This is a genomic window from Rothia sp. HMSC061D12, assembly GCF_001836735.1.
GTDB lineage: Bacteria > Actinomycetota > Actinomycetes > Actinomycetales > Micrococcaceae > Rothia.
The window spans coordinates 1-57,671 of the sequence record NZ_KV830311.1 but is presented as its reverse complement, the minus strand read 5'-3'; the positions used below and the strand labels follow the sequence as shown (position 1 = coordinate 57,671).

Genomic DNA, 57,671 nt, shown 5'->3' with positions numbered 1-57,671 from the left:
GTTGTTCTCCACCGACTTGTACGCCATCGCCCACTCGTGCATGCCGAAGCAACCGAACTGGCCCTTCTTCGCGGCGGTGTTGCGCAGGATCTCGTGGGTGAAGGCGAGGGCGGTAGCGCGGCGCTCCACAAAATCGGTGACGTCCACCGTGACGGCGGAGGCGGCATCCGCCTGGGCGCGCGCCACCTGTGGGGTGCATCCAGCGTCAAGGAGCTCCTGCTCGGTTGCGGGCCGGTAGAAACGCCAGGAGGCGCGCTCGGGTGCATCCAGCAGAATGACGCCGGCGCCGGGGTGCCAGCGCTTGAACTGGCCGGGCTTGAGCGTGTAGTAGGTGAAGAGGAAGTCCTCCACGGGGTGCACTTCGTGGCGGGCGCGACGCTGCGCAAACGGGTCGGCGTAGCGGCCGGCACGTGCCTCATGCGCCGCCTCTGCGGCACGCCATTGACGGGCATCCATCACCTGGGAAAATACAACACTACTCATGCTTCTAGCCTAAACGATGCCGCATACGACGGCAGGCAGAGTCACCGCTTATCGGACACGCGAAAGGGGCGGCGCCGGACCAAACCAGCACCGCCCCTCTCACTACCCTCAATGGGGCAAATAAGAGATCGACAAGATAACTATCCCGTTCATTTTAATGATGAGAAGATGAGCGGAAGTTTCGTTCGAGCTCTCTAAATATTGGGTTATTGATAACTGCTGTGCGAAGGTAACGGGCAAACTGCCCCGCACCGGCGCGTTCAAGTGCTCGGGGGATATCAATCTCGGTACAGCCTTTAGAGCGGGCATAAGACTCTTGAGAAAGGCACACCGCTGCAAATAGCCTGGTAGGGGCGTATTCGGTAAGTTGCATCAGGAAATCATCAGCGCTGAGCGTTTCATAACTCTGGACCTCCTCGCCCCGCTCCGTGGAGGCGTAGTTGAGCAGTTTCCGATCATCGGTTACTAGGGCGTGCATGCCGCCGTGTTGGGCGGCGGCATGCACGTGCAGGTCGTTTTCGTCAGGAAAGTCAGCAATTGATTCAACCTGAAAACCTGCGATCTGTGATTCACAAGACTGCAGGATTTGCTGTTTCCAGGTCTCAATCTTTGCATCGTTCATTGACGGATTATCACGACGGACATGGTAGCCAAACTCATCCATAATTCCGCTGGACACATGTGGTGTGAAGAACTCGTACTTACTCTCCAAAGCCAGTAAGAGTATCCAATCCCTAAGAGTTTTAGACATTAGGATATTCGTGTCCAATAAGACAGAGTATGTCTTTGTCACCATGTGGGTCCCCCGATAATCTCGTTGAGATTGTGGTTTTCTTCAAAGTCCCACAGGTCCTTGAGAGCTTGTTTCTTCTGCGTAACAGCCTTCTCCAAAAGGGTCTTGCGGAAGGCATCAGCATCTTGAGTGCGGATGCGGAAGTGGCTTCCTACCTTGTAAGCCGGGAGCTCGCCGGAACGAATAGCCTTCATGAGGGTTGGGCGGGAAATACCGATACGCTGAGCTGCTACGGTAGTGGTCAAATCGTGCGGAACAGCCTGAATATCAATACTCTGACCCTGGGCCAGGGCGTGCAAGACGTGCTGAATGACCTGGTTGAGGGCATCGCCAATACGCTGGCTCTTCTTGCCGGAAACAGTCAATGCAACGGTAATTTCGTTGGATTCCTCAAAGAGTTTCTTTGCCTCGGTTTTGGCTTGGGTAAGAGTCTCTTCAAGTATGAGCTGTGAGGCGGTCATCTTGCTTCTCCTTTCTTGGTATCCTGAACAACATTCGAATAAACGAGTCTTCGAGTCAGAAGCTCTCGAAAGTGGATCAGTAAGTACAACTCTACCTCATATCCGAAATAACTGTAAAGTGTTTCAGTTATTTCAGCTGTAGACAGAAAAGGGGAGGGGCGGCACCGGAATAAACCAGCACCGCCCCTCCCGAAGCGTACGCTCACAAACGAGCTAACCACCTAAACCTTAGCGGCCAGTACCACCGTAAACAGTAGCCTCACCCTCAGCATCCAGACCGAACGCAGTGTGCACCGCGCGAACAGCCTCATCCAGCTTGCTCAGCTCAGTAATCACCGAAATACGGATCTCAGAGGTCGAAATCATGTCAATGTTCACGCCCGCAGCAGACAGCGCCTCAAAGAAAGTAAACGAAACACCCGGGTTGGTCTTCATACCGGCACCAACCAGCGACAGCTTACCAACCGACTCGTTGTAAATAACCTCCTGGAAACCCAGCTCAGCCTTAGCATCCTCCAGCGCCTTCAGCGCGGTCGGGCCCTGCGCCTGATCCAGAGTGAAGGAAATGTCGGTCACGCCCGGGCGGTCAGTGGGAACGTTCTGAACAATCATGTCCAGGTTCACCTTCGCCTCGTTCAGCAGGCCGAACACCTTCGCTGCCGAACCGGGAACATCCGGAACACCAACAACGGTAATCTTTGCGCGGGTGCGATCGTGCGCAACACCAGAAATCAGGGGCTGTTCCAAGGGAATCTCCTTCAGATGGGTGGGGGTCAGTTCCGCGGACTCCTCCGGGATCACAATGGTGCCTTCAAGGTTCGAGAACGAAGAACGCACGTGAAGCTTCAAATTAAAACGACGAGCATACTCAACACTGCGCAGGTGCAGAATCTTCGCACCATTCGCCGCCATCTCCAGCATCTCCTCGCTAGTGACGGTATCCAGCTTATGCGCGGTCGGCACGATGCGCGGGTCGGCGGTGAACACGCCGTCAACATCCGAGTAAATCTCGCACACATCAGCCTTCAGAGCAGCCGCCAACGCAACAGCGGTCGTATCAGAACCGCCACGGCCCAGAGTCGTAATGTCGCCGCTCTGACGGTTCATGCCCTGGAAACCAGCCACAATCGCAATGTTGCCAGCCTCAATCGACTCACGGATACGGTCCGGGTTGACCTCCACCAGACGTGCAGAACCGTGCACGCCGTCAGTAATCATGCCAGCCTGAGAACCAGTGAAAGACTGAGCCTTAGCGCCCAGGTCGTTAATAGCCATCGACAGGATGGCAGTCGAAATGCGTTCACCGGCAGTCAGCAGCATGTCCAGCTCGCGGGAAGGAGTGACATTGCTGGTGACTTCTGCGGCAAGGTCGAGCAGCTCATCGGTGGTGTCACCCATAGCGGACACCACGACGACCACATCGTTACCTGCCTTCTGAGTGTCCACGACGCGGCGGGCAACGCGCTTGACGCCCTCCGCATCCGCTACGGAGGAACCGCCGAACTTTTGGACGATCAGGCTCATAGATATCTCCAGGTCAGTTACTTTGTGTGCTACCGGCAGACGCCGGCTCCTCATTTATAGTAGACGGCGTTCAGTGCAAGCGGCGAACTGCGCCCCCGTATGTATTGCCCCGTGAAATATTACGTAGTATTACGCGGCAGTGACGCGGGGTGCGGAGGCAGGTACGGCTCGCACGCGGGAGCAGGTACCAAGAGCCTGCGGAGGCAGGTTTTTAGGTCCACGGGTTCACGTAGGTGACACCCGGCAGCGGCGGAACATCCGGCTTCGGGGTGCGCAACGGAGCGTTCTGAATCGAGCGGATCTTCTCCTCATAGTCGGGGGTGCGGAACACCTCCGGAGCGTCCTCCGACTGCTCGGTTGCGGGTGCCTCAGTGGGTGCTTCTGCGGGGTCGGGGGCGGCGCTCGCCGGAGCCTCCTCGGCGGAATCTTCGCCCAAGTCAGGGGTTGCTTCTGCTTCTGTGGCTTCAGGCGTAGAGCCCGCACCAGAATCGGTGGGGGAGGCTTCCTCGCCTGATTCCTCAGCCTCCTGCAGAACCTGCTCAATCAGCTGCTCATCCACCGTGCCCTGCACACCCTCGGCGGTGGGCGCCTCCGTGCGGGAACCGGCAGAATCCTCAGAATCCAGGTCATCAAACATGCTCGAATTCCAGCGGCGACGACTCTGCTTCGCCTCCTGAGCCTGAACCTGAGCCGCCTGCTCACGCTCCTGCTCCTCCTCACGGTTCACGCGCTCAAAATCCTCGGCGGCAGTATGAGCCACCGCCGTGCCCTCGCTAATGACGCGGCGGCCCTCCAGCGCGCGGCCCAGGGTAATCTCGTCCGCGTACTCCAAATCGCCACCGACCGGCAGGCCCGACGCCAGACGCGACAGACGCACACCCAGCGGCACGAGCATACGCGAAAGGTAGGTTGCGGTCGCCTCACCCTCAAGGTTCGGGTCCATCGCCAGAATAATCTCCTGGATACGCTCATCCGCCAGGCGGGACACCAGCTCACGAATACGCAGCTGCTCCGGGCCCACACCCGCCAGCGGGTTAATAGCGCCACCGAGCACATGGTAGCGGCCGGTAAAGGAACGGGTACGCTCAATCGCCACCACATCCTTCGACTCTTCGACGACACACAGCACGGACGGGTCGCGGCGCTCATCACGACAGATGGTGCACAGCTTCGTCTCGGAGACGTTACCGCACTCCTCACAGAAGCTCACGCTGGTCTTCACCGTGGAAATGGCGTTGGCCAGGCGCGCCATATCGGCAGCGTCCGCATTCAGAATGTGAAAAGCGATGCGCTGAGCCGACTTGGGGCCTACGCCCGGCAGGCGGCCGAGTTCGTCAATGAGGTTTTGAACTGCTCCCTCGTACAAGGCTTCTCCTTCTGATGCGGTGTTTCGTTCCGGGGTGTTGGTATCCGGGGCGACGTTATGAGTATGCCCCAAACCCCTGACAGTTTAGGGCTGTTTCGCGTAGCGGGTAGGTGCGGGAATGAGTGCGCCCGCCATCGGTGCGATGGCGGGCGCGGCACCTGCCGGGTGTTAGATTCCCGGATTAGGGCTGGTGCAGGGGGCGTTCGTCAATGACGGTGCCACCAATAACTTTTTCGATAGCGCGCAGGCCGATGAAAGTACTGTTTTCGACCTTTTCGTCATCCTCAGAGACATAGTCCTCATCGGATGCGGCGCGTGCCGGGCGAGCAGCCTGTGCCGGTGCCGCGGGCTGCTCGGGCTTTTCTTCGCATGCCGGCGCGTTATCGACCGGTGCATTATCAGCCGGAGCCGCCTGCGGGGGAGTAGCCAGCGGACCAGCCGGAGCAATCGGCGCTGCGGGTGCAAGCGGACCTGCAGGCTCAACCGGAGACGCGAGCGGACCAGTCGGTGCTACAGGGTCAGCGTAGGGAGGCTCATCCTCAAAAGGGGGCTCCTCCTCATAGGGCGGTTCCTCCACGTGAGGGGGCTCCTGCGAGAACGGGGGCTCCTGTACATGCTGGGGTTCCGGGGCATGCTGGGGTTCCTGTGCTTGCTGGGATTCAGTAGCGCTCTCCTGCTGCGGAACTCCGCTACCGGATGCGGCAAAGGAATCACGCTCACCAAAACCACCCGCCGGAGCAGCCGGAACCTGCTGAGCTGCCGGAGCGACCGGAGGTTCAGACGCAAGCGGGCCAGCCGGTGCTTCCTGAATCGGTGCCTGCGGTGCAGCCGGGGTAGCCTGCTGAGGTGCCTCCTCGGGGGCGCTCTGCGGAATCGGGGCAACCTCCCACGCGCCCAGGGGCGCATCCACGCTCGTGGATTCGGGGCTGTTTGCGCCGGTCAGTGGCTGACCGTGGCGACGCCACGCATCCTCACCGCCGCGCGGACCATCAGCCAGAGGCGCCGGCTGAGCGGGCTGCTGCGGTGCCTGCGGTGCAGGAGCCGCCGTAGCAGGGGGCTGTACGGGGGTAGGCTGCGCTACAGGCGCCGCCGGGGCGGGCTTAGCCTGCTCGCCGGGCTTCGCCACCTGCGCGTGAATGGTCACCTGACGGCGCAGGAACTCGTTCACGCGGGCGGTCAGCTCGGGCACAAAGCCCTTGACCGCGCGCAGAGTCGCAATGTCGGCGCTCACGTACAGGGTTGCGCCGTCCATGCGGGCGGGGCGAACCTTCATCAGCTGCTCCGCCGCACCGGGAACGCTCATTCGGTTAAGAATGGCGCGCCAATTACCCTGAACCGCCGCCAGCGGATCATTCGGGTCAAGCTTCAAAGACGCGGAGGGGGTAGCCGCCGGAGCTGCTGCAGAAACGGTCGGGGTATTCGGTGCCGCCGGGGCGTTACCCGCCAGAGGAGCGCCAGCCGCAGGCGCGGACTCCTGCGCGGTCGGTGCCAGAGGTGCAACACTAAGGGGCGCACCCGCCAGCGGGGGAGCACCCGCGCTGGCCTGCTGAGAACTGCCCTGCTGAGAGCCGCTCTGCTGAGGGGCTGCCTGCTCCTGAGAAGTCTGGGGTGCAGACACCTGGGTCTTAGGAGCCAGGCCAGCCGCCGCCATACCCGCCGCGCGAGCCGCAGACATGCCGCCCTGCGCCGGGGCAGAACCAGCAGAACCCGCGGAACCAGCAGCACCAGAAGCCACGCGGCGCTCCAAAACCTGCAGGCGAGAAGCCAACGCCGCAACCTCAGCGCCACCGGCAGAACCCTCCACCGCAGGCAGAAGCAGACGCGCACACAACAACTCCAGCTGAAGCTGCGGATTCGCCGCACCCGTCATACCATTCAGAGTCTCATTGACCGTGCCCGCGGCAACCGTCAGCTCACGCTCACCCAGAGCCTGCGCCTGCTGACCCAGGCGCTCCAACTGATCCTGCGGAACACCCTGCAAAATCTGGCCGGCTGCCTGCGGAACAGCCTTCACCACAATCAAATCACGCAGACGCTCCAGCAGATCCTCCACAAAACGGCGAGGATCCTGACCGGTAGCCACCACACGAGACACCGCACCAAAGAGAGTCGGCGCATCCTTTGCACCCAACGCCTCAATAACCTCATCCAGAAGCTGCGCGTGGGTATAACCCAGTAGCGCCACCGCACGGTCATACTCAATACCGTTCTGCGAAGACGCACCAGCCATCAGCTGATCAAGAATCGACAGCGAATCACGCACCGAACCGCCGCCAGCACGAATCACCAGCTGCAATACACCCGGCTCAACCGGCACCTGCTCCTGATCGCACAGGCCCTGCAGGAACGGCAGAAGAACCTCCGGCGGAACCAGACGGAACGGGTAATGGTGAGTACGCGAACGAATCGTACCCAGCACCTTATTCGGCTCAGTCGTCGCGAAGATAAACTTCACGTGCTCCGGCGGCTCCTCCACAATCTTCAGCAACGCATTAAAACCCTCACGGGTCACCATATGCGCCTCATCAATAATGAAGATCTTGTAACGGTCACGCACCGGCGCCAAAGTAGCGCGCTCACGCAAATCACGGGCATGATCCACACCGCCGTGGCTCGCCGCATCCATCTCAATCACGTCAAGGGAACCGCCGCCATCACGCGACAGCTCACGGCACGAATCGCACACACCACACGGAGTCGGAGTCGGACCCTGCGCACAGTTCAAGCAACGCGCCAAAATACGCGCCGACGTGGTCTTACCGCAACCACGCGGGCCCGAAAACAGGTACGCGTGATTCACACGGTTCTTCTCCAGAGCGACCATAAGAGGTTCGGTCACGTGCTCCTGCCCGATAACCTCAGCAAAGGTCTCGGGGCGATAACGACGATAAAGGGCAGTGCTCACAGCAACCTCTTCAACTCGGGGGTGCGGATAGGACAATCCCTACCATTTTAGACGCTTTACCCCCGGCCCGAGAGGCCTGCCGTCACCGGCGAACACACCACCACAACAGCACTACCCCGGATGCCCACCCGGGTGGCATGTACGCCCACAAAAATACCGCGGATGCACCGAATTCCCAAGAACCCAAAAATCCGGTACACTGGTTCTTGCCTCTTACGTGGCGTTATCTTGGAAAACTCCCCCAGGACCGGAAGGTAGCAAGGGTATTCGAGCTATGACGGGTGCGTAGGAGGTTTTTTCGTGCCCAAAATCAGGCACCTGGGTAGTTCGCACCCGTCATACCCGTCTCACTGTCGTTCGACGGCTTCGGATCCGGAATTCCGCCTCTCTAGAGCTCGGCGGCTTCGACGCAGGATTTATTACCTCGCGCGCTCGGAATCCTGCGCCTCAGTTCGCGAGCTCAGAATCCGAATCCTCAGCGGTTGCGTAAGGGGTTTTTCTGTGCCCGAAAACAGGATTATAAGCACCCGCAAATGTGCTTTCTGTTACTTTTGCCGCTTAGGGCTTGCGCACTCCGCAAAAGCGTAGTAAAGTTTTATTCGTTGCCTGCGCAATGCGTAGAAAACATAGTTGGAGGATTCGCCTAGCGGCCTATGGCGCACGCCTGGAACGCGTGTTGGGTTAACAGCCCTCGGGGGTTCAAATCCCCCATCCTCCGCCACCGATCCCCGGTCTTAGATTCTAAGACCGGGGATTTTTTATACCCTTGGTACTATTTCTTCAGAACCCCCACGGTTCCACGCGCCGCCGAGGCGCCCCATACCTGCAGAAAGCACCACCATGATTTTCAAAAAAGTAGGCGACAGCCGCCCCTACCCGCAGCACGGCATGACCCACGCCGACTGGGGAGGAATCCCGCCGCAGCAGGTGCGCCTCGACACCCTCATCACCACCCAGAAGACCCTCAACCTCGAGACCCTGCTCGCGGAAGACTCCACCTTCTACGGCGACCTCTTCCCGCACGTCGTCAAATGGGGTGGCGAACTCTACCTCGAAGACGGCGTGCACCGCGCGCTCCGAAACGCCCTGCACCGCCGCGCCGTCATGTACGCCCGCGTGCTGGACCTGGACTCCATCTCCCCGGCGCTACTGCCCGGCGCATAAACGCCTACTCGAATACAAAAATGCCGCAGACCGACGCACTGAAGCATCGGGTCTGCGGCATTTTACGTATAACTGCTCAGTCCGCCGTGACGAGGGGGCGGATTAGGAAGCTGCCTTCAAGGTCGCATCCTGCACCGGGGACTGCTCCGGCAGAGATTCCTGCGAATCTAGGCGCACCGGGTTACCCTCGGCATCAAAACGCGCGCCCAAGCCCATCTGAATAAAACGGATGGTATTCAGGATCTGGCGCTCGCGGGTCTCCTCATCCGGTGCGTCCTCGGCGCGGCCAGCGCTCGAAGAGAGCGAACCGTGCACGAGCATCGCCAGTTCGCGAATGTCGTTCTTAGGAATGTAGTTCTCGGCAATGGCGGCAGAGAGAATATGCGCCAGCACCATCTGCAGCTCGTGCACGTGCTTGCCGAGCTTTGCGTAGGACTCGGGGGAGAGCATGGAGCGCATCGCCGGGCCCGGGGGCAGGTGGCGGCGCGCCAGGTCGTTGATCTGCAGGCGAATGTACACGGCGAGCTGGTCAATCGGGTTTTCGATGCCCTCCAGGCCGACGCGCAGTTCGTTGAGGAAGCGTTCGGTCTCGTCCAGGGCGTAGGCGACCAGCAGTTCGCCCATGTCAGCGAAGTAGTTGTAGACCGCGGTGCGGCCGATGCCGGCGTTCTTGGCGACGTCGGTCATGGTCAGGCCGGAGAGGCCGCGGTTGTAGAGGATTTCGCCGAAGGAGTTGAGGATGGCGCGCTTGGTGTTTTCGCGCTGGGCGGCGTTGGTTGCTGCAGAAATACGAGGCATAGTGACACTCTACCCCAAATCGTCAGCAAATGACGAATTTATTGAATGTGTCACCAAGAAATTTGCGTAATCCATGCGAATTTTCATGTTTATGACAAAACAACCTGTGACAAAACGCAGCCCCTACAGGAACCCCAAACGCGTAGCCGCCGCCAAATCAGCCCCCACCAGCGACGCAATCGGATACCCCGTATGGCCACGCCCCGGAGTCACCTGCAGAAGAGCCCTCGCACCCAACCCCTCGTAGAACGCACTACCCTCCTGCGCCGCAATACGCGCCGACCAGCTCCCCTCGGCACTTGTCGCCATACGCCGACGACCAGACGGCGAACGCCCATCCAGCACACCCACATGCCAGCTCATCAGCAGACGCTCATGCGAGGAAGGATTCAGCGCAGCCTGCTCACGCACCCGCGCGGGCACACCGTCAGCGCCGCCGCCGCCGATAAAGGTGGCGCCGCCTCCGCGAATCCAGTCAATATCGTGCGACAGCAGCTCGTAGCTGAGGAACTCCGCGCCGCCCGAATATCCGGCAAGCCAGACGCGGCTCATATCCACCCCGTACGCCAGGGCAATCTCCTCAACGAGGGCGCGGACCATCCTGCCGTTCGAGCGGGCACGAACCCACCAGTTATAGGTCAGCGGAGGCGCATAGGAGCCAACATCCCTCAGTCGAGGCTCCCGTAGGCTACCCGGTGAAAGCACCGGCACGGATAGCATGTTGAACTCAGCCGCCACCTGCGCCAACTCGGCACGCAACGGGGAGGCGCGGCGCAGCAGACGACTACCGGCGCGGGAGAGATGGTCACCATCAAAATAGAACAGCACACCGGGCGCGGAATCAGACTCGGTCAGAAGGTGCAGGTTATCGACCCGGTAGTAGATATTGCGGCCGTGATGCGTAAACGACCGGTAGCCGAGAAGTTCAGAGGACGCCAGCAGCATCGGCTCAAGAAGGGAAATGCCGGTACGAACCGCATGCGCCGCATAGGTCAGCAGCGGATGCAACCGCGGGATATGTGCGCTGAGCCTACGCTGATTGCGGTGCCGCCTCTTCTGCGCTCGACGTGCAGAACGCCGTAGCGAACGTCGTATCGAGGCGCGTAGAGCACGACCCGTACCCGCTTCCAGCAGGGATGCCACCTGCTCAGTACGGTGAGCGCCGCTGCGGTAAACTCCGCTACGGTGAACTCTGCGGCTCAGTCTCTTCATACCTCCATTGTAAATGTGAGGGTTCTGCCGCTACCGGGATGAGATGGTGCCGCAGGCATCCCACGCCGGGTAACCGGGTGCATGCGGCGTCCACACTCTTGAAAGGCGTCCACACTCTTGAAAGAGGCGCAGAAACCTGCCGCCGCCACGGCATATAGGTACTATTAGATAGGCTCGGGTGGCAGGCGAGCCGGTGAGTAGCGCCCTGCATAGCGTGCTCACCCACCATGCGTGAGGGCTCGTACCTCGCGTGAAGAAACACATCGCATGAAGAAAGACTTGGGGAAAGTAATGGCTAAACCCGTTAGCGAATCTAAGGCTCAGACGAGCACCGTCAAGGTGCCCTGGGCTGGTCGCCGCGGCTACTTTGATCTGCTGCTGGGCGCGTCCTGCGTCATCCTGATCATTTCGAATATTGGTGCAACCAAGGGCGTGGAGTTCGGTCCGCTGCCCTTCGAACTGCCCCTCATCGGTAACACCATCGTCACCGATGGTGGTTTCTTCCTTTTCCCGCTCGCCTACGTTATTGGCGACCTTCTTTCTGAGGTGTACGGCTTCAAGCGTGCCCGCCGCGCCATTGTGGCGTCCTTCAGCTCGGCTGCTTTTGCCGCCCTGTGCTTCCTGCTGATTGTGCACCTGCCGCCGGCAAGCTTCTACACCGGTCAGGATTCGTTCGCACAGGTTCTCGGCCCGGTCTGGCAGATTTTTGCGGGCTCCCTGCTCGGCTACCTCTTCGGTCAGACCCTGAACGCATGGGTCATGGTGGCAATGAAGAAGGCATGCAAGGGCCGTTTCCTGTGGCTGCGCATGATTGTCTCCACCCTGGTTGGCGAGCTGCTCGACACCCTCATCTTCTGCTCGATCGCCGCACCGGTACTCGGCATCGACAGCATGGAAGCATTCCTCAACTACGTGCTGATTGGCTATATCTATAAGTGCCTGGTCGAGGTGCTCCTCATGCCGATCAGCTACCCGATTATTGGTTGGTTCAAGCGTCACGAACTGGAGTACGTGGCATAAGCTAACCTCCTTACAGCTGATGTGCAGAGCCGCCCGGCCTAACGACTGGGCGGCATTGCCTTTTCAGATTTGTTCAATACACAGCATGTCTAAGAAAGAGATACGTTATGTCTAAACTGCAGGGGAACACCCCCGAGCAGTCGGAGAAGAACGACTCGTTGAATCGTTCCCTCTCCCACGGCCAGTTGACCATGATTGCAATGGGCTTGGCGCTGGGTACGGGCCTGTTCCTGGGCTCCTCCTCCGCCATTAAAATTGCGGGCCCCGGCGCAATCCTCTCTTACGCTATTGGTTCGATGATTGCGGCAACCATTGCTGCGTGTGCGGGCGAAATGTCCGTGCGTCACCCCGTCCAGGGCGGTTTCGGCACCATTGCCAGCCGATACCTGAACCCCTTTAGCGGCTACCTGACTCGCTGGGCGTATTGGGCATGCACCGTGCCGCTAGCTGGCGCTGAGCTGGTAGCGGTTGGCCACTACATGGCGTACTGGTTCCCGGACGTTCCCCTGGCTGTGTTCGTTGCCCTCTTCGGTGCGATTATTCTGGTGCTGAACCTGGTGAGCGTGAAGTCCTTCGGCGCCCTGGAGTTCCTGCTCTCGTCGATTAAGGTTTCTGCCGTCATCGTGTTCATGGTGATTGGTGTGCTGCTGGTGTTCGTGGGTCTGCCCGGCCACGCTGCGGCGGGTACCGCAAACCTCATGAACGACGGCGGCTTCCTGCCGAACGGCCCGGCATCTATCTGGATTTCGATGGCTGTTGTCATGTTCTCCTTCGGCGGTGTGGAAATGATTTCCCTTTCCGCAGCGGAGGCGAAGGACCCCGCACGCTCGGTGGCAACCAGCGTGAAGGCAATGATTTGGCGCCTGTCCACCTTCTACGTGGTGTCCATGGCGATTATTCTCTGCCTGGTGCCCTGGCAGACCGCCGCACAGAACTCGGAGCTGACCGAGTCGCCGTTCGTGCTCGTCTTCTCTGAGCTGGGCATCCCCTTCGCTGCGGACATCATGAACTTCGTGGTGCTGGTGGCGGCGCTCTCGGGTGCGAACGCCTCCCTGTACGCGGCAACCCGCCTGCTGCACGCCCTGGGCTCTGACCGTATGGCTCCCGCAGTGGCTGCCCGCACCTCCTCGCGCGGTGTGCCGGTCGTGGCTCTGCTGATTTCCTTCACCGGCGTTGTTGTGGCGACCGTGATGGCTGTTGCCAAGATTGGCGACATCTTCGCCCTGCTCATGGCGCTGGTGACCCTGTGCATCCTGATCGTGTGGATCATGATTCTGCTGACCTACCAGGCGTACAAGAAGGACCAGAAGAACGCATCCTCCTTCACCGTGCTGGGCGGTCGCGTTACCGCTGGTCTGGCTCTGGCGGGTGTTCTGGCGACCCTGGCGGCAATGTTCATGCTGCCCGGCTCGGGTGTTCAGGAATCCATCATGGTCGGTATCGTCTTCTTTGTGCTGATTTCTATTGGCTACGCCATCTCGTCGAAGGTTAAGGGCGGTTATGAGCGCCCCGACCTGGACGCTATGCACGCCGACGAGGACACCAACGCGGCACAGCACTAAATAGGGTGAAAGCCTCGCGAGGCTGAACCATGAAAGGCACCGGATGGGGGAGCGCCCCTGCCCGGTGCCTTTTGCTTTCTGCGGGTTCTGGCGGCGCCGTTCTGAACGGCTCGGGCGTGCCCGTAGAATAGTTAACTATTCGCACCTGTCACCGAGGACATGAAGCCGCGGCCACCGGGTGCGAGCACACATTACACATCACGCCCTTAAGGCGTACTGACGGAAGGCACCTTCGTGTCCCACAACGACGATACCCGCAGCCAGGCTGCAGCGGGGACCGCCGGATCGCGCACCCTGAAGCGTTCTCTGTCCCACGGACAGATGACCATGATTGTGATGGGTTCCGCGCTCGGTACGGGCCTCTTCTTGGGCTCGGGCACCGCTATTGCGATGGCTGGTCCCGCGGTCATTCTCACCTACGCCATTGGTTCTGCGCTCGCTTCGGTGATTGGCGCAGCAACCGGTGAAATGGCGGTTCGCTACCCTGTCCGCGGCGGTTTCGGCACTATTGCTACCCGCTACCTGGGCCCGTTCGCGGGCTTTTTGACTCGCATCGCCTACTGGACGGCGACTGTTCTGATCGCCGGTGTTGAGCTGGTGTCGGTGGCGACCTACCTGAACTATTGGTGGCCGCAGCTTCCGCTGTGGACGGGTATTGCCGCGTTTGGTGTGGCGCTGATTGTGCTGAACCTGACGAGCGTGAAGTCCTTCGGCATGCTGGAGTTCTTCCTCTCCTCCATTAAGGTCATTTCGATTGTTGCCTTCCTGCTGGTGGGCCTGTGCCTGATTTTCTTCGGTCTGCCCGGCCACGCTGCGGTGGGTACCGCGAACCTCTTCAACGACGGCGGTTTCATGCCGAACGGCCCGCAGTCGGTGTGGCTGTCGCTTGCCGTTGTGATGTTCTCCTTCGGCGGTATTGAGATGATTTCGATTTCTGCCGCGGAGGCAAAGGACCCCTCCCGCTCGGTGCGTTCCTCGGCTAAGGCGATGATGGTTCGCCTGGCGACCTTCTACGTGCTGGCGGTTCTGATTGTTGTTGCTGTCATCCCGTGGCGTTCGGCGTCGGGTCTGGGCGACGCGGTGGATGCTTCCCCGTTCGTTCTGGTCTTTGAGCAGCTGGGTGTGCACGGCGTGGCGCACTTCGTGAACTTTGTGGTGCTGATTGCGGCGCTGTCGAGTGCGAACGCGAACCTGTACGCGGGTGCGCGTCTGATGCACTCGCTGGCGGTTGACGGTATGGCGCCTCGCCAGCTGGCTCAGGTGAACCGTGCGGGCGTTCCGGCTCGTGCGGTATGGCTGTCGACCAGCGGCATGGTCATTGCTATTCTGCTGGCGCTGTACAGTCCGAAGGAAGCGTTCCTCTCCATGATTTTCGTGATTATGGTGTGCGCGCTGACCGTGTGGGTTCTGATTCTGTTCGCCTACATTGTGTACAAGCGTGTTGAGCCAGCGACCGATGGTTTCCGCCTGTGGGGTGGCCAGTTCACTGCCGCGGTCGGTGTTCTGCTGCTCTTCGCAGTGTGGGTTGCGCTCTTCATGGTGCGCGGCTCCATGATTCCGGCGATTGTGGGCGTGGGCTACTTTGTGGTGCTGAGCCTGCTGTACTTTGCTCGTATTCGCCACACGCACGTGATTGATGAGCAGACCTTCGTGGAGGCTCAGCAGGCAACCGGCGAGTACGACGCGATGAAGTACGACGCCGATCATGCGCTGGAGACCGCGGCGAAGCTGGGTCGTTAGGAACTGCGGTTCTGTGTTCGGGGATTTTACCCCCTGAAATCCTGAGTAGGGTAGTTCGCGGCTAGTGCGGGTAATAAACGAAAAATACGGAAAATTTCTGGAATTCCTCGTAATAAAACCGTAAAAATGCCGTGGGCTCTCAGGGCAGGTCTATCATAGACAGTGAACCGTATGATCTTGTATGCGTTCAAATGTCTGTGTGTTGGATGAGGCTCGAAAGCATCGTAGCTTTCGAGCCTCATCATTTTAATTTCTGAGCATATTTTTAGAGCATTAACCCTGATTATTGTGTTCATTTGTTTTATATTGTGAACCTGTGTGAATGGCACGCTTATAGTGTGGGGCGAGTAGAGTTAAAACCATGCAAAGCCACGAAAACACCCCCGAAAAGAACTCCGCCTCCGAGGCTGGTACTACCGACGAACTGCTGGTTCACGTTCCCGCCCGCTGGGGCGACATGGACGCTTACGGCCACGTCAACAACGTCGCTATCCTCTCTGTTATGGAAGAAGCCCGTGTGGCGCTCTTCGGCCCGCCTCCGTCGTCTGGTGAGAAGCCTGCCGTGGCACCGCAGCCTCCGATTCCGCTTTTCGACCTGGTTGCCGAGGGCGTGCAGGCGCTCATTGCCGAACACGGCATCCGCTACCTGGCTCAGCTGCCCTACACCGGCGAGCCCGTACCCGTGCGCCTGAGCGTGGAGAAGGTGAGCGCCGCGTCCGTGCGTATTGGCTACTCGATTCTCTCTCCGGTGGATGGCCGCGAATGCGTTCGTGCCTTTACCGTGCTGGCGTTCTGGGATTCCGTGGCGGGGCGCCTGACTCGTCTGAGCCCCGAGCAGCGCGAACTGCTGAGCTCCTACCTGCCGCAGAAGTAGGGACTGGCGCTCTGCTGTAATAAACCGGTCTTGAACGGGGTTAAGCGTATGCTTTAAATACCTTCTGCAAAGGGTGCAAAAGGTTCATTCCCGGGAGAGATAACGATGTCGTTTCACCACACTCAGGCAAGCCCCGCCGGTTGGGGTCGCCGCACGATGCGCGCCACCGGATGCGCCGCCGCCCTGCTTCTTGCCCTGACCGGCTGCTTTGGCGGTTCTCAGAGCGAAAACTCCTCGTCGACGCCCAGCCCCTCCACCACGGCTAACCACTCGAAGTACCCGCTTCCTTCCTCCACGGCGTCCCCGTCGCCGACGAAGAAGACCGAGCCGACCGTCACCGAGACTCAGGCGCCCGATCCCAGCGAGAGCGCTGAGGCGAAGGCGTCCGAGTCCTCCGCACCCGCTGAAGCGAAGGGAACCCCCACCGCGGCCGCGACTCCCGCTGCTGACACTCCCCGCGCGCCCGAAAAGGTGGAGGCTGAACGCGCCTCCGCCGGCGAGCGCTGTGGGCACATCGGACGCAAGGGCTACTTGAAGACCGGTGCGGAAATCATGGTGCTGCGCGGTACCGTGGACTGCGCCCACGCCCTGGACGTGCTGACCGAGTACGTCACCACCCCGCGTGCCGACGACAACCTGACCCAGCACCAGGTGGCGAAGGTTCAGGACGCCACCTGCTACTGGAACCCGCAGTACGAGATGGCTGAGAACCGTCGCGAGGATCGCGGTGCCCCCGAATGCGCCATTGGCGAGGATGTCGCCTTCGTGGCTCGCCTGGAAAACCCGGACGCTCCCCAGATTCCGTTCCTCATGGAGCCCTCCTACTACGATTCCGGTGCCGGCTACTACCGCTTCAAGAGCGATGACGAGCGCACCCTCTGCGAGCTGAACCCTGCGGACGGAATCCTGGTATGCGAGCGCCGCACTGGCGAGCAGACCGGCAACGGAAACGGCGCGGTCGGTCGTACTTTTGCCGGCCCGGTGGAGGTAACTCGCATGAACTTCCTGACCGGCGCCAGCGAGGTGAATACCGTGAATGAGTCCTCGGCTCTGCACGCGGAAACCACCACAGCAAACACGAAGATGATGCACGCCTTGGATGTGGTGACTGTGCCCGTTGCTGAGGGCAAGCAGCTGAGCTGTTCCGGTGAGGGTGAGACTGGCTCGATTAGCTGCCATGACGGAAACGGCCGCACTATTACGGTTGGCGGCAGGCGCGAAGGCTAAGCGCCCGCGTCAGAATTATTGAGCTGCTAACGAGCTATCAATGAGTTGTGAATAGCTCAGGAGGGGCTCCCCGCAATGCCGGGGTGCCCCTCCTGCTGTGTTCTTAGCGGGCTACCCTGCGGGTTCCTCAGATGCCGTATAGCTAGCTCACAGGTAGCGTCTTTAGAATACTGGTTAGGAACCCGAACCGATGACGCAGAAAGGTCACCATGCATCCGGCACAGAAGCACTATACCCAGACTTCTTCTACTACTCTCCGCGCCGCTAAGCGCTACAGCCCCGTAGCGGTTGGTGCCACGCTCCTGCTGGCGCTGTCGGCATGCTCCGGAGGCGCTACCACCGCCTCCCCGAGCGCTACCGCGACCCCGAGCCCGAGCGCTACGAGTGCGAAGGCGGCCCCTTCGCCCACCCGCACCGCAACGGTCACTGAAAGCACCCCGACTGCCGGTACTGTGCACACCTCCACCGCGGCGGCTACCGTTACCCCGGGCACCATCACCACCGCAAGCCCCTCGGCGACCGTGCAGGCGAGCGCGGCGGCGAGCTCCTCCGCATCGGTGAAGGCCGGTTCGAACGCTTCGGCGAGCGCATCGAGCACCGCGAGTCTGTCCAGCTCGGATGTTCAGTCTGCGGGCGGTAGCTGCGGCAGCATGGACGCTACCGGCTACCTGAAGCACAACGGAGTTGTTCAGGTGACCTCCGGCGCGGTGGATTGCCTGTTTGCGCGTGAGCTGGTCCGCCAGTTCGTGGTGCAGAACCCCGCCGAGGTGACCGATAAGGCGAATGGTGAGCGTACCGTCATGTCGGCACGCTGCTACTGGAAGCCGGGTGACGGTGCGGATCGTGCGACCCCCGAGTGCGTGTCCCTGGATGGTGGTAGCACCGTCATTACCGTGAAGCTGACTAACTAGCCTGCGGCTCAACCCCGCAAGGTTTAGGCGTTAAACGCAAGCGCCGCGTTGACGAATGATTCGTCAACGCGGCGCTTTGCCGTCTCGAAGCTATCTCAAGCAGCTGGCGCGGCGGGGCTCAGAACTCTCCGCGGGCACGGGCGGCGAGCACGTCATCCAGGCGGGCGAAGGTCGAACGCCAGGTGGTGCGCACCTCCTCGTGGACCGAGGCAGGCATGGGGCCAATCTCGATAACGATGCGGGTACCGGAACCCACGCCATCGGCGGTAATCACGGTTTCGGGGAAGAAACGGTGACGCTGGTACACCAGCACGCTGCCGGGGTTGCCCAGGTGGTCGGGCAGCTGCTCGGCGTATTCGAGCTCCTTGAACGGTTCAATGCTCAGGAATCGGCTCTGCAGGATGCAGGACACCGAGGGGTCGACCTCGTTGATCATGGAGAGGCGCTGCATGCCGCCGACGACGGGCTCCACGACAACGTCGGTGGGTCGCACGTGCCAGCCGGCGGGGCCGTACCAGCGGACCAGCAGTTCGGGGTCCAGGTAGGCGCCGAAGACGTCCTCGACCGGTGCGGCAATCTCGTGGTCGAAGACGAGAAGCTCCTCATCGGGAACATGAGTGATGCTCATAGGGTTCTCCTTAAACGGGTTGAAGAGCGGGTTTAGGGCTTCTTGCCGGAGTAGTAGTTGCCGAGGAACTCGTCACGGTACTCGAAGTAGGTGCCGTCCTTGATGGCTTCGCGGGCGTCGTCCACCATGCGCACGATGAAACGCTCATTGTGGATGGAGGCGAGGGTCGCCGCCAGACGCTCGTCCGCCTTGAAGAGGTGACGCAGGTAGGCGCGGGTGTAGTGGGTGCAGGTGTAGCAGTCGCAGCCCTCGTAGATGGGCGAGAAGTCCGCCTTAAATCGCGCGTTGGTGATGTTGTAGCGGCCGGTGGGGGAGTAGACGGCGGCGTTGCGTGCCACGCGGGTGGGGGAGACGCAGTCGAAGGTGTCTACACCGTTCTCGATGCCGACGAAGATGTCGTCGGGTTCGGAGATGCCGAGCAGGTGGCGGGGCTTGGACTCGGGCAGCTCTTCGGCGCACCAGCGCACGATGGTGCCGAGGTTTTCCTTCTCGAGCGCACCACCGATGCCGAAGCCGTCGAAGGGCATAGAACCGAGGTCCTGGCATGCCTTGCGGCGCAGGTCCTCGTACTGTGCACCCTGAATGACGCCGAACAGTGCCTGGTAGGGCTTGCCCACGCGCTCAGTGGTCAGGCGCTGGTGCTCAGCAATGCAACGCAGCGCCCACAGGCGGGTGCGTTCGAGCGCCTCCTCCTGGTAGCCGCGGGAGTTGTACAGGGTGGTCAGCTCGTCGAAGGCGAACATGACGTCGGCACCAATCTGGTGCTGCACCTGCATGGACACCTCGGGGGTGAAGCGGTGAATCGAGCCGTCAATGTGCGACTTGAAGTTCACGCCGTCGTCGTCAATGTGGGCGAGGCGTTCCTTGCCCTTTGCAACGTCGTCGTCACCGAGGGGGCGGCCGTCGGCGCCCTTAGCGCCCGCGACGGTGCCCATGTCGATGACCTTCTTGAAGCCGGAACCCAGGCTCATGACCTGGAAACCACCGGAATCGGTGAAGGTGGGGCCGTCCCAGTTCATGAAGGCACCCAGGCCGCCTGCCGCATCCAGGATTTCGGGGCCGGGCTGCAGGTACAGGTGGTAGGCGTTGGAGAGCAGAGCCTGAGCGCCGAGCTCCTTCATGGATTCGGGTAGGACCGCCTTGACGGTTGCCTTGGTGCCCACGGGGGTGAAGGCGGGGGTCTGGATCTGTCCGTGCGGGGTGGTGATGACACCGGTGCGTCCGCGGAACTGTCCGCCGTTGGCTTCTACACGTTCAGCGCTGGGGGAGGCGGTGTCCGCCAGTCGGCTGGTGATGGTGAAGCCAAAGTCCTCGGTGGGGAAAGAGTTATCTAGAACGCTCATTCTTCTCTCGATTGTTTGCTTTCCGTCTGAATGTCTACACCCTAGCCTACCGGAAAACCCCGCCTCTCTTGCCGGAGGCGGGGTTCACGAGAATTTAGCTGAGGGCAGCTGATCTTAGCCTGCGAAGTCGCCGAGCATATCCAAGGTCGGCACGAAGAAGAGGGTGCCGGTCACCGCGGTGCTGAAATCCAGCAGACGGTCGTAGTTGGCGCCGTCCACGCCGGTGAACATATTCATGAGCATCTTCCGGACGGTCGAGAAGGTGCTGGCGTAGCAGATGAAGTAGGTGCCCAGTTCGTTGTTACCCACGGTGCCGAAGGGCATGTTGTCGCGAATAACCTTGAAGTCGTCACCGATATTGGCGATGGCGGAGTGCGAGTTGGCGGGCTTTTCGTCCTCGCTCATCTCGATGTCGTCGTGCTTGGAGCGGCCGATGACCTTCTCCTGCTCGGAGACAGGCAGGCTGTTCCACGCGGTCATGTCGTGGATGTACTTCTGCACGAACTGGTAGCTGCCGCCCCTGTACATGGGGTCATTGTCACCGATGATGCCGAAGTATTCGCGTGCCGCGGGGGTCTGCGGGTTCTCGGTGCCGTCCACGAAGCCGATGATGGAGCGGCCGTCCCAGTAGCGGAAGCCGTGCACCTCCTCGAGCACCTCGGCAATATCGCGCAGCGCTGCGGTAATAGCGGACGCCATATCGTAGGCGACCGACGGCTGGGTCGCGCGGATGTGGAAGTGCAGATCGCCGGGAGTGGATACCGCGGTGTGCTTGGGGCCCCTAATCTCCTCGAACTCCACGAGCTCCTGCGGCAGCGGCTTGGGCAGATCCAGAGTCAGCCACGCGCTGTGGCTGATACCCAGCACAATGCTGGCATTCTCCGGCGAATAACGGTTCGCGGCGGTGTGATTGAGATTAATGACGAGCCCGCAGAGGTTCTGGAACCCCTCAACGAGCGCATCCTGGCTGATGCCTTCCTTGAACTTCCACACCATGAAAATGGTGTTAGCGTTCGGGCTGGCAGTGACCTGTTGTGATTCTGGTGCAAACATAAAACTCACCGTACGCCCGTGTGTACGCCCCTGCAATGAATCTAGCCCTAACCTTCTGCACAGGCCCTAACCTTCTGCACTGAACGGAGAAGATTAGGGCTGGGAATATAAAAGCCGTGCTTTAGAAGCCGTGGGAGGCGAGGTCACGGGCATGCGCCAGACGCGCCGCCGTCTCAAAAATAGTCCACGCCTGCACCTGAGCGGACAGCTCCACCGGCGCGCCGGGCTTCACAACCTTGCTCATCGGCTCGGTGAACCGCGGGGAGAACTGCACGAGCGCCTTACCGCGAATCTCATTCGGGTCAATGCCGTACTCGTTCATCGGCAGGTTGGGGTCGAACTCGCGGCGGCCCTCCCACAGGGCGCGTGCGGTCGAGTACACCAGGGTCGAGGCGAGCGCTCGCGCCTCATCACTGAGCAACGGCGAGGACGCCGCCATGCCCAGGTAGCGCACGAGAATGCCGGTGAACAGGCCGCCGTCGCCGTCACCGTGAGAGATGAGGATGCGGCGGCGAGCACCGGAGAGGAACTCCACCTCTTCGGTCATATGCTTGACGATGCCGACGATGAGGCGTTCGGCGCGTTCTGCGGGGTCCACCTCGCAGGGCACGCCGGAGGCGGCGAGGCTCAGCAACGCGCCGAGGGCGGTTCCCTGGTTGTAGGTGTATTCGCCGCGTTCGTAGTCGTACTCGTCGCCGCGCACGTTCACACCGTCAATATAGAGCGAACGTTCTGCATCCCAGAGGGTTTCATTCATCCAGTCCATCAGCGCGGCGGCAGTCTTCGGGTCGCCCGCACGCACATACGCCAGGGTGGTCGGCGCGGTCGCCGCAGCATTCACGAAATCACGCTTGGACTTGCGCCAACTCATGCCACCCACCGGGGAGAAACCCTTCGCCAGCTGCTCAAAGAGAGCCGCACCAGCATCCTGAGCGGCAACATCGTTCGCGCCGGTCAGCTCAATGCAGAAGGAGTTCATGCGGCCCACCGCGAGGGTCAGCCACGCCATATCGTCAAAGTAGTCGTTCGCGAAGCGGCCATAGTTGCGCACGTTAATGCCGCGCAACAGCGCGCGGGCACGGTGCAGCTCCTCCTGGGCGGCAGTAATATCGCCTTCGCGCAGGTGACGCTGACCGGCATCAATCACACAGTCCAGCAGGTGCGCCTGCCACCAGTAGTGCCAAATGCTCAGGCGCTGGCTCAGCGGGCGCGGGTCGGGAACCTGTACCGAACCGATGAGGGCGCCGGGAACACCGAGGATGCGGTGCACGAAGGTGTCGGTGACGCTGTCGGCTGCGGTAGCGGCGTGCGAGGAGGTGCGCTCGGCGTACTCGCTAATCGACTCCAGAGACTGCGCGTTGTGGGAAGACGGCTGGGAATTCATGGACCCTCTGTAGTTGCGGTGAAGTATTACGTCTGAAATTATCCCACTTTTTGCCCTCTGAGCGCCCGGATGCTGTGGGCGGGCTCTCGGGTGTGATTCCTTTTCGAGAGCCCGCCGAGAAGATGCACCGCAGGGAACGGGGTGAACGCCACTCAAAAACCGGTTAGGAGGCGGCAGCCAGCGAACGCCCGCTGTATAGATCCACCGGTTCGCCGGTGATGGGGTGCTCAAAATGCAGACTGTACGCCAGTAGTTGCAGTGGGTACTCGGGGCGGTCAGGCGCGTCAGGGAGCACCTTCGGGTAGAGCACATCGCCCAGAATGGGGGAGCTGAGCATATTCAGGTGCGCCCGAAGCTGGTGCGTCTTGCCGGTGTGAGGCGCCAAATCATAGAGCGCCCATTCTCTATTCGGTTCCGCACGCCAACCAGCAACCGCCTGCGCGCTCGGAGTGAAAGTCCGCAGAATCTTCGCGGTCGTCAGCGTATTCGGCTCCACACCCTGCGCCGCGCACTGCTCCTCAGAAAGCTGCTGAACCTGCAGCCGATCGCGAATCTTCTGAATATGCGAACGCACCTGCAGACCCTGCGCACTCAACGCCTGCTCGGCGGCGGCGGTATCGGCGGGTACCGGTGCCACGGCGCGGTAGGTCTTCGACACCTGACGGTGCTGAAACATCATCTGGAAGGGGCGGCGCGCCTCAACCGTCTTAGCAAAAAGCAGCACGCCCGCGGTTGGGCGATCCAGGCGGTGAATCGGAATCAGTAGCGGGTTCTGCTCGCGCACCCGCAGCTTGGTCAGCGCGGTCTGCGCAATATAGGAACCGCGCGGGGTGGTCGGCAGAAAATGCGGCTTATCAATCGCCAGCACGTGCTCATCCTCGTAGAGCACCGGCATGTCGGAGGGTAGCTGTGGCTCATCCACAAGCTCGCGGAAATACCAGATGCGCTCACCCGGCATATAGGGGCTATCGCCGGTCAGGATCGTGCCGTCGTCCAGGCGCACCTCACCGGTATTAAAGCGGGCGTAAATAATCTGCGGGTCGTTCGGGTAGAAGCGCGCAATCAGATAGTCCGCAATGGTTGCCGGAGCCGTGCCATTCGGGGTGAGTTCAGCCGGGAGCTCCTTGGGCAGTGGCAGGATCAGCTGAATCGGGTCAATGCCGTTCTTCTGAGCTAGCGGAGGGGTCAGCAGACGGCGATGCATGCGGCGTGCCGGTTTCGACTGATAGGCGGTGCCGGGCTGCGTGTGGGCGGTGTTCTGTGCGGGCATGGCTCTACTCTACCGCCTGGGCGGGGTAGGTTCGGAGGCAAGCTGGAGGCGTACTGAGTGAGTTGGGCTGAGCTACGTGCGGGTGGAAATATTACCGTGGGCTTGGGTGTGGGGTTGCGGAAGACAGTTTTGTCTGACACTCATGAATGTTTGTGTGAACGTGTGGTTGAGAAAACGAAAACTTCACAAATTTTTGAAATTATTGGATATTTAATTTAAAAAAACTGCATTAATTTTACAAAAAACAGCGTTTAAGTGCGATATTTTCGAAAATGCTGTCAAATCAGAAACTAATAACCCTCAATTTAGACCCTGTAGTTTTTCTAATTATAAAAGATGTAAAGCAAATAAAGACCTGCTAACCTGGGCATCCTACGTCATAAAGGCCGTAATAAAGGCTGGAAACCGCCTTAAAGCGGTACGATTAAGACACAGAAGTTCGATATTTCGAACGAAGGGGTCGAAATGGGACAGAAACAGCGCAAGGATGCAGAGGTTAAAGGAACACCCCCAAATACAGCGGTGCAATCGGACAATTCCAAAGCACCGGAAAATGCGATAGGAGAGGTTATGGAACATTCACAAAAGAATGCGGAGCCTCGCACCGGTGCCCTGCGTATGGAGCCGCACGAACGCGAAGAGCAAATTCTGAAAATCGCTGCAGAACATTTCGCTCGCCGCGGCGTGCTCGGTGCCTCCATGAGCGCTATCGCCCGCGACGCAGGCATCACCCGCGCCCTGCTCTACCACTACTTCCCCGGCAAGGACTCCCTGGCGGCAGCCGTCACCCGACGCGAAGCCAATGCAGTCCTTGAGGCTCTCGGCGAGCACCACGAAAACCCCGAGGAGGCCCTGCGCAATGCACTGCGCACCTACTTCCTCGTTGTAGCCGGTGTCCCCACCCCCGGTGGGGAGGACTTCCCGAACAACCCCACCGACTACCTCGAATGGATGCTTGAACGCACCGGCATGCCGATTAATGACCGCACCCGCGTCATCCTCGGAGGTTGGTTGCAACTCGTCGACTACTTCGCCCTGCACGTCGTGCAGCTCAACCCCCGCGATCAGCGCACCGTTCGCTCCCGCGGGCTCGGGCTCGAAGAAGCTATCGACCTGTGCCTGGGTGCCGTTGACACCCTCACCGGCGGCTACTAGCCACCTGTCACCCTAAGAGGTAACAGGTCAGCGTAGGACTTCCCGCTCCGATGTTTGGTTATGTGCTCCAGGGCGAAGGTGCCGTGGACATCCGGGCGGTTATTCCTCCACCGCGCCGCTTGCGACGTGGTGGACTCCGGGAACACCACCCGGTTCGTGAGTAGGGAAACATAATGCCCCGTACCCCCTTCCATGAGGGTGCGGGGCATTATGATGCTCAGGTTGAGGTTAAAGGAATTGATTTAATCTGAGGTTGAGCTTGAAGCTCTTTCTGGAGAGGGCTAAATGGAACGGCGCAGCGACAGTCCGCGAACCGTCGCGTAGAACCCCTGCGCCTGCAGTGCCGCACGCAGAGCCTCCACCGGATGCTCCACAATTTCGCTACCGGAGGCGCTCAAAGTATGGGTGCCCAAAAGCTCCACATCGTTGACCTTCTCCACCGAAATCTTCTCCGCACCACCGGCAGAGACCAGGCGCGCCAGGGCGGGGGCCGCCGCCTCCAGAAGTATCGGGTCGGTTGTGAACGCCAGCAGGGTCTTCGCGCCACGCTCCACATACAGCACCGGGGCGCCATCCACCAGCACCACGCAGGCGCCCGCCTTGCGTGCCGGACGGTGCTTCACAGTCCCCTCGTGTGCAAAGGAGGGAATCGCGGGCCAGCTCAGCGCCGCACCGTACGGGTTCGCCGGGTCGGTCGCCGCCAACAGGGTCACCGTGAATGTGCCGTACACCTGCTCGGTATCGGTACGCTGCGGGGTGTAGGCGCTCGCACCAAAACCCTGTGTTGCACCAAAACCCTGTGGACCTGCGGGAACACTGAGGCTATCAGCGGTAGAACGTAGCAGGTCCACCGTCGCCGGGGCAGCGAACTGCGCCGCGCCCAAACCCTCAATAAAGTAGCCGCGACGCACCAGCGCACGATCCTCAGCCGCCGAATAAATCCGGTACAGCTGCGAGAACCCGCCGGCAGAATCTTCCACCTGCAGGCATCCGCGAGTCAGCACACCGTAGCGGTCCAGCAGCAGGTCTGCGCGTGCGAGCGCCGCAACCGTCGCCTCCACAGGCTCCTGCAGGAGCGTGTCCACGCGCGAGAAGCGACCGCTATCCTGCGGGGCAACGGCGGGAGTAGTTGCGTGGATGCCTCCGCGTAGAGAACCACCGCGTAGGGAACGCAGGCCGCGCCCGGTGGTAGCGCCGTATCCGCTAGTCGGTGCCGAATATCCGCCGGAACTATAGCTGTCAGCACCGTAGCCGCCCGCCATGCCGTTACCCATGGAGGCGCGCGCCGCCGCAATACGCCCCGCACCGCGGCGACCCACCCGCGACAGGCGCGCGGGAGCCGCCGGCGTCGGATGCGCACTGCGGACACCCGCAAGCATTGCGCGAACCGGCGCGAAACTATCGTTCGTCACCGCACCAGCCCACACCAGACGCCACAGCGCCGCCGAAACCTCCGCCGCATCCGGGAAGGTCACCACCTGACCGGCGGGCGCCGCCGCACTCATCAGCTGCGCCACTCGCTCACGTAGCGCCGGTACGAACAGGCCGCCGTGCGCCAGCGCCTCATAGATTGCGTGCTCGAGTGTGCCCGGAGTCTGCAGCGCCTCCCAAAGTTCCGGGTTCTCCGCGCGCAACAGCTGCTCCGGGTAGTCCTCACCCAGAGTCAGCGAGGAACTCTCGCTCAAATGCAGGCGAATCCAGCCGTCAGACTTCTGCGCGCTACCGCCGCCGAGCTGCCCGGCTCCGGTGAAGAACACCCTGCCGCTGGCCATAAGCTCGTCCAGCATGTGCGGCTGGTAGCCGGGCACGCGCGCCGGAAGAATCAGCGTCTCCAGCGCGGAAGCTGGTACGCGCACACCCGCCAGCTGGTCGATGGCGGTGAGCAGATCCTCCGTGGCGGAGGCGGAATCTTGTCCCGCATGTTCTGCGCCGTGCTCAGCTAACGGGTTGGGTGCCGCTGTGCTGAGGGGTGCCACCCTCTCGCCCACCACAGTGGTGGCGCGGCGGGAGGGCATGAACGCACCGTAGGCGCTCGCCTCCGGCAGGGTCTGTGCAACCCGCACGGATAAAGAACGAACGTTCTGCCATGAGGGTAGGAATACACCATAGACCTGCGCCGATACCGGCTCAATTTCCTCACGCAACGCCGCCAGAGAGCGGGCACGAATCGTGCGCAAAACCTGCGCATCCACCCACTCGACACCGGCAGACCCGGGAGTGCGCAGCACCTCGGGCAGGAACTCGCCGGAGCTTAGGCGGCGCTGCTGCTGAAGACGCTGCAACACCGGAGTCAGCACGCCCACACCCACCGGGGTCAGGCGCGAAAAATGCTCCGCCGCCTGCTGCGCAGTGAAGGGAATATGGGTGCGCGCATAGCGAGAAACCAGATCCTCCAAAGGCTCCGCGACCGGCTCCAGAAGGGCTACAGGAAGCGCCGCGGCGGGCATAATGCCCAGCCCATCGCGCAGACGCGCAGCATCCTCAACCACCGCATAGTACAGCTGCGGCTCGGCGGAATCGTCGGTAGCTCCCATGTCGGCAGCTCCCATGAACGAGAACGCGCGGCGCGAGCGCACCAGCTCTTCCGCCAGGGCGCGCGCCTGATCCGTGCTGGCGTGCGCGCCGTACTCCTCGCCATGCTCCTCGCCGTAGTTTTCAGAGTCTTCGGACTCGCCGAAATCCTGAGAACCGTGTGTCGCAGATTCAGCCCGTGGGCTGTCGGCACGCAAACGCAGACTCAACTCCCGCGCGCTCAACGGACCCAACTGGCGCAACAGATCCGCCACGCCCTCTACACCGCAGGCGCGGTAACGCTCACCCGTGCGCTGCAGACGCTGCTGAGTCTGCACCAGAACCGCCGGATCCAACAGGTCACGCAGACCACTCGAACCCAGCAACTCAGCCAGCAGTGCCGGGTCCAGCGACAGCGCGGCGGCGCGGCGTTCGGCGGCGGGCGCATCGCCGTCGTAGAGGTGCTCGGCAACGTACTCAAAGAGCAGAGTGCGCGCAAAAGGCGAAGGGTCGTTCGTCTCAACCTCCAGCATGGACACCGCCCGAGACTGCAACGAACGGTGCACCTGAACCAGCGCCGGAACATCGTACACATCCCGCAGACACTCGCGCGCCGTCTCCAAAAGCACCGGAAAATCAGGGTACTTACGCGCCACATCCAACAGCTGCGCCGCACGCTGACGCTGCTGCCACAGCGGGGTGCGCTTACCCGGATCACGGCGCGGCAACAGCAGGGCACGCGCCGCATTCTCACGGAACCGAGACGCAAAAAGCGCCGAATCGCCTACGCGTTCGGTGACAATCGCCTCCAGCTCGTCCGGGTCGAAAAGGAACAGATCAGCGCCGGGCGGCACATCCTCCATAGCGGGCAGACGCAGAATCAAGCCGTCATCACTCGCCATGACGGAAGCGTCCACCCCATACCGCTCCTCAATGCGGGCGCGCACTGCCAGCGCCCAGGGCGCGTGCACCCCGTAGCCGAGCGGCGAGTGCAGGACCACGCGCCAATCGCCCAGTTCGTCGCGGTGCCGCTCCACAATCATGCGGGTGTCGGAGGGGACCGCCCCGGTGGATTCGCGCTGCTCACGCAGGTAGGCGAGCAGGTTATCGACCGCCCAGGTGTCCAATCCGAGCTGTTCGAGCTGCAGGCGGGCGGCGGCGCTATCGGTGGCGTCCAGGCTGGAGAGGGCGCGCGTGAACGCACCCGTCTGCACGCCCAGGGCGTAGGGGCGGCCCATGCGGTCGCCGTGCCAGAAAGGCAGGCGCGCGGGCTGACCGGGTGCGGGGGAGACCCGCACCGCGTCGTGCGTAATTTCTTCAATGCGCCAACTGCTCGCGCCGAGGGTGATGACCTCGCCGGCACGGGATTCGTACACCATTTCCTCGTCGAGCTCACCCACACGCTTGGGGCCGCGCTCCTCATCGCCGCTGACCAGGTAGACGGGGAAGAGCCCGCGGTCGGGAATCGTGCCGCCGCTGGTGACGGCGAGGCGTTGCGCACCCGGGCGGCCCTCAATACTGCCGGAGGGGGCTTCCTCGGTAGGGGTGCGATCCCAGATGATGCGCGGGCGCAATTCAGCGAATTCATCGGAGGGGTAGCGTCCGGCGAGCATTTCGAGTACGGAGTCGAAGAGGGCGCGCGGCAGTTCGGCGTAGGGTGCGCTGCGGCGTAGCGCCTCGTACCAGGAGTCCACGCTGATGGGGCCCAACGCGCAGGCGGCGACGGTCTGCTGCGCGAGTACGTCCAGGGGGTTGGTGGGGATGGCAAGTGGCTCGAGGGTTCCGCTGCGCATTCCGGCGAGGGTGACGGTTGCGCCGAGCAGGTCGCCGCGGTGCTTGGGGTAGAAGAATCCGCGCGAAATTTCGCCCACGCGGTGTCCGGCGCGGCCCACGCGCTGCAGTGCGGAGGCAACCGATGGAGGCGCCGCCACCTGGATTACGAGGTCCACGTGACCCATATCGATGCCCAGCTCCAGGGAGCTGGTGGCGACCACGCAGCGCAGGGTTCCGCCCTTGAGCGCCTCCTCGATGAGGGTGCGCTGTTCCTTGGACACGGAGCCATGGTGCGCGCGGGCGAGCGGCGGCACCTCGGCGATGTCAGAGATGCCTGCCGCGTAGTCTTCGGGGCTGATGCCCTGCTTCGCGAGGACGCGGCGCAGGTGAATAGCGTTGAGTGCTGCGGTGAGCTTTTCCGCTAGTCCGCGCGAGTTAACGAAAACAATTGTAGAACGGTTATTCTCAATATAATCGACGATGCGCTCCTGCACGCGTGGCCAAATAGAAGTCTCGGGGCGCTCGCTATCGGGAGTTTCGCGGAGTGATTCTTCCGGGATGGTGAGCGTATTTTTGGGCGCGGCGTTATCACCCTCCTGCGCCGGGTTTGCGTGTTCGGTTTCCTGCCCAGCTTCCTGCCGTGCTATTTGACCAGGGAACACGCCAATGGCATCTTCGAGTGTGTAGGGCACGCTCGCCGGGTCGTTTACGACACTGGAGGCAGGATGCGCTGTACCCTGCGGCGAGCCGCTAGAAGCTGAATCCCCGCTATCTCGCGCCTCCAAGGGTGCGTAGAGCCCCTGCCCGTAGTCGTTGGCGCCTCCGAGTGCCGCCATATCGGGTATGGGCACGCTCAGGCGCAGGTCCCATTCTTTGGCGACCGGGCGGCTCATGATGGTCACTGGCTGAATGCCGCCGAGGAACCGGGCGACCGCCTCCGGGTTTTCGACGGTTGCGGAGAGCCCAATGCGCTGTGCGGGCTTCGTAAGGAGCGCGTCGAGGCGTTCGAGGGAGACCGCCAGGTGTGCGCCGCGTTTGGTGGCGGCGAGGTTGTGAATCTCATCCACGATCACGGTGGTCACGCCGGCGAGGGTGTTGCGGGCGGCGCTGGTGAGCATGAGGTAGAGGGATTCGGGGGTGGTGATGAGAATGTCGGGTGGGTTGCTGATGAGCTGGCGGCGTTCGCGGGCGGGGGTGTCGCCGCTGCGCACGCCGACGGTGATGCTCGGCTCGCCAGCGTCGTTTCCACTCAGGCGGGTGATTCCGGCGAGTGGTGCGCGCAGGTTGCGTTCGACGTCGGCGCCGAGTGCTTTGAGGGGTGAGATATAGAGGATGCGCGTGCCGCCCGCGGTGCCGGTTTCGTGTTCGCGGTGTAGGGCGTCGAGTGCCCAGAGGAAGGCTGCGAGGGTTTTACCGGAGCCGGTGGGGGCGATGATGAGGGTGTTGTTGCCGTTGCGGATGCTCTCCCAGGCGTCTTCTTGGGCGGCGGTGGGTGCGCTGAAGGTGGCGCGGAACCAGTCGCGTACGGGTGCGGAGAAGTGGGAGAGTGCGTCGGTCATGTATCTATTATGGCGGGGTTTATGGTGTGCGCCTCTTGAATTGTTGGGGGCTGGGGGAGGAAGATGTGCTTGACAGGTTCCCAACAAGCCCGTAATGTTTTACTTGTAAAGTAATCGACTGAGAGAACAACACAAAGGAGCACCACCATGACCCGCCTGAACGACGAACAGCTCATTAACCTCTTCCACGAGCCGCGCACCGTCTCCTCCTTCACCGAGGAGCCCGTCACCGACGAGCAGCTGCGCCGCATCCAGGAGCTGACCTTCTACGGCCCCACCGCCTTCAACAGCCAGCCCCTGCGCATCACCTGGGTCAAGAGCCCCGAGGCACGCGAACGCCTTGTCGCACACCTGGCTGACGGCAACAAGGCTAAGACCCAGGCGGCACCGGTCACCGCAATCCTCTCCGCAGACGCGAACTGGGTAGAGCACGCTGACACCTTCAACCCCAACGCTGCCGGCTTCATCAAGGGCTTCTACACCTCCGAGGAGCTTGCTACTCCCGCCGCTGAGCTGAGCGCTCACCTGCAGGCAGGCTACTTCATCACCGCAATCCGCGCCCTCGGCCTGGATGCCGGCCCCATGACCGGCGCAGACTTCGCCGGCATCAAGAAGGAATTCTTCGCGGACAACGTAGAAATCCCCTTCCTGGTCGTCAACCTCGGTCACGGCGAGGCGCCCGCATACCCGCGCGGTGCACGCTTCAGCCACGAGGAGGTTGCCCGCTCCCTCTAAGAGTGTGCGGCTACGGTATAGCTAAAGCTAAACTCTAGGCTTATAGACAGCTCAAGGGCGGTTCCCCACCACGGGGAACCGCCCTTGAACTATATGTGCGTTATACGCGCCGGTTTCTTAACCCTGAAACGCCGCGTTAGCGGGCACCAAACTGACCCACCGACAGCTGCGGAACAGACGAGGAACACGCGGTCGTATCCAGCGGAACAATCACGCCACCGGAACCGGAGGGAAGACCCACCAGGAAGCCCTGAACCGGTCGGCTACCGCATGCGTCACCGAAGCGTGCCGGGTACACCGAACGCAACACCGCGGTGGTGCTGTCGCCGGGGTTGAGGGTCACGCCCGCAGAGTTCATGTACTCAGCAGAGGCGGATGCCTCACGGCCGACCCAGGTTCCCGAAGGACCAGCATGCACCACACGCGGGTAACCGCGCAGGGTGCAGGGGGAGTTCGAGGAGTTCTGGAAGTACAGGGTGTAGTTTCGGGCGCCGGGGGAGCCTTCTCCAATGGCAACCGAAACGTTCAGGTCGTCCAGATCGCACTGGGTCGGTCCCTCAGCGTTGTTGTTGGAGGAGTTAGAGGACTTCTCCGAAGAGCTCGAGGAATTCGAGGAGTTGGAAGAACTCGACGAGTTCGAGGAACCGGAGGAGTTCGAAGAGTTACCCGAAGAGCGAGAGCCCGACTGCGAAGACGAGTCTGAGCCCTTCTGGGAATCCTGCTGAGAATCAGAGTCGTCCGACTTGTTCTGCTCGGAACCCTCGTGGGAGGACTCAGAAGAGTGAGAGTCAGAGTTCTGCTTCGACTCGTGAGTCTCGGTGTGGGAAGAAGACTCGGAGTGCTCAGAGGAAGACTCGTGGTGCTCCGCGTCGGGGGAGTTCACCACGGTAATGGAACCCGGGCTCACCGAAGGGGTAGCCCCGTCAGAAGCTACTCGAATCGTGCCGGGCTTGACCGAAGCCGAAGCACTCGGCTGCGCCGAGGTGCCTTCAGCTTCCTGACCGGCCTGGGACGCGCCGCATCCACTGAGCGCGAGCACGCAACAGAGGAGGGTGGTTGATGCGAGTACCTGAGCCGATTTAAACATGATTACATCGCCGCCTGCATTTGGATTTCTGCTCCGTCCATACCGGGGGCGTACTCGACCTGGCAGCACAGGCGGGAGTACTCGTTGGCGACATCGTCGACCATGTCGAGCAGGTCCTGCTCAGCTTCGGTGCGTTCACCGGAAGCTTCGAAGTGCTCGGGGTCGATGAAGCCGTGGCAGGTAGCGCAGGATGCGTTACCGCCGCAGGTTGCGAGGACCGGCACACCGTTAGCCTGGAGGGCTTCCAGGAGGGTGTGGTGGTCTTCCCACTGAATGTCGTAGTTTTCGCCTGCTTCGTCAGTGACCTTAATCGTTACGCCCATGCGTTCTCCTTCTTCTGTAGTGATGCGTTTCTATTGTAGAGGTAGGGGCTGTTATTCACCGTACTTTGTGGTGCATACCCAACCCTACCGTCACGCATATCACGGGAACGCATATTAATTTTTATGCTGAGTAGCATGTATGTATTGCCCCCAGTCTACCGCGTATTGCCCTGACAATGCGGGATATCAGCGCCAACGAATACTGCCCCCAGATGCAAAGACATGCTGGGGGCAGTATAAAGAACCGGCACGCAGGGGCGCTTTAACGGTGACGAAGACCTACTTTGATTCCTTCTCCGCAGTCTTCTCGGTGTCCTGCTTTTCTGCGCTGTGGTTATCGGCGTTCTGGACGCTTCCTCCGGGGCCGCGCACAATACCGCGTACACTATCGCGCGGATCGGCGTAGCGCAGGTCGATACCGAAGGTATTGCGGATCTGGCGTGCCGAGTTCAGGTGCCAGCGCTGCGAATCTGAGGGGGTCACGGAGGTGACCGCCTTCTGACCCGGAGCCAGCTTCTCGTGGCGAATATCGTAGTGCTTACCGCCCATGGTGATGGTGAAGCCGTGCTCCTGCAGCAACTGCACGAACGCGTCCACATCGTGCGGGATTTTGCGACCTCGCTGCCTTTTCGTACCGCTCATCCTCGGCTGCGATTCGAAGGGGTTACGGCTGGGCGCGGTGCCGCGGCTAATACGAATCACCTGCTGGTCGGAGTGCGAGAACTCCACCTGGTAGCCGTTGAGCGAGTATACGGTGCGGCTACTGCCGGGAATCGGGCGGCGGTCCTCAGCCTCATCGAGAATGCGGGCAATATACTCGCCGGTCAGGCCGAGCGCCTTCAGCTGTGCCTGGGCGTCGGGGGAGAGCTGGTAGCCTCCCGCGAGAGCCTGCAGCGGGCGTAACGCGAGCACCTCGGCGGTCAGGGGGTTGAGCACCACCTGGTAGCCTTCCTCCTCATGCGTATAGAGGGTAACTTCGCGACCGTAGCGGTTCTCCTGCGCGCTTTCCTGAACCACCGTGCTTGCGGGGGACTCGATGATGTCCAGCAGCAGCTCGTAGGTGAGGCCGTGGCGCATCATGTAGTCCATCACGCCGGGGAGCACACCGTAGATGCGGCGGCGCGGCGGCACATCGCCGTAGAATTCCTTCTCGATGCGCGCGGCAATACGCTGGTTCTCCAGCGGCACCTCGGTCAGCGGGATAAGGCGCTGGTTGGAGGGGCGAATCTTGGCGCGTGCGGCGGCGGGCTTGGGCGCCTGACGGTAAGCATCCACCAGCGTCTGCTGCTGCTCCACAAACTCCTGAGCGATGAGCGGCAGGAGGGTGAAGTAGAGCTCAGCAGCTTCGGGCTTGAGCGCGCCGTTCTCATCGAGCAGGGAAGCGCCGTCCTTAGCGAGCAAGTCCCACGGCTTATCGTTTGCCGCGCTCTCTTCAGAACCCTGGTTCTCCCGGTAGCTATAGGTTGCGAGGGAGGCAAGCTCCTGCAGGCGAACGTACACCTCAAGAGGAACGGTAATCTGCTTCGCGGACATTATTTCTCCTCCTCGGTGGTGTTTTCTGCCTGGGTTGCCTTATCTTCTGCTTGCTTCGCCAGGGTGTTGCTGAGCTCTTCGAGCTGAGCCTTACGCAGGGCTTCCGCGTGCAGGTGATGGAAATCCGGGGTCTTCGCCAGAGCCAGAACGGTCCGCTCATCCGGCGAGATTGCAATTTCCAGACCCTGCGCCGCGTAGATGCGGGTCCAGCCTTCAGCCATACGCACGCTCTCGGGGCTGTTCAGCGTCTGAAGCATCAGATCGAAAACGAACGGCGGGTTCTTCTTCAAGAAGGTGCGGGCGCGCTCGCTGAATTCGAGTTCCAGGGCGTTGAGCGAGTTGTATTCGCCCTGTGCCAGGGATGCCTGCGCCGCTTCGTTGTATTCGGCGTCGTATTCGTCAATGACCGTAATGACTTCGGCGGAGGCGGTGTTGACGTCCACCCGGTAATCGTCGTGGGTGAAGCGAATCGTCCAGTCGTTGAGTCGTTCTGCCGCGCCTTCACGCAGGATGGTGCGCACGAGCTCTTCGCTGATGTTTTCGCGTTCGAGGCGGGCGCGCAGGCTCGGGCGCAGGCGGTAGCTGCGTTCGCGGTCCTCTTCGCTGACGCCGCGAGGCGCGGTCGGTTCGGCGGCTACCGGCTGAGCCGCGGGCTCGCTGAGGGCCGCCGGAGCAGCGGGGACCGGGGCTGCGGGCTTCGGCGCGCTCGGCTTCGGGGTATTCGTCTCCGGAGCGGCGGGCGCACTCGGTAGGGACTGGCTGAGTACGGGCAACTCTTCAACAGGTGCCTGCTCGCTAGCTACTGCCGTATGGGTAGCTTCTGCGGCTTCGGCAGCCTGTTGGCGGGCACGCAGACCCTCCAGGTACTCTTCGATGCGCGGCGGGCGGTAGGTCAGCGTGGACTTGCGGAACATGCCGGGGGAGGGCGTACCGGGAGTAGGCGCTGCCGGCTTCGGTGCTGCGGGCTTGGGCGCTGCGGGAGCAACCGTGGCGGGCGTCGGTATAGGAGCCGTCTTTTCTGCTGTTGCCTCTGCGGGTGCTTCCACAGATGCTTCTTCCGGCACGCTGGGAGCAGGGCTGGGAGTCGGGGCGGGTGCCTGTGCCGCGCGGGCGGCAAAGAGCGCGGGGGAGGGCGCCGGCTTCGGCGCCGCAGGCTTCGGGGTTGCCGGCTGGGGAGTAGCGGTTGCGCTCACCGCGGCGTCCTCACTCACTACACCCTCGTTGGCCTCTGCGACGGGAGTCTCAGCCATGGAGGCTTCGGCCGCTTCGGTTGCCTGCAGGTCGGTCTGTTCCTCTTCAGCAGGCTTAGTGTCGCTGGCTTCCTCATCGCCGCGGCGTAGGGCGGCAACGAGTTCCTGGCGGGAAGTATAAGGAATGATTTCCTCGGGCGAATCGATATATCGCGGGAAATTCTCGTAGAGAATCTTCGCCGCGGCCTCAAAGAGCTTCTCCGCGGTGGTGTTGGCGGCGGGTGTGCAGGGGCAGAGGAGCTCCTGGCGCTGCGCGTCATAGAGGGACCAGTGGGCGCATCGTTCGGTGGGCGGGAAGTAGTCGAGTGTTCCAAGGTCGGCTATATCGATGAGTGCACCTATCAGGGACTGCGGAATGGATAGCTGTGCCATAGTGCTCCTTCGCGTTGTCTGCTCTCCAGCCTATGTGTGGAGGGTCCTCTTTCCATCCTATGCGTTTTTTGGCGGGTGTGCCCCGGGGCACGTCATCTGGGAGCATAAATCTGTGGATTCACAGGTTGGGGTGCTTTGGGGCGCGGTTTTTGGCACGGATGGGGCAGCGTCAGCTGGTGAAGCGTCCTTGCTACACCTAGCTAGAGCCTGCGGCGTGTCGTACTGCAACATGTTGTACTGTGCAGTGGCTTGAGCTCTGCCCGGGGCTTGTGTCAGAGCGTTTTCAGCGCGCTTGTTTCCCAAAGATGTCTTCCAGGGGTGTGTCTTCCGGGGTCTATCTTCTGGGCATACAAAAAATCCCCGGTTCCAAAGAACCGGGGATCGGTGGTGCGCCCGAAGGGATTCGAACCCCCAACCTTCTGATCCGTAGTCAGATGCTCTATCCGTTGAGCTACAGGCGCATGTTCCTCGCTTCGGATTTCTTCAACCCGTCGCGGCAACAGGTACTACTATACGGATGTCTCCAAGGGTGCGCAAGCCGAAAAACTCGAAATTGACCCAAAATCCCCTCCGAAAGACTCGATAATGCCCTGTTTTACCGCATGATTCCGGGGTTTTTGGTGGCGTAAAATTTTTTCAAAATATTTTCTCGGCACCCTAAAACCGGTGCTGTAGGCCCCTAAAATCCCCGAAGGGTCCCGCCATACGACCTAAAAATTCTTTACAGAAATCTTCTCGTACTCTAAGAATGTGATGCGCAGAACTTAAGAAATGGTGTCATAGAAAGCTCTGCAGACCATTAATGCGTTATTCTGTAAGCATCACGAGGAAGTGGAGACTGTCCAAGCGTGCATATTCACATTTGTTTGCACGCTTGTAGTGTTTAACTGCTTCTTTGTTACCGCAGACCTAACCGGATCAATGTAGTATCCGGGCCACCGATTGAAGGGGAAAATGTCAATGGCTGACACCTCAACTCGTACTCTCTCTGCCGAACTCGAAAAGGAGCTGCAGAGCGCACCTACCACCCACCAGGGCCTCCTGGATTGGGTTCGCGAGGTTGCGGCACTGACCCAGCCCGCACACATCTACTGGGTCGATGGCTCCCAGGAAGAATATGACCGCCTGGCACAGGAACTGGTTGACGCCGGTACCTTCGTTCGCCTCAGCGATCACGAATTCCCGAACTCTTACGCAGCTTTCTCCGATCCCGACGACGTTGCACGTGTCGAGGAGCGCACCTTCATCTGCTCCGAGACTGAAGAAGGCGCAGGCCCGACCAACAACTGGCGCGACCCCGTCGAAATGAAGCAGACCCTGACCGGTCTGTTCGAGGGCTCCATGCGCGGTCGTACCCTGTACGTCATTCCTTTCGTCATGGGCTCCCTGAAGGCTAAGAACCCCAAGATTGCTGTTGAGCTCAGCGACTCCGCATACGTTGTCTGCTCCATGCGCATCATGGCAACCATTGGTAAGGACGTTCTTGCCAAGCTGAACGAGACCAACGGCTTCTTCGTCAAGGCTCTGCACTCTGTTGGTGCACCCCTGGAGCCCGGTCAGGAAGATGTTCCCTGGCCTTGCAACCCCGAGAAGTACATCGTCCAGTTCCCCGAGACCCGCGAAATCTGGTCCTTCGGCTCCGGCTACGGCGGTAACGCACTGCTCGGTAAGAAGTGCTACGCACTGCGTATCGCATCCGTTATCGGTCGCGATGAGGGCTGGATGGCAGAGCACATGCTCATCCTGAAGGTCACCAACCCCGAGGGCAAGGTTCGCTACATCTCCGCAGCGTTCCCTTCCGCATGTGGCAAGACCAACTTCGCAATGATGGAACCCACCATTGACGGCTGGAAGGCTGAGATGGTCGGCGACGACATCGCATGGATCGAGTTCGACGAGAACCACCAGGCACGCGTGGTCAACCCCGAGGCTGGCCTGTTCGGCGTGGCACCGGGCACCGGTTACTCCACCAACCCGAACGCTATGAAGGCGATTGCCAAGGGCAACACCATCTTCACCAACGTTGCACTGACCGACGACGGCTCCGTTTGGTGGGAGGGCAAGACCGACGAGGCTCCCGCACACCTGATTGACTGGACTGGCAAGGACTGGACCCCCGAGTCCGGCCGCCCGGCAGCTCACCCGAACTCCCGCTTCTGCACCCCCGCATCCCAGGTCGACATGCTCGCTCCCGAGTACTACGACCCCGAGGGTGTGCCGCTGAGCGCTATCGTTCTGGGCGGTCGCCGCAAGACCACCATCCCGCTGGTTTCCGAGTCTGAGAGCTGGGAGCAGGGCGTGTTCCGCGCTGTCACCCTGTCCTCCGAAACCACCGCGGCTGCTAAGGGTGCTGTCGGCGTGATTCGCCGCGACCCGATGGCAATGCTGCCCTTCATCGGTTACAACGCCGGTGACTACTTCAAGCACTGGATTGACCTGGGCAAGAAGCACGGCGCTGAGAACATGCCGAAGGTCTACTACGTCAACTGGTTCCGCCGCACCCCCGACGGCGGCTTCGCATGGCCCGGCTTCGGTGAAAACTCTCGCGTTGTGAAGTGGATCTTCGATCGCCTGGATGGCAAGGCTGGCGGCGAAGAGACCTTCCTGGGCACCGTTCCCACCAAGGAAGACCTGGACCTGACCGGTCTGGAAATCTCCGAGGACGAGCTGAAGGCTGCTCTGGCTGTCTCGAAGGACGAGTGGGCTGCTGAACTGCCCGGCATCGACGAGTGGCTGGCTAAGTTCGGCGACAAGCTGCCCGCCGAGGTCCGCGAGCAGCGCGACGCTCTGGCGAAGGCTCTGGAGGACTAAGACACTCCAGCTAATACCTAAGGTTTAGCGCCTTGAAGGGGCGGAATCTCTCGATGAGATTCCGCTCCTTCCTTCTGTTTGGGGGAAATTTGAATCCCCGTCAGTTGGGGGAGTGATAAATTTTCTCGCAAAGGTGTGAGTGTAAGGCTATGCAGTCCACTTGTTCTTGAGAAATACTTTACAATCCCCGCCGGGGTGGTTTGGCACAGAAGTGGCTATTCATAATTTCTTGCCTCTCTTGCCGCCCCTATACAATTCCAATGTAAGATTTTTTGAATGTTCACAGCTTTCACGAGCTGCGCATATCCGCTGCTGCATGTACTGATATGTAGCGGCACGAGAGATGAGAAGGAGTATCCATGCGTTTGACAGCATTCTCGGATGTCTCGCTCCGCGTTCTGATGCTCCTGTCTGCTCTGGAGCCCGGTCAGAAGCTTTCCACTCAGAAGATCTCTGAGGGAGTGGATACCCCCTACAACCACGTGGCGAAGGCTGTGGCTTTCCTTGTGAACATGGGTTACCTGGATTCGACTCGCGGTCGCGCCGGTGGCGTCATGCTTTCCGACGCTGGTCGTTCTGCGACCGTCGGCACTGTTCTTCGCGCTACTGAGGGCGATATCCCCATGATTGAGTGTGAGGATGAGAACGGCCACTGCCCCCTCGATAAGTTCTGCCGCCTGCGCAACGTGCTGGCGAAGGCTCGTGAGGCGTTCTATGCTTCGGTGGACTCGGTTGTGATTAGCGAGTTGACTGCCGGTGCACGTCCCGTTGGCCCGGTATTTGTGGAGCTAGGCTTCGCGCCTCCGGAGAATGCGCTGCCTGCGCGCTAAACCTGCACGCTAAAGGAATACGTGGTACCTGTGGAGCTTTCCGGTGGGAGGCTCCATAGAGTTTTTAACACGAAGTTTAGGGTGTTTCTGCGGTTGATGCGGGGGCTGCTGGGCGGTTCACGCGGGGGTCTCTCGGCTTTCTTGTAGGGGTTTCTTGCAGGGTTTTCGAGGGGAGTGGGGAGTATTTTGTCGCTGCTTGCGTGACTGCTGGAACCTGCGTGAGTCCTAAATTTGTGCAGTAAATGCAGAATATTGCAAATTTGCTTTTCAAATGCAGAAAATGTGACCATATTCATTTTTGCACCACACTGCATACTTTCCATAGTAAATATATTTTCATTCCAGAATTTTTATGCAGACTTCGGGGCTAGTCACCCGGCGAACTCAAAAACAGCGCTGAAAATATATAGTGTGACGCGGGGCTCTCTCTTTGAGTCAAGCTGAACCATAAGTCTCGCCTAGACCCCTCAACACCTCTCAGGGAGTGACCTGCACTCAGCGCAAACACCCCGCAAAATGCTACGGTAAGGGTGCTTTATAAACACTCCGTCACCAACTGAGCTGTCCGAGTGAACGCCCCAGCATCACACATATCAAGGGCATCATCACAACGACCGAGGTGACCACACAGGAAGAAGGCAAGACATGCTCTCCGAGAAGTCCCGCCCCATCATTGAGGCAACGCTGCCCATCATTGCTGAGCGCATTAACGACATCACCCCCGACTTCTACCGTCGAATGTTCGCCGCTCGCCCCGACCTGATGGACGGCATGTTCTCCCGTTCCTCCCAGCTCGAAGGTACCCAGCCCAAGGCGCTGGCAGGCTCCATCGCCGTATTCGCCTCCTACATTGTCGAGCACCCGAACTCCTACCCCGACGAGGTCCTCTCCCGCGTGGCACACAAGCACGCATCCCTGGGCCTGAAGGAAGAAGAGTACCCCACCGTCTACAAGTACCTCTTCGAGGCAATCGCCGCTAACCTGGGCGACCTGGCTACCCCCGAAATCGTTGAGGCATGGACCGAGGTCTACTGGCTCATGGGCAACGCCCTCATCAAGCTGGAGAAGGGCCTGTACGCATCCCAGGCAAACGACGTCATGTTCGCACCCTTCAAGGTCGTCGACCGCAAGGAAACCGGCGAGAACGTCGTCGTGCTGACCTTCGAGCCCGCCGACGAGACCCCCATGACCGAGTCCAAGGGCGGCCAGTACATCTCCATCGTCGTTCCCGCACGCGACGGCCTGCGCCAGGCACGCCAGTACACCCTGCTGCCCAGCGAAAAGAACCAGCGCCGCATCGGCGTGAAGCTCGACCCCAACGGTGAGATGACCTCCATCCTGCACGAGCTGAAGGTCGGCGACGTCGTCGAGATCTCCAACCCCTACGGCGACCTGACCCTGGAAGGCTTCGGCGACCCCGAGGCGCCCCTGTACCTCTTCTCCGCAGGTATCGGCACCACCCCCATGCTCAGCTTCCTCTCCGAGCTGGTTGAGAAGGGCTCCGAGCGCCCCGTGACCGTGGTCCACGCAGACCGCCGCCTGGACACCTGGCCTCTGCGCGAAGAGCTCGTTGAGCTCGTCGGCAAGCTGCCCAACGGTCGCCTCGTCTCCTTCATCGAGGGTGAGGGCGGCGACTACACCGGCCGCGTCGACGTCTCCAAGCTGGACGTTCCCTCCAACGCTAACGTTTACCTCTGTGGCCCGCTGCCCTTCATGCAGGGCGTACGCTCCGCACTGGTGGAGGCAGGCGTTCCCGGCAAGAACATCAACTACGAGATCTTCGGCCCCGACCAGTGGATGCTCCACGACCAGGCACGCGAGGCGTAAAAACCCCGTAAGCCGGCTCGTCCGCTAGGTTCCATAAACCCGGCTAGGTTCTTCCTCTTAGGCAGAAGAACCTAGCCGGGTTTTTAGAATTCAAAATAAAAATCCCGCCCCGCAGACGAATCTGCGGGGCGGGATTTTTAGTAGCTAGCTAGTGCTTAGCCCTGGCGAACCAGAGCCAGAACCTCGTCGCGGACGCGCTCCATGGTCGCAACATCCGGTGCCTCAAGGTTCAGGCGCAGGAAAGGCTCAGTGTTTGAAGGACGCAGGTTGACCCACCAGCCCTCTTCAGTGTTGGTGAAGGTGGTGCCGTCGGAGTCCTCAACAACCACGGGAGCGTCAGCGTAGTATGCACGCACGCGGTCCACAGCGGCAGCCTTGTCCTCAATCTCGGAGTTGATCTCACCGGAAGCAACGTACGGGGAGTACTTCGCGCTAATCTCGGAGAGGGGCTCCTCGCCGCCACCCAGAGCTGCCAGCACGTGCATTGCAGCGAGCATGCCGGTGTCTGCGTTGAAGAAGTCCTTGAAGTAGTAGTGAGCGGAGTGCTCGCCACCGAAAACGCCGTTCTCCTCAGCCATAACAGCCTTGATGAAGGAGTGGCCCACGCGGGTCTTCACTGCACGGCCGCCCAGCTTCTCAACCAGCTCGGGAACAGCCTTCGAGGTGATCAGGTTGTAGATGATGACGGGCTCTTCGTTACCCTCAGCCTTTGCACGAGCAATCTCGCGCTCAGCAACCAGAGCGGTCACAGCCGAAGGAGTGACGGGCTCACCCTTCTCGTCGATGACGAAGCAGCGGTCAGCGTCGCCGTCGAATGCCAGACCAATGTCAGCACCGTGCTCAACAACAGCCTTCTGCAGGTCAACCAGGTTAGCCGGCTCCAGCGGGTTAGCCGGGTGGTTCGGGAAGGTACCGTCCAGCTCGAAGTACAGGGGAACGATTTCCAGGGGCAGGCCCGGCAGGATGGTGTCGCCCAGAACAGCGGGAGTGGTCATACCACCCATGCCGTTACCAGCGTCAACAACAACCTTCAGGGGGCGGATGGAAGACAGATCAACCAGCTTGCGCAGGTATTCTGCGTAAGGCTTGAGGATGTCCTTCTCAGAAACGGTGCCGACCTTCTCCACAGAAGGAATCTCGCCCGCATCCAGGTACTTCTGAGCCAGGTCGCGGATATCGAACAGACCGGACTCGGAAGACAGAGGAACAGCGCCAGCCTTAGCCATCTTCATGCCGTTGTACTCTGCGGGGTTGTGGCTAGCGGTGAAGGTAACACCGGCAGCGTTCTCGACGCCACATGCGAAGTACAGAACGTCAGTGGAGATCAGACCGATCTTCTCAACATTTGCACCGCGAGCGGTTGCACCCTGGGCGAATGCATCCATGAATTCGGGGGAGGAGGGGCGCATGTCGCCACCGACCAGAATGGTCTGGCCCTCCAGGCCCAGAACGTCTACGAAAGCCGCACCAGTAGCGCGAACAGTCTCTGCGGTAATGGTCTCGCCGACGATGCCACGCACGTCGTACGCTTTGAATGAGTCATGTAGATTAATAGTAGTCACGCCTTTTATTTTAGCGGTAAAGAAGTGCAACTAGCCTCTATAATGGGCAGGTAAAACCTTATAAATTCCGCTGAACGTATGGGTTTTTTATCACTTCACTTACTTCAAACAACTCACGTCGAGAGGTATTTTCCCCCATGGGTGAGATTTTTTCCCTAAAAAACCAGATTCAGAATTATGCGTGGGGTTCCCGCGAAATTCTCGGACGCATGCGCGGCGTGCCCGTCCCCACCGAACAGCCCGAGGCTGAGGTGTGGGTTGGCGCGCATCCCGCTGCGCCCTCGCGCGCTACCGTGGACGGTACCGAATCCCCGCTCAACGAACTGATTGTGGAGAACCCTTCCCGCTTCCTGCGCCCGGACCGTACCTCCGACTGGTTCCCCTTCCTCTTTAAGATCCTTGCGATTGATGCACCCCTGTCCATTCAGGTGCACCCCACCCCCGAGCAGGCTATCGCCGGCTTCGAGGATGAGCAGGCACGCGGCATCGCGATTGACGCGCCGCACCGCAACTACAAGGACCGCTACTCCAAGCCCGAAACCGTCATCGCGCTGACCCAGATGCGCGTGCTCACCGGTGTGCGCACCTCCGAGCAGCTGTCAGAACTGGCGAAGGCGTTCAAGGCTGACTGGCTGGCAGAGCGTGTGGAGCTTACCCCCAAGCAACTGCTGACCGAGATTATTCGCATGCCCGAAGACGCTGCCGCAGCCGCTGTTGAGCAGCTCGTCGAGGCGGCAGCAGAGCTGACCGGCTCCGAGAACGCGCTTATCGCCGATGCAGCTGAGCTCGTGCAGATTGTTGCCGGCAAGTACCCCGGCGACCGCGGCCTGCTCGTCGCCTTCGTCATGAACCTGGTACACCTGGCACCCGGCGAATCCGCATTCACCCCCGACGGTCAGGTGCACGCCTACGTCTCCGGCACCGCCATTGAGCTGATGAACCCCTCTGATAACGTGATGCGCGCGGGTCTGACCGCAAAGCACATCGACACCGAGGAGCTCATCAAGGTTCTCGGCGAAAGCCAGGATGCACCCGTAATCCAGCGCCCCACCCCCGAGAACGCGCCCGTGGGCACCTACGCCATGTGGGATGAGCGCATGAGCGTGACCCGTATCCGAGTTGAAGAGGGCAAGCCGCAGGAATACACCTTCGAGGGTATTAGCGCCGCACTGAGCGTATCCGGCGAAATCACCATTCACGCAGCAGACGGCAACGGCACCGAAGAGTTCGTTCTGGGAGCCACCGAGTCGGTACTGCACGTGGGTGAGCCCTCGGCGGCAACCCTGAGCGGTAATGGCGAGCTGTACATCGCTTCTTATGTTTAGGAAATAATCCTCGATAACTAAAACTTCTAGACAGTTATAACTAGCCAGTTATAAGAAGTATCGAAAGATACTTCAAGACTGGCACATAATAAAGAATCCACGTTCTTCCCTGTATCTATTCAGGCTGGGGAGGCGTGGATTTTTTATGCCCGAATATGGGATGCAGGGAGTATTTTTGTGTCTACCCTGCACAGTGTGTTCTGGGTAACCTATAATTGGTCTTATAAATATGCGTATACCTGAGCCTTTATGCACCTCTTCATTGGGTACGCAGCCCCAAACCACTAGGAGAACACCGTGAAGATTATCCTCACCGTCACAGGCATCGACCACGAAGGCATCATCGCCGCCGTGACCGCAACCCTCGCCGAGCGCAAGGTCAACGTCCTCGACGTCTCCCAGACCATCATGGGCGAATTCTTCACCATGATCATGCACTGCTCCTTCGACGAAGAGCAGCAGAACCTCATCGACCTGCAGGAAGCCATGGTTGGTGTTGAGCACGAACAGAAGGTCCAGATTCGCATCCAGGCAGAATCCATCTTCAAGGCAATGCACACCATCTAAGCGGCCACCATGATGAATGACAATATTCTTGAAACCATCCGAATGATCGAGGAGCAGAAGCTCGACATTCGCACCGTCACCATGGGCATCTCCCTGCTCGACTGCGCCGACTCCGACGGCGAAGTAGCCCGCCGCAAGATTTACGACAAGATCACCAGCCGCGCGGCAAACCTCGTCAGCGTTTGCGAAGGTATCGAAGCTGAGCTCGGCATCCCGATTGTCAACAAGCGCATCGCCGTCACCCCCATCGCACTGGTGGCAGGCGCCTCCAACGATGAGGACTACGTAGAATTCGCCCGCACCCTCGACGCTGCCGCCAAGGCAGTCGGCGTGAACTTCGTCGGTGGCTTCAGCGCCCTCGTCGACAAGGGCATGACCCCCGCCGACGAAAAGCTGATTCGCTCCATCCCACGAGCGCTCGCAGAGACCGACGTGGTCTGCTCCTCCGTAGACATAGGATCTTCCCGCGCCGGCATTAACATGAGCGCCGTCAAGCTCATGGGTGAAACCATTCGCGCCACCGCAGACCTGACCGCGGACGCGCACGGCTTCGGCTGCGCCAAGCTCGTCGTCTTCGCAAACGCTGTCAGCGACAACCCCTTCATGGCGGGCGCATTCCACGGCGTGCAGGAGGCAGACACCACCATCTCCGTGGGCGTCTCTGGCCCCGGCGTGGTACACCGCGCCCTGCAGAAGGTCCGCGGCGAATCCTTCGACACCTGCGCCGAAGAAATCAAGAAGGCAGCCTTCAAGATTACCCGCGTCGGCCAGCTGGTCGGTACCCTCGCCGCTGAACGCCTTGGCGTGCAGTTCAACATTATCGACCTCTCCCTGGCACCCACCGCAGAGATTGGTGACTCGGTCGCGCACATCCTCGAAGAGATGGGCCTGGAAACCGTCGGTACCCACGGCACCGTTGCGGCACTTGCGCTGCTCAACGATGCGGTGAAGAAGGGTGGCCTCATGGCATGCTCGAACGTTGGTGGCCTCTCCGGTTCCTTCATCCCGATCTCTGAGGACATCGGCATGATTGAATCCGCAGCCGCCGGGCACATCAGCCTCGACAAGCTCGAAGCGATGACCGCCATCTGCTCCGTCGGCCTGGACATGGTCGCGGTTCCCGGCGACACCCCCGCCGCCACCCTCGCCGCAATGATTGCAGACGAGGCGGCAATCGGCGTGATGAACCACAAGACCACCGCGGTTCGCGTCATCCCGGCGGTTGGTCTGGGCGTAGGCGACATGGTCGAATTCGGTGGCCTGCTCGGTCGCGCACCCGTTATGCCCACCCACACCCCCAGCGCGGAGGCGTTTATCGCCCGCTGCGGTCGTATTCCGTCGCCGGTTCACGGTTTTCGCAACTAAGTTTGATTCCGTAACTAAGCTCGAATCCGCAACCAAGCTCGAATCCGCAACTAAGCTCTAGGAGCGCTGAGAACCAACAGAAAAAGGGGAGGCACCGAAGATCATCTCTTCGGTGCCTCCCCTTGTGCTGTATTCGCTAGTAAGAAGCTACTGATACACGAAGCGGCTCATCAACGCCTCAAGCGCCAGACGCGCATTCGCGTTCGTCCGCAGGCGACGCAGAGTCAGCTCGACCGCCTGCACATCCTCCAGTAGCTGCTGGGCGGAACGGCGGGTGCAGAACGCCTCCAGAGGCTCACGCAAATGCTCGTTGACCAGCGGAGCCTGCGCCGACAGAGCCACCGTCAATGCATCACGCAGAACCGTCTGAACCTGCGCCACGGAACGCAACAGCGTATCGGAGGAAACGCGCTTAGCGCGGCGCTTCTGTTGCTCCTCCAGACGGCGAACCTGCGCTCGCAAGGACGGAGAAACACGCTCACCCTCGCGAATACCCAGCAGTGCCAGAAGCTCCTGGCGTTCCTGCTCATCCTTGAGAGCGGAGACAGCCTGTGCGTCCTGGTCGGCAAGGTCGGTGAGCTTCTCTGCTGCGTTGAAAGCCGAAGAAATAGAACGAACATTCAGAATCAGGGAGGTAATCAACTCCCGACGAGCCATCGCCCGCTCATCGGTCGCCAAACGGTACCCCTCCTGCGCATCACCCAGAGCCAGACGCGCCGCACGCTGCGCCAAAGGATCCGCCACACCGTGCGCCAGCAAATACTCGTGCACCTGCGCATCGGTAGGAACCGGCAACTGCACCGGACGGCACCGTGAACGAATCGTCACCAGCACATCGGTGGGAGAGGGCGCCGTCAACAACCAAATCGTATGCGGCGGCGGCTCCTCAATCGCCTTCAACAACACATTGGAGGTACGCTCCGGCATACGCTCGGTGTCCTCCACCAGAATCACGCGCCAGCGACCTACGGTCGGGCGGTCCTGAGCATTCATGACCAGCTCGCGTGCCTCATCAATGCTGATGTGCGTCGCCTCGGTACTAAAGTGCGTAAAATCTGCGTGCGAACCGTTCATGACGGTCACACAGCCCTTGCACTGACCGCATCCGCGGTTCTGAGGGTCGGGCTGCTCGCACAGCAGGGCGGCGGCGAAAACCTTTGCCGCCTCACGGTGAGGCGCACCGGTCGCGCCCGTAAAAAGCCAAGCGTGTGTGGGGCGGTCAGCGGCGGCATCCGTGCGCAGCTGCTGGAGCTTATCGGCGGGAATCAGCAGGGTATCCCAGAGGCTCATGAGTCCTCCTTACCGGTGCGGACCAGCTCGCGAGCGGCAAGCAGAGGCTCAATCACCTCGAGCACGCGCGCGTGCACCTGCTCAATCGTGCCCACACCATCAATGATGCGGTGCGAACCGTTAGCGTCCTCGCGGGCGATTTGCTCGAAGGCACCGTGAATGCGGGCCTTGAACGCGGCGCCTTCAGCCTCAATACGGTCAACGGTGCCGCGCTGGTCCATGCGTTCCTGCTCGGCGCTCAGCGGCACGCTCAGCAATAGGGTTGCATCGGGTACCAGATCGGCGGTAGCCCAGCGGCTCAAATCGACGATGGTTTCAATACCCAGATCACGGCCAACACCCTGGTACGCGGCGGAAGAATCAATATAGCGGTCACTGAGCACGATGGCGCCCTCAGCGAGCGCCGGACGAATCAGCTGGGAGGCGTGCGCTGCGCGGGATGCCGCAAAGATTAGCGCCTCGGTGCGGTCGTCAATGGTGCCCTGACCTGCTTCAAGGACGAGGGCGCGCAGCTTCTCGCCGATCTCGGTGCCGCCGGGTTCGCGGGTGGTGATGACACGGTATCCGCGGGCGCTGAGTGCTTCATTCAGCAGGGCGAGCTGGGTGGTTTTGCCGGCGCCGTCGCCTCCTTCGACCACGATAAAAAGCCCGCGGCGACCGGTCGGGTCGTCGGGAAGATTCTGTGCATCGGGGGTGTAGCTGAGAGTATCCATCACCTTTAAGGGTACCGGGTCTCTTAGCTGCACCGGTGCGGTTTTGGTGATACCTCCGCGTGGGCTTGAGCGCGTATCAAGGTAAAAAACATGTAAATCCTGTGCGCTGTCACCTGTGCGGGCGTGCGTTCTGGGCGCGGGTGTGCCAGGCTTAAAGACATGAGTGCAGATAACCACGACATGAATTACTCCGCAGAGACCTTCGTCGTCTCTGGCGGCCGCCCGGCACACGAGCATGACGCGCCGGTGAACCCCCCGATTGTTCTTTCTTCCACCTACCGCGGCGTGGACGCCGTGAACATTGAGCAGGACCGCGTGTACGCCCGCTTCTCGAACCCCACCTGGGAGGGCATGGAAGAGGTTGTGGCGAAGCTGGAGAACGCTTCCCAGCCGGGTCTGCTGTTCCCCTCCGGTATGGCTGCTGTCGCTGCTGTCATCGACCTGGTGCCGGTTGGCTCCATTGTTCTGATTCCGAAGCACGCATACATGGCGTCGGTGACCCTGTGCAAGGATTTGGAGCGCCGCGGCATCATTGAGCTCGTTCGCGTGGACATTGAAGACACCGAGAGCGTTATCGCCGCTATGGAGGATGCCGCATCCCGCACCGGCGTCACCCCGGAGAACGTGAACTACTCGGCACCGAAGGTCCTGGCGTGGTTGGAAAGCCCCACGAACCCGATGCTTGAGGTTGCTGACCTGCCTGCCCTGCTGTCTGCCGCTCGCCGTCTGGGTATTGTGACCGCGGTGGATAACACCTTCGCGACCCCGATTCTGCAGCGTCCTCTGGATTTGGGCGCTGACGTGGTGGTTCACTCCGCAACGAAGTTCCTGGCGGGCCACTCTGATGTTCTGCTGGGTATGACCTTGACCTCGAATGAGGAGCTGTACAAGGCGATGCTGCACCACCGCATCACCAACGGCGCAATCCCCGGTCCGGTGGAGGCGTGGCTTGGTTTGCGCGGTCTGCGCACTCTGGCACTGCGTGTGGAGCGTGCTGTAGAGAACGCGCAGGTTCTCGCAGAGCGTCTGAGCGAGCACCCCTTCGTGACTGAGGTACGTTACCCGGGTCTGGAGAGCGACCGCGGTCATGAGGTTGCGAAGAAGCAGATGGACGGTTTCGGTGCGATTTTGTGCGTCACTCTGGATACCGATGCGGCTGGTGCCCGTAACGTCGTGGAGGCGTTGAAGCTGTGGACCCCGGCGACCTCTCTGGGCGGCGTGGAGTCTCTGGTGGAGCGTCGTCGTCGCCACGGTAACGAGCCGGATTCGATTCCGGAGTCTCTGCTGCGCCTGTCGGTGGGTATTGAGAACGTGGATGACCTTTACAATGACTTGGTTGAGGCCTTTAAGGTTGTCCGCTAAGCGCTTTGCTAGGGTTGTCTAGAGAAGCTGCTGATTCTAAGGAATACTATGTCTCCTATTCTGCTGGTCTGGTACGTGACCACTTTTGTTGATACGCTGCTGGCTATCGCTGGTGCTGCGGTTGGTGTGCTGGCTTTTGTGCGTGCGTGGATGTCTCCGGCGAACGCGTACGATTTTGCCGGTAAGCGCCCGAAGAACACATGGCTGGCTTTGACCGGTGGTTCTGCTGCGGTGTCGCTGTTTAGCGTTTTTGCTGCGGTGACTGGCGGCGGTAATACTGTGCTGATTCTTCAGCTGGTTGCTGCTGTGATTAGCTGCGTGTTCCTGGCTGGTGTGTGGCCTTCGGTGGGACGCCGCCGTTTCTAGCGTTAGCTTTTGCGCTCGCTTTGTGCGATAGATGGTGAAGCCTCGTGCGCTGTCTGATGGGTTTGTCCCGGTCGGATGGTGTGCGGGGCTTTTCCCTTTTCTGGCGGGTTTTTTGAGCCTTTCGTTCTGGTAGAAAAGACCCTTATAAATTTTTGGGAGAATGCATATTTTCTAGGCTCTAAGGCATGACAAACCGGCGGGTAAATGAAAAAATAGAGGTATGACTTACAAACTAGTACTCCTGCGCCACGGCCAGTCCGAGTGGAACGAGAAGAACCTGTTCACCGGCTGGGTGGACGTTAACCTGACCGATAAGGGCCGCGCTGAGGCTAAGCGCGGCGGCGAGCTGCTGGCAGAGCGCAACATCCTCCCCGATGTTGTTCACACCTCCCTGCAGCGTCGCGCAATCAACACCGCAAACCTTGCATTGGATGCAGCAGACCGTCTGTGGATTCCCGTCAAGCGCACCTGGCGCCTGAACGAGCGTCACTACGGTGCTCTGCAGGGTAAGAACAAGTCCGAGATCCGCGAGGAATACGGCGACGAGAAGTTCATGACCTGGCGTCGTTCCTACGACGTTCCGCCGCCCCCGCTGGATGACAACGACCCCTACTCGCAGGCACACGACCCCCGCTACGCGGATGTTGAGAACGCTCCTCGCACCGAGTGCCTGAAGGACGTTCTGGGCCGTATGCTTCCCTACTGGGAGTCGGACATCAAGCCCGACCTCGCAGCAGGCAAGACCGTTCTGGTTGCTGCACACGGTAACTCCCTGCGTTCGCTGGTCAAGCACCTCGAGGGTATCTCCGATGAGGACATTGCTGGCCTGAACATCCCCACCGGTATTCCGCTGTACTACGAGCTGGATGAGAACTTCAAGCCCGTCAAGGCTGGCGAGTACCTGGACCCCGAGGCTGCTAAGGACGCTATTGCTGCCGTAGCAAACCAGGGTAAGTAATACCTTCGACAGGGTTTCACCCCTGTGTTTGTGATGAGCCGTCCACCGGTAAGGTGGGCGGCTCATTGCGTTCTCTGCCAGGTTTCTGCGCGGAGAGTTGGTCTGAAGTCGGTCTGAGAAGAGGCGCACTCGCCTGAACGCTGGGTATCAGCCACATTTATACTGAGTGGGGTACTCGAATAGAAGGGAAGTACATGGATGCCGGTCTGATCGCCTTTATTGCGGGCATGATAGGTCTGCTGGTGGGCGTCCTGAGCATGAACGCGGTGGCGCGTAGTGAGCGGGAGCAGGAGCGTAGCTTGGTGTCGGCGCCGGCGCTGCGTGATGGTGCCGCTCAGGTGCTTGCTGTGATTGGTCGCGCCTACCTGGTGATTGATGAGGTGGGCGGCGTGGTTCAGGCTTCTCCGGGTGCTTATGCGATGGGTCTGGTGCGTGGCCATACGGTGGCGTCTGATGAGCTGGCGGATATGATTCGCACGGTGCGTCATCGCGGTATTTTTGTGGAGCGTAGCTTTGAGATTGACCGCGGTGAGGGTGAGGCGCTGGTCCTGGATGTGCGTGTTGCGTCGCTGGGTGATGAGTACATCCTGGTGCTGGCTGATGACCGTACTGAGATTTCTCGTGTTCAGCGTATGCGTAATGATTTTGTGGCGAATGTGTCGCATGAGTTGAAGACTCCGGTGGGTGCGGTGAGCCTGTTGGCTGAGGCTATTGAGCAGGCGAGTGATGACCCTGAGGCGATTGAGTATTTTGTGGGTCGTCTGCATAAGGAGACTCGCCGCCTCTCTGCGCTGGTGCGTGACATTATTGAGCTTTCGCGTCTGCAGTCGACCGATGTGATTGCGCGCGGTGGTCCGGTGTCGGTGCCTTCTTTGGTGGCTGATGCGGTGGATCGTTCGCATATTGTGGCGGAGGAGAAGGACATCCAGATTTCTACCCGCATCGAGGAGGTTCCCGAGGTGTATGGTGACGCCGAGCTGCTCGGTATTGCTGTGCAGAACGTGGTGGAGAATGCGGTGCGCTATTCGCCGGAGCATACGAAGGTGGATATTTGGGTGCATCGTGTGGCTGATCAGCTGCTGGTTGAGGTTTCTGATCAGGGCGTGGGTATCCCTGAGGATGAGCAGAAGCGTATTTTTGAGCGTTTTTACCGGGTTGATCCGGCTCGTTCGCGTCAGACGGGCGGTACTGGTTTGGGCTTGAGCATTGTGAAGCATGTGATGACTCAGCACGGTGGTAGCGTGACGGTTCGGTCGATGCCGCAGGAGGGCTCGACGTTTACGTTGGCGTTGCCGCTGAATGAGGCTCCGGTCGCAGTGTAGTGTTAGCGGTATAGGTTTTATGGAATCGAAGGAAGTTATTGATGTCTAAAATTCTGATTGTTGAGGACGAAGAGGCCCTCTCGGATCCCCTGGCGTTTTTGCTGGGTCGTGAGGGTTTCCAGACGATTGTTGTGGATAACGGTCTGGATGCTCTGCCGGTGTTTGACCGCGAGGGCGCGGATTTGGTGCTGCTGGATGTGATGCTTCCGGGCATGTCCGGTATGGAGGTGTGCCGTAAGCTGCGTGAGGTGTCTTCGGTCCCGATTATCATGCTGACCGCTAAGGATTCTGAGCTGGATAAGGTTCTGGGTCTGGAGCTGGGCGCTGATGACTATGTGACGAAGCCGTATTCTGCGCGTGAGTTGATTGCTCGTATCCGTGCGGTGTTGCGTCGTCGTTCGGCGGAGACTGATTCTGCTACTGAGTCGGTACTGCAGGGTGGCCCGGTGCGCATGGATATTGACCGCCACGTGGTGACGGTTAATGGTGAAGAGATTTCTATGCCGCTGAAGGAGTTTGAGCTCCTTGAGATTCTGCTGCGCAATGTGGGTCGTGTGATGACTCGCGGCCAGCTGATTGAGCGCGTGTGGGGTGCCGACTATGTTGGCGATACGAAGACCCTGGATGTGCATATTAAGCGTCTGCGTTCGAAGATTGAGCCGGATTCTTCTGCCCCGCAGTATGTGGTGACGGTTCGCGGCTTGGGCTATAAGTTCGAGGCGTAGGCGGGCTTGAGACTGATGAGTTCTGCTTCTGCGGCGAATACTGCTGTGATTGTTTTGGCGGCTGGTTCGGGTACTCGCTTGGGTGAGCCGATCCCGAAGGCTGCTGTGCGTGTGCATGGTCGTACTTTGCTGGATTATGCGTTGGAGGGTGCGCTCGCTTCGGGTGTTGCTGAGCATGTGGTGGTGACTGTTCCTGCTGATTGTTCGGCGAGTTGCCCGGAGCTTTTGGAGGATGCCCGCCGTGCCGGTGCGTTGATTACTGCCGGTGGTGATACGCGTACTGCTTCGGTGGTTGCGGCGTTGGATGCTTTGAAGGATGCGCAGGTTCCGGTGGATTATGTGCTGATTCATGATTGCGCTCGTGCTTTTACTCCGCCGCAGGTGTATCACCGCGTGCTTGAGGGTTTGGGTTCTGCGAGCCCGCAGGGTGTTGTGCGTGCGGTGATTCCTGTGTTGCCGGTGGTGGATACGGTGAAGACTGTGGATTCTGCTGGTTTGGTGACGGGTACTCCTTCGCGTGCGCAGATGCGTGCGGTGCAGACTCCTCAGGGTTTTGAGGTGGCTGCCCTGTTGGCGGCACATGAGCGTAGCCGTTCCCTGCCTGCTGAGGAGGCTGAGCTGTTGACTGATGATGCGATGGCGATGGAGGCGGCGGGTGAGCCGGTGTTGACGGTTGCCGGTGATGCGGATGCGTTTAAGGTGACGACTCCGATGGATTTGCGGGTTGCTCGCGCGCTGTTTGGTGTTTCTGTTGCCTAACCCTGCCGCCTAATGCCTCTTTTGCCGAGGTGTTGCTGCTGAGAAGATGTTTGATCGATTGAAGGGTCCTGTGATGACTGTTATTCCTCGTGTTGGTACCGGTGTTGATGTCCACGCTTTTGGTGAGGAGGGCACTCCTCTGTATATTGCTGGTCTGCATTGGCCGGGTGAGCGTGGTTTGAGCGGCCATTCTGATGGTGATGTGGTGGCTCATGCTGCCGCGGATGCTCTTTTTGCTGCCTCCGGCACGGGGGATTTGGGCTCTAATTTTGGTGTGGACCGCCCGGATATGAAGGGCGCTTCTGGTGTTCGTATTCTTTCTGAGGCTGCGGCGATTGTGCGTGCTGCTGGTTTTGAGATTGGTAATGTGAGTGTTCAGCTGGTGGGTAACCGCCCGAAGTTCTCTCCGCGCCGTGATGAGGCGAACCGTGTGCTGAGCGAGGCGGCGGGTGCTCCGGTGACGGTGATTGCGACGACTACTGACGGTCTGGGTTTGACGGGCCGCGGCGAGGGTGTGGCTGCTATTGCGACGGCGCTGGTGTACCCGCGTTCGTAGGTGTTTGGCTGCTTCGAGCCATTCTGTAACCTATCGCTGATTTACCGCCCCGGCGTCTGAGCCGACCCCGTAGAATGAGAGTGTGACTATGCGTTTTTATGATTCAGCTTCCGCGACTATTCGCGAGTTTGAGCCCGTCGTGCCCGGTGAGGCGCGTATCTATTATTGTGGTGCTACGGTGCAGGGTGAACCGCATCTGGGCCACATCCGTTCGGCGTTGGTTTTTGACCAGTTGAGCCGTTGGATGCGTTACCGCGGTTTGAAGGTGACGACGGTCCGCAATGTCACTGATATTGATGACAAGATTTTGGCGAAGTCTGCTGATTCTATGGAGCCCGGTTTTGAGGGTGAGTTCCCGAATGAGCAGTGGTGGGCGCTCGCGTACCGTTTTGAGAAGGTTTTTGCTCAGGCGTATGCGGCGTTGGGTATTGATCCGCCGACGTATGAGCCGCGTGCGACCGGTCATATTCCGGAGATGTTTGCTCTGATTCAGCGTCTGATTGATCGCGGCCACGCGTATCCTGCGCTGGATGATTCTGGTGACGTGTATTTTGATGTGCGTTCGTGGGATAAGTATGGTGCGCTGACGAATCAGAGCGTTGAGGATATGCAGGATTCTGCGGATGCTGATCCGCGCGGTAAGCGTGACCCTCGCGATTTTGCCCTGTGGAAGGGTTATAAGGAGGGTGAGCCGCTGACTGCTTCGTGGGAGTCTCCGTGGGGTCGCGGCCGTCCGGGCTGGCACCTGGAGTGCTCGGCGATGGCTGGTAAGTATTTGGGTTCGCGTTTCGATATTCACGGTGGCGGTTTGGATTTGCGTTTCCCGCACCATGAGAATGAGCTGGCGCAGTCGACTGCTGCCGGTGATGATTTCGCGAACTTCTGGATGCATAACGGCATGGTCACCTATGAGGGTGAGAAGATGTCGAAGTCTATCGGTAATACGATTTCGCCGGCGCAGATGCTGCAGATGGCTCGTCCGCTGGTGGTTCGTTATTACCTGGGTAGTGCGCATTACCGTTCGATTCTTGATTACCGTCCGTCGTCTCTGCAGGAGGCGGCAACCGCTATTGAGCGTGTTGAGACGTTCCTTGCTGCAACTCAGGATGTGCTGAAGCCGGGTCGTGAGGTTCCGGAGGCTTTTGCTGAGGCTATGGATGATGACGTGAACATTCCGCGTGCTCTGGCGGTTCTGCATGAGCAGACTCGTGCGGGTAATGCGGCGCTTGCTGCCGGTGAGGATGCTTCGGAGGCGGCGAATGCTGTGATGGCTATGGCTGAGGTTCTGGGTCTGGCGCAGCTGATGAGTTTTAATGCTGAGGGCACTTCGGGTGCTGAGCATGAGGCTCTGGATGCGCTGATTCAGGCTGTGTTGGCGGAGCGTGCTGATGCTCGTGCTCAGAAGGATTGGGCGAAGGCTGATGCGATGCGTGATCTGTTGGCGTCTGCTGGTGTGCAGGTGAAGGATGGCGCGAATGGTTCGAGCTGGAGCGTTGGCTAGAGGGTGATGTGCCCCGCGTTTGTGCGTAAGGCTTAGGTCGCGCGGGTTTCTCTCGCGTAGACTCGTATTCATTACTTTGACGAAGGAAGAGAAGAATGGCTAAGGCAGGTTCGCGCCCGGGCGCTACCACCAAGAAGAAGGGTGCTACTAAGGGCACTGGCGGTCACGGTCGTAAGGCGCTTGAGGGTAAGGGTCCTACTCCGAAGGCTGAGGACCGCGTTTATCACAAGGCACATAAGATGAAGCGTGCGGCTGAGCGTCGTGCTGCTACCGGTACGAACCGTAAGTTCCAGACTCGTCTGGGCGGTAAGCGCGCTAGCGATGAGCTGGTGACTGGTCGTAATGCGGTGCTTGAGGCTCTGCGTACTGAGATTCCCTCGAAGCATTTGTACATCATGAGCCGTGTTGAGGTTGATGACCGCGTTCGCGAGATCATGACTATTGCGAATAAGCGCAATATTCCGATGCTGGAGATTCCGCGTAGCGAGCTGGATCGTTTGACTGATGGTTCTGTGCATCAGGGTGTTGCGATGCAGATTCCGCCGTACAAGTACCCGGATGCTACTGACCTGGTACTGGATACTATGGAGCGTTGGCACTCGGGTAAGCTGTCGACTCCGCCGCTGTTTGTTGCTTTGGATGGTATTACTGATCCGCGTAACTTGGGTGCGATTATTCGTAGCGTGTCCGCGTTTAGCGGTGATGGCGTGATTATTCCTGAGCGTCGTTCGGCTGCTGTGACTGCTGGTGCGTGGAAGACTAGTGCTGGTGCGGCTGCTCGTATTCCTGTTGCGATGGCGACTAATCTGACTCGCGTGATTCAGCAGGCTAAGGAGCAGGGTATTTTCGTGATTGGTCTGGATGGCGGTGGCGATATTGAGCTGCCGGCTCTGGAGCTTGCGAATGAGCCGCTGTGCGTGGTGGTTGGTTCTGAGGGTAAGGGTCTGTCCCGCCTGGTGACTGAGAACTGCGATCAGATTGTGTCGATTCCGATTGATTCTGCGATGGAGTCTTTGAACGCGGCGATGGCTGTGGGCATTACTCTGTACGATGTTTCTCGTCGTCGCGCTTCCGCGAACTAGAGTTTTGAAGCTAGCGAGCTACAGCCTGTAGCTCTGTAGCTTGAACCCTATAGCTTGAATAAGGAGGGCGCCCTCGTGAGGGGGACCCTCCTTTTCTGTGCTCTTCTACGCTCTCCCGTAGGTGCTCATATATAGGGAGGCTGCAGAGGAGGGGGGGGGAGGGGGAGGTGCAGAGCGGGGGAGTGCAGCGGTACAGGAATACGGCGGTATGAAATACAGAGATGCGGTGATACAGAGATGGGGGAGGGGCGGAGCCCCTCTTCCCATCTTTTCTTCCCGTCTTCTCTTCCTATCTTCTTGATGCTGAGGGGCTCTTCTGCCCTTCTATATGGGCTCTTTAGGGCGCTTCTGCAGGTTTTTCGGGGTCTTTTGAAGGTTTTTAAACTTTTTTCAAAGAACTTTTGAGGAGCTTATCCTGTGCTGACTAGGTGTTTTGGTGTTTGTGAGGGTGTTTGAGACCCTTTCAAGGCCTTATTTGTGGTCTACTTCACCCTATTTCGGGTTGCAGACCCATTTCGGCATCTGTATAGTTGTATGAGTCGCCGCGGCGAGGAGGAAAAAACGAAGAACTTCTTCGGTGTTTCTCCTAGTCAGAAGCGGTTGAATGACTTTCAATTGTATAGTGTTTTGGTTTCTTGCTTAGAAGATTCTCAGATTGCCTGTTGGTGATGATGGAAGAGTTTAGGAAAGAAACATTGTGGTGCGAATCACGGAAAACGGATTTGCATGGCAAA

45 protein-coding genes, 2 tRNA genes and 1 other RNA gene (1 of these 48 running past the window's edge) are annotated in these 57,671 nt (G+C 60.2%); 26 read left to right on the top strand and 22 right to left on the bottom strand.

Annotated features, from left to right (window positions below):
* The 6 genes from HMPREF2682_RS08650 to HMPREF2682_RS08625 all read right to left on the bottom strand — a co-directional run.
* On the bottom strand, positions 1-483 hold the 5' portion of the coding sequence (locus HMPREF2682_RS08650) for a 3-methyladenine DNA glycosylase (protein ID WP_070833309.1). The gene continues 468 nt to the left of window position 1, outside the view; 483 of the gene's 951 nt are visible here — the first part of the coding sequence; it begins with the start codon at positions 481-483; its stop codon lies beyond the left edge, outside the window.
* 154 nt (positions 484-637) lie between these two features.
* A complete protein-coding gene (locus tag HMPREF2682_RS08645) occupies positions 638-1,279 on the bottom strand; it encodes a PIN domain-containing protein (protein ID WP_070833306.1) in 642 nt (213 codons plus the stop codon).
* Positions 1,273-1,737 (bottom strand): helix-turn-helix domain-containing protein, encoded by a 465-nt coding sequence (locus HMPREF2682_RS08640; RefSeq protein WP_070833303.1) that lies wholly within the window; start codon positions 1,735-1,737, stop codon positions 1,273-1,275. Before HMPREF2682_RS08640 ends, HMPREF2682_RS08645 begins: the two co-directional genes overlap by 7 nt.
* Before the next feature lie 228 nt (positions 1,738-1,965).
* Positions 1,966-3,261, bottom strand: a complete 1,296-nt coding sequence (locus HMPREF2682_RS08635; protein WP_070833300.1) for an aspartate kinase — start codon at positions 3,259-3,261, stop codon at positions 1,966-1,968.
* 211 nt (positions 3,262-3,472) lie between these two features.
* The gene (gene recR, locus HMPREF2682_RS08630) at positions 3,473-4,627 is read right to left on the bottom strand and encodes a recombination mediator RecR (RefSeq protein WP_070833297.1); all 1,155 of its coding nucleotides are present in this window, start codon (positions 4,625-4,627) and stop codon (positions 3,473-3,475) included.
* Positions 4,628-4,808: 181 nt separating this feature from the next.
* Positions 4,809-7,532 (bottom strand): DNA polymerase III subunit gamma and tau, encoded by a 2,724-nt coding sequence (locus tag HMPREF2682_RS08625; RefSeq protein ID WP_070833294.1) that lies wholly within the window; start codon positions 7,530-7,532, stop codon positions 4,809-4,811.
* A 204-nt stretch (positions 7,533-7,736) separates the two neighbouring features.
* Between HMPREF2682_RS08625 and ffs the strand changes: the two genes are divergently transcribed.
* The 3 genes from ffs to HMPREF2682_RS08610 all read left to right on the top strand — a co-directional run bounded on the left by ffs (position 7,737) and on the right by HMPREF2682_RS08610 (position 8,696).
* Positions 7,737-7,833: signal recognition particle sRNA small type (gene ffs / locus HMPREF2682_RS08620), an RNA gene on the top strand.
* A 331-nt stretch (positions 7,834-8,164) separates the two neighbouring features.
* Positions 8,165-8,253, top strand: a tRNA-Ser gene (locus HMPREF2682_RS08615).
* 119 nt (positions 8,254-8,372) lie between these two features.
* Positions 8,373-8,696, top strand: a complete 324-nt coding sequence (locus tag HMPREF2682_RS08610; RefSeq protein WP_005507186.1) for a type II toxin-antitoxin system VapB family antitoxin — start codon at positions 8,373-8,375, stop codon at positions 8,694-8,696.
* A 102-nt stretch (positions 8,697-8,798) separates the two neighbouring features.
* Here the strand turns inward: HMPREF2682_RS08610 and HMPREF2682_RS08605 are convergent, their stop codons facing one another.
* Positions 8,799-9,494, bottom strand: coding sequence for a TetR/AcrR family transcriptional regulator (locus tag HMPREF2682_RS08605; RefSeq protein WP_070629194.1), 696 nt, complete (start codon positions 9,492-9,494; stop codon positions 8,799-8,801).
* A gap of 123 nt (positions 9,495-9,617) precedes the next feature.
* A complete protein-coding gene (locus HMPREF2682_RS08600) occupies positions 9,618-10,706 on the bottom strand; it encodes a hypothetical protein (RefSeq protein WP_070833291.1) in 1,089 nt (362 codons plus the stop codon).
* Positions 10,707-10,997: 291 nt separating this feature from the next.
* Between HMPREF2682_RS08600 and HMPREF2682_RS08595 the strand changes: the two genes are divergently transcribed.
* The 6 genes from HMPREF2682_RS08595 (at position 10,998) to HMPREF2682_RS08570 (ending at position 18,040) form a co-directional block, all read left to right on the top strand.
* Entirely contained in the window at positions 10,998-11,726 is a 729-nt protein-coding gene (locus HMPREF2682_RS08595) for a queuosine precursor transporter (RefSeq protein ID WP_070833288.1), read from the top strand.
* Positions 11,727-11,833: 107 nt separating this feature from the next.
* The gene (locus tag HMPREF2682_RS08590) at positions 11,834-13,288 is read left to right on the top strand and encodes an amino acid permease (protein ID WP_070833285.1); all 1,455 of its coding nucleotides are present in this window, start codon (positions 11,834-11,836) and stop codon (positions 13,286-13,288) included.
* 234 nt (positions 13,289-13,522) lie between these two features.
* Positions 13,523-15,028 carry an amino acid permease gene (locus tag HMPREF2682_RS08585; protein ID WP_070833282.1) on the top strand — a complete coding sequence of 502 codons (1,506 nt, stop codon included), beginning with the start codon at positions 13,523-13,525 and terminating at the stop codon, positions 15,026-15,028.
* Between the two features lie 361 nt (positions 15,029-15,389).
* Positions 15,390-15,902: an acyl-CoA thioesterase gene (locus tag HMPREF2682_RS08580; protein ID WP_070833279.1), complete on the top strand. Its 513-nt coding sequence runs from the start codon at positions 15,390-15,392 to the stop codon at positions 15,900-15,902.
* Between the two features lie 105 nt (positions 15,903-16,007).
* On the top strand, positions 16,008-17,129 hold the full coding sequence (locus HMPREF2682_RS08575) for a phosphoglycerol transferase (protein ID WP_070833276.1): 1,122 nt from the start codon (positions 16,008-16,010) through the stop codon (positions 17,127-17,129).
* A 209-nt stretch (positions 17,130-17,338) separates the two neighbouring features.
* Positions 17,339-18,040, top strand: a complete 702-nt coding sequence (locus tag HMPREF2682_RS08570; protein WP_070833274.1) for a hypothetical protein — start codon at positions 17,339-17,341, stop codon at positions 18,038-18,040.
* Positions 18,041-18,158: 118 nt separating this feature from the next.
* Here HMPREF2682_RS08570 and HMPREF2682_RS08565 read toward each other — a convergent pair whose 3' ends face one another.
* The 5 genes from HMPREF2682_RS08565 to HMPREF2682_RS08545 form a co-directional block, all read right to left on the bottom strand.
* A complete protein-coding gene (locus tag HMPREF2682_RS08565) occupies positions 18,159-18,668 on the bottom strand; it encodes an SRPBCC family protein (RefSeq protein ID WP_070833270.1) in 510 nt (169 codons plus the stop codon).
* Between the two features lie 32 nt (positions 18,669-18,700).
* Positions 18,701-20,011, bottom strand: a complete 1,311-nt coding sequence (tgt, locus tag HMPREF2682_RS08560; RefSeq protein WP_049340315.1) for a tRNA guanosine(34) transglycosylase Tgt — start codon at positions 20,009-20,011, stop codon at positions 18,701-18,703.
* A gap of 114 nt (positions 20,012-20,125) precedes the next feature.
* Positions 20,126-21,064: a Dyp-type peroxidase gene (locus HMPREF2682_RS08555; RefSeq protein ID WP_070833267.1), complete on the bottom strand. Its 939-nt coding sequence runs from the start codon at positions 21,062-21,064 to the stop codon at positions 20,126-20,128.
* A 121-nt stretch (positions 21,065-21,185) separates the two neighbouring features.
* Positions 21,186-22,448 carry a glycoside hydrolase family 76 protein gene (locus HMPREF2682_RS08550; RefSeq protein ID WP_070833264.1) on the bottom strand — a complete coding sequence of 421 codons (1,263 nt, stop codon included), beginning with the start codon at positions 22,446-22,448 and terminating at the stop codon, positions 21,186-21,188.
* A 163-nt stretch (positions 22,449-22,611) separates the two neighbouring features.
* A complete protein-coding gene (locus HMPREF2682_RS08545) occupies positions 22,612-23,718 on the bottom strand; it encodes a pseudouridine synthase (RefSeq protein ID WP_049340321.1) in 1,107 nt (368 codons plus the stop codon).
* Positions 23,719-24,288: 570 nt separating this feature from the next.
* Between HMPREF2682_RS08545 and HMPREF2682_RS08540 the strand changes: the two genes are divergently transcribed.
* Entirely contained in the window at positions 24,289-24,873 is a 585-nt protein-coding gene (locus HMPREF2682_RS08540) for a TetR/AcrR family transcriptional regulator (RefSeq protein ID WP_049327335.1), read from the top strand.
* A 281-nt stretch (positions 24,874-25,154) separates the two neighbouring features.
* Here the strand turns inward: HMPREF2682_RS08540 and HMPREF2682_RS08535 are convergent, their stop codons facing one another.
* Positions 25,155-30,716 (bottom strand): DEAD/DEAH box helicase, encoded by a 5,562-nt coding sequence (locus HMPREF2682_RS08535; protein WP_070833261.1) that lies wholly within the window; start codon positions 30,714-30,716, stop codon positions 25,155-25,157.
* Between the two features lie 147 nt (positions 30,717-30,863).
* On the opposite strand from HMPREF2682_RS08535, the gene HMPREF2682_RS08530 reads away from it, so the two are divergent.
* On the top strand, positions 30,864-31,451 hold the full coding sequence (locus HMPREF2682_RS08530) for a malonic semialdehyde reductase (RefSeq protein WP_070833258.1): 588 nt from the start codon (positions 30,864-30,866) through the stop codon (positions 31,449-31,451).
* A gap of 136 nt (positions 31,452-31,587) precedes the next feature.
* On the opposite strand, the gene HMPREF2682_RS08525 is transcribed toward HMPREF2682_RS08530, so the two are convergent.
* The 5 genes from HMPREF2682_RS08525 to HMPREF2682_RS08505 all read right to left on the bottom strand — a co-directional run bounded on the left by HMPREF2682_RS08525 (position 31,588) and on the right by HMPREF2682_RS08505 (position 36,477).
* On the bottom strand, positions 31,588-32,538 hold the full coding sequence (locus HMPREF2682_RS08525; RefSeq protein WP_070688133.1) for a DUF4232 domain-containing protein: 951 nt from the start codon (positions 32,536-32,538) through the stop codon (positions 31,588-31,590).
* 2 nt (positions 32,539-32,540) lie between these two features.
* Positions 32,541-32,861 (bottom strand): 2Fe-2S iron-sulfur cluster-binding protein, encoded by a 321-nt coding sequence (locus tag HMPREF2682_RS08520; protein ID WP_070688135.1) that lies wholly within the window; start codon positions 32,859-32,861, stop codon positions 32,541-32,543.
* Positions 32,862-33,140: 279 nt separating this feature from the next.
* Entirely contained in the window at positions 33,141-34,394 is a 1,254-nt protein-coding gene (locus HMPREF2682_RS08515; RefSeq protein ID WP_070688137.1) for a cell wall biosynthesis glycosyltransferase, read from the bottom strand.
* Positions 34,394-36,016, bottom strand: coding sequence for a DNA repair protein (locus HMPREF2682_RS08510; RefSeq protein ID WP_070688139.1), 1,623 nt, complete (start codon positions 36,014-36,016; stop codon positions 34,394-34,396). Before HMPREF2682_RS08510 ends, HMPREF2682_RS08515 begins: the two co-directional genes overlap by 1 nt.
* Before the next feature lie 385 nt (positions 36,017-36,401).
* Positions 36,402-36,477: transfer RNA gene (locus tag HMPREF2682_RS08505), tRNA-Arg, on the bottom strand.
* A gap of 499 nt (positions 36,478-36,976) precedes the next feature.
* Here HMPREF2682_RS08505 and HMPREF2682_RS08500 point away from each other — a divergent pair.
* The 3 genes from HMPREF2682_RS08500 (at position 36,977) to HMPREF2682_RS08490 (ending at position 41,484) form a co-directional block, all read left to right on the top strand.
* A complete protein-coding gene (locus tag HMPREF2682_RS08500) occupies positions 36,977-38,827 on the top strand; it encodes a phosphoenolpyruvate carboxykinase (GTP) (RefSeq protein ID WP_070833255.1) in 1,851 nt (616 codons plus the stop codon).
* A 359-nt stretch (positions 38,828-39,186) separates the two neighbouring features.
* Positions 39,187-39,657 (top strand): RrF2 family transcriptional regulator, encoded by a 471-nt coding sequence (locus HMPREF2682_RS08495; RefSeq protein ID WP_005507162.1) that lies wholly within the window; start codon positions 39,187-39,189, stop codon positions 39,655-39,657.
* A 645-nt stretch (positions 39,658-40,302) separates the two neighbouring features.
* Positions 40,303-41,484 (top strand): FAD-binding oxidoreductase, encoded by a 1,182-nt coding sequence (locus HMPREF2682_RS08490; protein ID WP_070833252.1) that lies wholly within the window; start codon positions 40,303-40,305, stop codon positions 41,482-41,484.
* A gap of 155 nt (positions 41,485-41,639) precedes the next feature.
* On the opposite strand, the gene HMPREF2682_RS08485 is transcribed toward HMPREF2682_RS08490, so the two are convergent.
* The gene (locus tag HMPREF2682_RS08485) at positions 41,640-43,046 is read right to left on the bottom strand and encodes a phosphomannomutase/phosphoglucomutase (RefSeq protein ID WP_049354495.1); all 1,407 of its coding nucleotides are present in this window, start codon (positions 43,044-43,046) and stop codon (positions 41,640-41,642) included.
* 137 nt (positions 43,047-43,183) lie between these two features.
* Between HMPREF2682_RS08485 and manA the strand changes: the two genes are divergently transcribed.
* The 3 genes from manA (at position 43,184) to HMPREF2682_RS08470 (ending at position 46,303) form a co-directional block, all read left to right on the top strand.
* Entirely contained in the window at positions 43,184-44,371 is a 1,188-nt protein-coding gene (gene manA / locus HMPREF2682_RS08480; protein ID WP_070833249.1) for a mannose-6-phosphate isomerase, class I, read from the top strand.
* Positions 44,372-44,668: 297 nt separating this feature from the next.
* Entirely contained in the window at positions 44,669-44,938 is a 270-nt protein-coding gene (locus HMPREF2682_RS08475) for an ACT domain-containing protein (RefSeq protein WP_005507158.1), read from the top strand.
* 9 nt (positions 44,939-44,947) lie between these two features.
* A complete protein-coding gene (locus HMPREF2682_RS08470) occupies positions 44,948-46,303 on the top strand; it encodes a PFL family protein (protein ID WP_070833245.1) in 1,356 nt (451 codons plus the stop codon).
* 147 nt (positions 46,304-46,450) lie between these two features.
* On the opposite strand, the gene HMPREF2682_RS08465 is transcribed toward HMPREF2682_RS08470, so the two are convergent.
* Both HMPREF2682_RS08465 and tmk read right to left on the bottom strand, forming a co-directional pair.
* Positions 46,451-47,593: a DNA polymerase III subunit delta' gene (locus HMPREF2682_RS08465; RefSeq protein ID WP_070833242.1), complete on the bottom strand. Its 1,143-nt coding sequence runs from the start codon at positions 47,591-47,593 to the stop codon at positions 46,451-46,453.
* Positions 47,590-48,306 (bottom strand): dTMP kinase, encoded by a 717-nt coding sequence (gene tmk, locus HMPREF2682_RS08460; RefSeq protein WP_083321786.1) that lies wholly within the window; start codon positions 48,304-48,306, stop codon positions 47,590-47,592. Before tmk ends, HMPREF2682_RS08465 begins: the two co-directional genes overlap by 4 nt.
* 159 nt (positions 48,307-48,465) lie before the next feature.
* Between tmk and HMPREF2682_RS08455 the strand changes: the two genes are divergently transcribed.
* The 9 genes from HMPREF2682_RS08455 (at position 48,466) to rlmB (ending at position 56,937) form a co-directional block, all read left to right on the top strand.
* The gene (locus HMPREF2682_RS08455; protein ID WP_070833239.1) at positions 48,466-49,668 is read left to right on the top strand and encodes a trans-sulfuration enzyme family protein; all 1,203 of its coding nucleotides are present in this window, start codon (positions 48,466-48,468) and stop codon (positions 49,666-49,668) included.
* Between the two features lie 48 nt (positions 49,669-49,716).
* Positions 49,717-50,034 (top strand): DUF2516 family protein, encoded by a 318-nt coding sequence (locus tag HMPREF2682_RS08450; protein ID WP_005507153.1) that lies wholly within the window; start codon positions 49,717-49,719, stop codon positions 50,032-50,034.
* A gap of 220 nt (positions 50,035-50,254) precedes the next feature.
* A complete protein-coding gene (locus HMPREF2682_RS08445) occupies positions 50,255-50,992 on the top strand; it encodes a phosphoglyceromutase (protein ID WP_049338203.1) in 738 nt (245 codons plus the stop codon).
* Between the two features lie 194 nt (positions 50,993-51,186).
* Entirely contained in the window at positions 51,187-52,314 is a 1,128-nt protein-coding gene (locus tag HMPREF2682_RS08440; protein WP_070833235.1) for a sensor histidine kinase, read from the top strand.
* A 41-nt stretch (positions 52,315-52,355) separates the two neighbouring features.
* Entirely contained in the window at positions 52,356-53,039 is a 684-nt protein-coding gene (locus HMPREF2682_RS08435) for a response regulator transcription factor (protein ID WP_005507150.1), read from the top strand.
* A gap of 15 nt (positions 53,040-53,054) precedes the next feature.
* Positions 53,055-53,798 (top strand): 2-C-methyl-D-erythritol 4-phosphate cytidylyltransferase, encoded by a 744-nt coding sequence (ispD, locus tag HMPREF2682_RS08430; protein ID WP_049346706.1) that lies wholly within the window; start codon positions 53,055-53,057, stop codon positions 53,796-53,798.
* Positions 53,799-53,871: 73 nt separating this feature from the next.
* Positions 53,872-54,354 (top strand): 2-C-methyl-D-erythritol 2,4-cyclodiphosphate synthase, encoded by a 483-nt coding sequence (ispF, locus tag HMPREF2682_RS08425; protein ID WP_005509302.1) that lies wholly within the window; start codon positions 53,872-53,874, stop codon positions 54,352-54,354.
* Positions 54,355-54,436: 82 nt separating this feature from the next.
* Positions 54,437-55,855 carry a cysteine--tRNA ligase gene (gene cysS / locus HMPREF2682_RS08420; RefSeq protein WP_049338202.1) on the top strand — a complete coding sequence of 473 codons (1,419 nt, stop codon included), beginning with the start codon at positions 54,437-54,439 and terminating at the stop codon, positions 55,853-55,855.
* 95 nt (positions 55,856-55,950) lie between these two features.
* A complete protein-coding gene (gene rlmB, locus HMPREF2682_RS08415; protein ID WP_005509305.1) occupies positions 55,951-56,937 on the top strand; it encodes a 23S rRNA (guanosine(2251)-2'-O)-methyltransferase RlmB in 987 nt (328 codons plus the stop codon).
* Positions 56,938-57,671 lie beyond the last annotated feature (734 nt).

Coding starts and splice junctions, on each gene's coding strand:
- HMPREF2682_RS08645 (WP_070833306.1), bottom strand. CDS start 1,279: ATGGTGACAAAGACATACTCTGTCTTATTGGACACGAATATCCTAATG.
- HMPREF2682_RS08640 (WP_070833303.1), bottom strand. CDS start 1,737: ATGACCGCCTCACAGCTCATACTTGAAGAGACTCTTACCCAAGCCAAA.
- HMPREF2682_RS08635 (WP_070833300.1), bottom strand. CDS start 3,261: ATGAGCCTGATCGTCCAAAAGTTCGGCGGTTCCTCCGTAGCGGATGCG.
- HMPREF2682_RS08610 (WP_005507186.1), top strand. CDS start 8,373: ATGATTTTCAAAAAAGTAGGCGACAGCCGCCCCTACCCGCAGCACGGC.
- HMPREF2682_RS08605 (WP_070629194.1), bottom strand. CDS start 9,494: ATGCCTCGTATTTCTGCAGCAACCAACGCCGCCCAGCGCGAAAACACC.
- HMPREF2682_RS08600 (WP_070833291.1), bottom strand. CDS start 10,706: ATGAAGAGACTGAGCCGCAGAGTTCACCGTAGCGGAGTTTACCGCAGC.
- HMPREF2682_RS08595 (WP_070833288.1), top strand. CDS start 10,998: ATGGCTAAACCCGTTAGCGAATCTAAGGCTCAGACGAGCACCGTCAAG.
- HMPREF2682_RS08590 (WP_070833285.1), top strand. CDS start 11,834: ATGTCTAAACTGCAGGGGAACACCCCCGAGCAGTCGGAGAAGAACGAC.
- HMPREF2682_RS08580 (WP_070833279.1), top strand. CDS start 15,390: ATGCAAAGCCACGAAAACACCCCCGAAAAGAACTCCGCCTCCGAGGCT.
- HMPREF2682_RS08575 (WP_070833276.1), top strand. CDS start 16,008: ATGTCGTTTCACCACACTCAGGCAAGCCCCGCCGGTTGGGGTCGCCGC.
- HMPREF2682_RS08570 (WP_070833274.1), top strand. CDS start 17,339: ATGCATCCGGCACAGAAGCACTATACCCAGACTTCTTCTACTACTCTC.
- HMPREF2682_RS08565 (WP_070833270.1), bottom strand. CDS start 18,668: ATGAGCATCACTCATGTTCCCGATGAGGAGCTTCTCGTCTTCGACCAC.
- tgt (WP_049340315.1), bottom strand. CDS start 20,011: ATGAGCGTTCTAGATAACTCTTTCCCCACCGAGGACTTTGGCTTCACC.
- HMPREF2682_RS08555 (WP_070833267.1), bottom strand. CDS start 21,064: ATGTTTGCACCAGAATCACAACAGGTCACTGCCAGCCCGAACGCTAAC.
- HMPREF2682_RS08550 (WP_070833264.1), bottom strand. CDS start 22,448: ATGAATTCCCAGCCGTCTTCCCACAACGCGCAGTCTCTGGAGTCGATT.
- HMPREF2682_RS08545 (WP_049340321.1), bottom strand. CDS start 23,718: ATGCCCGCACAGAACACCGCCCACACGCAGCCCGGCACCGCCTATCAG.
- HMPREF2682_RS08540 (WP_049327335.1), top strand. CDS start 24,289: ATGGAACATTCACAAAAGAATGCGGAGCCTCGCACCGGTGCCCTGCGT.
- HMPREF2682_RS08535 (WP_070833261.1), bottom strand. CDS start 30,716: ATGACCGACGCACTCTCCCACTTCTCCGCACCCGTACGCGACTGGTTC.
- HMPREF2682_RS08530 (WP_070833258.1), top strand. CDS start 30,864: ATGACCCGCCTGAACGACGAACAGCTCATTAACCTCTTCCACGAGCCG.
- HMPREF2682_RS08525 (WP_070688133.1), bottom strand. CDS start 32,538: ATGTTTAAATCGGCTCAGGTACTCGCATCAACCACCCTCCTCTGTTGC.
- HMPREF2682_RS08520 (WP_070688135.1), bottom strand. CDS start 32,861: ATGGGCGTAACGATTAAGGTCACTGACGAAGCAGGCGAAAACTACGAC.
- HMPREF2682_RS08515 (WP_070688137.1), bottom strand. CDS start 34,394: ATGTCCGCGAAGCAGATTACCGTTCCTCTTGAGGTGTACGTTCGCCTG.
- HMPREF2682_RS08510 (WP_070688139.1), bottom strand. CDS start 36,016: ATGGCACAGCTATCCATTCCGCAGTCCCTGATAGGTGCACTCATCGAT.
- HMPREF2682_RS08500 (WP_070833255.1), top strand. CDS start 36,977: ATGGCTGACACCTCAACTCGTACTCTCTCTGCCGAACTCGAAAAGGAG.
- HMPREF2682_RS08495 (WP_005507162.1), top strand. CDS start 39,187: ATGCGTTTGACAGCATTCTCGGATGTCTCGCTCCGCGTTCTGATGCTC.
- HMPREF2682_RS08490 (WP_070833252.1), top strand. CDS start 40,303: ATGCTCTCCGAGAAGTCCCGCCCCATCATTGAGGCAACGCTGCCCATC.
- manA (WP_070833249.1), top strand. CDS start 43,184: ATGGGTGAGATTTTTTCCCTAAAAAACCAGATTCAGAATTATGCGTGG.
- HMPREF2682_RS08470 (WP_070833245.1), top strand. CDS start 44,948: ATGATGAATGACAATATTCTTGAAACCATCCGAATGATCGAGGAGCAG.
- HMPREF2682_RS08465 (WP_070833242.1), bottom strand. CDS start 47,593: ATGAGCCTCTGGGATACCCTGCTGATTCCCGCCGATAAGCTCCAGCAG.
- tmk (WP_083321786.1), bottom strand. CDS start 48,306: ATGGATACTCTCAGCTACACCCCCGATGCACAGAATCTTCCCGACGAC.
- HMPREF2682_RS08455 (WP_070833239.1), top strand. CDS start 48,466: ATGAGTGCAGATAACCACGACATGAATTACTCCGCAGAGACCTTCGTC.
- HMPREF2682_RS08450 (WP_005507153.1), top strand. CDS start 49,717: ATGTCTCCTATTCTGCTGGTCTGGTACGTGACCACTTTTGTTGATACG.
- HMPREF2682_RS08445 (WP_049338203.1), top strand. CDS start 50,255: ATGACTTACAAACTAGTACTCCTGCGCCACGGCCAGTCCGAGTGGAAC.
- HMPREF2682_RS08440 (WP_070833235.1), top strand. CDS start 51,187: ATGGATGCCGGTCTGATCGCCTTTATTGCGGGCATGATAGGTCTGCTG.
- HMPREF2682_RS08435 (WP_005507150.1), top strand. CDS start 52,356: ATGTCTAAAATTCTGATTGTTGAGGACGAAGAGGCCCTCTCGGATCCC.
- ispD (WP_049346706.1), top strand. CDS start 53,055: ATGAGTTCTGCTTCTGCGGCGAATACTGCTGTGATTGTTTTGGCGGCT.
- ispF (WP_005509302.1), top strand. CDS start 53,872: ATGACTGTTATTCCTCGTGTTGGTACCGGTGTTGATGTCCACGCTTTT.
- rlmB (WP_005509305.1), top strand. CDS start 55,951: ATGGCTAAGGCAGGTTCGCGCCCGGGCGCTACCACCAAGAAGAAGGGT.